Origin of the sequence: Saliphagus sp. LR7 (assembly GCF_003344565.1) — an archaeon.
Taxonomy (GTDB): domain Archaea; phylum Halobacteriota; class Halobacteria; order Halobacteriales; family Natrialbaceae; genus Saliphagus; species Saliphagus infecundisoli.
Window position 1 is genome coordinate 105,509 of sequence record NZ_QPND01000010.1, and the last position, 41,075, is coordinate 146,583.

Genomic DNA, 41,075 nt, shown 5'->3' on the forward strand with positions numbered 1-41,075 from the left:
GTCGTCGACGAACGCGGCCGCTCGGGGGTCGTCCGGAACAACCTGTCGGTCGAGGCGGCCTCGATCTCCGAGGAGGTCCACACGTTCGTGGAGGAGGTACGCCGGAACCACAACGGGGTCACGGTCGACGAACTCTCCCCGTGGCTCCCCGTCGCCCTCTACGCCAACACGTCAGTAAAGCAGGTCGAGCCGCGGCCGAACGACGACGGCCTCACCATCGAGTACCGCGGCGAGTAGCCGACCCAGGGTCTGGCCGTCCCGGAACGGGTGTGAGAGAGCGGAGCCGGCGGGAGAATAGGAACCCATAACTCGGCGGTGGCGAAACGCCACTCCGTGTCCGAACGCGACGAGTTCCGGGTCGATCCCCACGTGAAGGTCCTCACCGACCGGGTCGTCGAGCGGGCGATCGGCGCCGGCCTCGACGCGATCGTCTACGCCCCCCACTTCACCCGCCTTCCGGAGATCCGGGCCGCCGCGGCGGCGTACTCGAGCGACGACCTGCTCGTGATCCCCGCCCGCGAGGTGTTTACGGGGTCGGTCGCCGACCGGAAGCACGTGCTGGCGATCGGACTCCGCGAACCCGTCCCCGACTTCATTACGCTCGACGCCGCGATGGCCGAACTCGAGCGCCAGGGCGCCGCCGTTCTCGCGCCTCACCCGGAGTTCGCCACGGTGAGTCTGGGCCGGGAGGAGCTGGCGCGCCATCGCGAGACCGTCGACGCGATCGAGGTCTACAACCCGAAGCACCTCCCCCGGCACAACCGCCGGGCTCGGGCGATCGCCGACGCCTTCGACTACCCCCCCTTCGGCTCCTCGTACGCCCACCTGCCCTCGACGGTCGGGATCGCCTACACCGCCTTCGACCGCGCGATCGACGGCGCCGAGGGGCTGGTCGAGGCGTTTCACGACGACGCGCCCCGCCGGGTCGTCCACGAGACGGGCGTCGGCCGGTGGGCGACGACGGCCCGGGAGCTCGGCCACCTCGGCTGGGAGAACAGCTGGGAGAAGATCGAGCGGCTGTTCCTGAAGGGAATGGAGCCGACCCACCCCGACCACATCGCCTACGGCGGGGCGTTCGATGACGTCGCCGTCTACTGACCGGCGCCAGTCTGGAGAAGAGCCGGCTTTACATTTATCACCGCTCGTGCCGGAATAGGGCCATGAAGCGTCGGGCGGTGCTCGCCGCCGGCGCGGCGGCCGCGCTCGCGGGCTGTTCGGGCGACGGGAGTGACGACGCCGACGAGGGCGCCACTCAGACGGACGACACGCCCGACGGCGGGAACTCGGCGGATGACACGGCCGAAGACGGGAACGCGACGACGATCGGCGGGGACGAAAACGAGACGGCGAACGAAACCGGTAACGAGAGTCCAGAAGCGACCGGGAACGAGTCCGACGAGCCGCCGGAGTACGAGCTGGTAGTCCTCGTGATCGACGCCGAGGGCGAACCGATCGAGGGCGCGACCGTCGCCGTCGCCGAGAACGGCGAGCCGATCGACGCCTTCGAGGGCGCCGACCGGGCGACGACCGACGGGAGCGGCGCCGCCGAGGCGACCCTGCCCGAGGGGAGCTACCAGGCCGGGGCGATCGCCGGCGACCGCCAGACAGTCGAGGACGTCGAGCTTTCGGGCGACGCCCGGGTGATCCTCAGGATCGAGCCGACCGAGGCCGAACGCGCGGCCGAGGCAATCGACCGGGCGCAGTCGGAGCTCTCGGCGGCGGTCGCCGACCTCGACGACCAGAGCGGGGACGTCCTCGACGCCACCGACGAGCTCTCGACCCGACCGATCGCCGACCGGCTCTCGGCGGCGCGCCTCGCCGTCGCCGACGCCCGGGAGTTCGAGGCGACCGACGACCAGGAAGCCACGCTGTCGGCGATCGAATCCGCCGTCGCGTTCGTCCGAACCCTGCTCGAAGGCCAGCCGTGGCTCCACGGGATCGCCCGATCGGTCGACCGCCTGCTCGAGGCGCTCGGGGAGGGCGAGGACGACCGGGCGACCTACGTCGCCGAGGACGTCGCCCGCGAACTGGAGTCGGGAGCCGGACGGATCGGGGCGATCGAGGAGGCGGCTGAGGCGGCCGAAGGCGACCTCGACTCCGTCGAGGCGGTCGACTGGTCGTGGGTCGACGAGCGGCGGTCCTCCCTCGTGGCCGACGACCGGGCCGCCGGGGAGATCGCCGGGACCGTCGAGGGGCTGCTTTCGGCCGAGGAGCGCTTCGGGGAGAGCCACGAGGTGTTCGAGCGCGGGGCGTACGTGACGGCTCGCTCGTCGTTCGAGACGAGCCGGGAGGCGTTCGAGGACGTTCGGGCCGGGTTCGAGCCTCCGGAGTCGTCGGCGTTCGCCGGCGCGATCGCGGCGATCGACTGTACGGCCGCGGCGATGGCGAGGGCGGCCGATCGCTACTACTGGGCGGCCGACGCGGCACGATCGGGCGACGGAGGACGGGAGGAGGAGTACGTCGAGGCCGCCGAGGAAGCGCTCGACGAGGCGGGGGACTGCGGGCTCCGGCCGATCGGTTCCAACGCGTGATTACTCCGGAAGGGGTCGATGGAGGCGTGAAACGGTCGGCGGCGTTTTTCAGTGGTCACGCCGGAGCCCCGGACATGGCAAACGACGACACCGGCGAGCGGACCGGTACCGACGAGCGCGTGGACGAGCCCGCTGACGGCGAGTTCGGGTACGACGAACGCGAGGACGACCGCGCCGACAGCGACGTCGGAGCCGAACGGGACGACCGGTCCGGGCCGACGCCGGGCCCACAGCCCGACGGGGAGCCGATCGCGCCCGATCGGGAGCGCGGAAGGCGGGGGGACCGAGGAGGGAGCCGAGAGCGACCCGCGACCGACCGGCGTCGAACGGGGCGGATCGCGAGCGGGGTCGCCGCCCTTCTGGGCGCCTGGGTCGCCGTCTCGGCGTTCGGCTACGGGATGGGAGCGGCCGCGCTCTGGAACAACGTCCTCGTCGGCGCCGTGATCTTCCTCGGGGCCGGCTACGAGTACTACCGGGGACTGACCGGCCATCCGCCGACCCTCGGCGTCGCCGGGCTCGTCGCCCTGCTGGGGATCTGGCTGATCGTCGCCGTCGCCGCCGTCGGGCTCGCCGGCGGCGCCGCCTGGTCGACGGCCGTGGCGGGGCTGCTCGTCGCCGTCCTCTCGGGGTACGTCCTCTATGAATCCCGCGAGGCGCGTGCCGACCTCGCCGGGGAGGCAGGCGTACGGTAATCGCGAGTTTACTCCCCGAACGTCCCCTCGAGCCGGTTCAGTCGCCACTCGGCGGCGTGGTGGCGCGTCGCGACGACCGCGAACGCGACCATCGCGGCGGCGAAGCCGACGGCGACCGCGGCCGGGAGGTCGTTGGCGTAGCCGTTGGCGAGCTGGGCGGCCGCGAGCGCGAGCGGGGCGACCGAGAGCAAAAGACCGCGAGCGGGCGCGGCGAGAAAGGGCGCGAGGGTCGGGTGGCGCTCCGTCGTTGACATCGCCCTCCCTGTCGAGGGCTCACCCGTAGCCGTTTCGGTTCGGGCGCGGCCCGTGGACCGATAGGGTCGGAGGGAAGTCAGTGGACCGGCGATCGTGGCCCGTCGGTACGGTCGATCGTGACATCGTTTCCTCCGACCCGATGACCGATACGTTCTTTCCGGTCGGCTCGCAACTCCGGGTATGCGGATCCGTGACTGGCAGGACGTCGTCGCCGACGTGACCGAGCGCGACGTTGCTGCCGACGACTGGCGGGCCGTCGCCGGCGACCGTTCGGGCGGGGTCGGCGAGGACCTCTACCTCGCGCACCCGGCCGCGGGCGTCTTCTTCCTGAAGACCTACGCGAAGAACCCCTACGAGGTCAGAGGCGTCGGGAGCCGGGTCGCACGCTCGCTCGACGACGAGATCGGGAGCTTCCTCCCCGAGGAGGGGACGGGACGCTTTGCGGTCCGGTCGGCCCCCGAGGACGAGGACCACGCCAGCGAGCAGGCCAGCCGGGTCGAGGAGGTCGTCCGGGCCCACGCCGACGCGCCGACGACGCCGGGAGACATGTTCGACGACGTGATGGAGGCGATGGAGAGCCCCGCGTTCGGCCCGATGGCCTACGACCAGTACGACCGGCCCGACGAACTCGGCGAGCTATCCGAACGGTTCGAGGAGGCCGACAGGCTGCTCTCGGCCGAGCTCGACGAGCTGGTCGAGGAGGACCGCGTCGGCCGGGGCTTTAGCTGACCCGAGCCGGCCGCGAGCGCCGAACCTCCACCGTTTATACGGGGTCGGCGGGAACGCCGACCCATGCAGGCGACGGCGTTCGTCCCGGGCCACGTGACGGGGTTCTTTAGCGCCCACCCCGCGGAGGACCCGACCGAAGCGGGCTCGCGAGGTGCCGGGCTCGCGCTCACCGACGGCGTGGGAGTGACGGTCGAGCCCGCCGACGGGAAGACGGCGGTCGTCCTCGAGGACGCCGGCGGCGACCGCCAACGCATGTCGCCCGGGTCGATCGACGCCGTGGAGACGGTCCTCGAGACCCTCGAGCTCGATGCGGGCGTCCGCCTCGAGATCGACGCCGACCTCCCGCTGGGCGCCGGCTTCGGCGTCTCGGGGGCGATGGCGCTCGGCACCGCGCTCGCGGCCAACGCCGCGTTCGACCGCCGGCTCTCGGAGAACGAGCTGGTGACGATCGCCCACGCTGCCGACGTTCGGGCGGGCACGGGGCTCGGAGACGTCGTCGCCCAGGCCCGCGGCGGGGTCCCGATCCGGCTCGAGCCCGGCGCGCCCGCGGTCAACTCGATCGACGCCGTCCCGGCGCGCGCGCGTGTGGAGTATGTGACCTTCGGCGAGCGCTCGACAGCGGACGTGCTCGCCGGCGAGACAGACCGGCTGACCGAGGCCGGCAAGCGGGCCCTCTCGCGGGTGGTCTCGGAGCCGACGCTGTCCTCCGTGATCCACGCCTCCCGGCGGTTCGCCCGCGAGGCCGACCTGCTCACCCCCGAGGCGCGCGAGGCGATCGAGGCCGTCGCCGCTGAGGGCGGCCAGGCGTCGATGGCGATGCTCGGCGACACCGCCTTCGCCGTCGGCACCGGTCTCACCGACGCGGGCTACGACCCCGCGGTCTGTGCGATCGATCCGGCAGGGGCGACGCTGGAGGGGTGAGCGGGGCCCGGCTCCGGGAGCCGATCCCGGGCCGCGGAACCGTCGGCCTTTTTTCCGCCCCCCGCCGAGCGGGGACCGATGGACGAGTCGGCGCTTCCCGAGGACCACCCCCGCTACGAGTCGCTCGTGACCCGCCACCGGATCGAGGCGGGGGTCGATCGGGGGATCACGAGCCGCCAGGGGCTGATCGCCCAGGGGAGAGGCGAGGCCTTCGACTACCTGCTGGGCGAGGAGACGATCCCGACGGCCGACCGGGCGGCCCGCGCGGGGGTCGCCCGCCTGCTGGCCGCCGACCACCCCGTCGTCTCGGTCAACGGCAACGTCGCCGCGCTCGCACCCGGAGAAACGGTCGAACTCGCCGACGCGGTCGGCGCCGCCCTCGAGGTCAACCTCTTCAACCGGACCGACGAGCGGATGGAAGCGATCGAGGAGCACCTCCGCGAGCACGGCGCGGCGGACGTGAAGGGACTGACCGCGGACGGCCGGATCCCGGGACTCGACCACGAGCGCGCGACGGTCGACGCCGACGGGATCGGCGCGGCCGACGCCGTCCTCGTTCCCCTGGAGGACGGCGACCGGGCCGAGGCGCTGGCGGCGATGGGGAAAGTCGTGGTCGCGATCGATCTCAACCCCGGCTCGCGGACGGCACGGGTCGCGGACGTCCCGATCGTCGACAACGTCGTCCGTGCGCTGCCGGCGATGACCGCCCACGCCCGCGAGCTCGCGGGGGCCGACGACGGGGAGATGGAGCGGATCGCAGCGGCGTTCGACCCCGACGAGGCGCTCGCGGCCGCCGAGCGGGCGATCCGGGAGGGGGAGTTCTGAGCGGGATCGGAAGGTGTTAGTCGCTGCCCTCTCGCTTTCGGATATGGTCGTTCCCGACGAGTTCGTCCTCCCGGCGTGGTACGTCCTCGCGCCCCTCGTCGCCGTCCTCGCGGGCGCCGGCGCGGCGCTGTGGCGCCTCCGGGCCCGGGTGACCGACGGGCTCGTCCTCGCTTTGGCGCCCTGGATGATGGTCGGCTCGACGCTGTACGTCCTCGAGGGGATCGGCGGGCTCCCCGACTGGATCACCCCCTTCGTCGGCGCGCCGACGGTCTACCTGACGGTCGCCGCGATCGCGGCCCTGGTCTGGCTCGCCGCCGTCGTCTCCTCGAGTTCGCCCGCCCGGCCGGTCGGCCTGATCGGACTGCTCACCCTCGCCGCGGCCGTCGCCGTCGCCGTCTCCTTCGGCGCCGGCGCGGGCTCGATCGAGCCGTTCTGGCCGGCGGTCGCGCTGGTGGCCACGGTGATCGTCACCGCCCTCGCGTGGGCCGCCGTCGGGGCCCTCTCCGGAGAGACCATCGCCGTCACCCGAGCGACGGGCGCGCTCGTCGTCTTCGGACACACCCTGGATGGGGTGACGACCGCCGTCGGCTACGACCATCTGGGGGTCGCCGAGACGGTGCCCGCCTCCCGGATCATCCTCGGGGTCGGCGAGGCGCTGCCGACCGCGGCGTACCTCGGGGCCGGCTGGCCGTTCGCTCTCGTGAAGGTCGCGCTGTCGGCTTCAATCGTCTACCTCTTTACGGAGTACGTCCGCGAGGAGCCCGATCAGGCGCGGCTCGTGCTGGCGTTCGTGGCCGCGGTCGGCCTCGGCCCCGGCTTCCACAACCTCGTCCTCTTTCTGGTCGCCTGAGGTGGGGAACCGTCAGCGTTTTGCGCCCGGCCCGCATCCCGCCCGAGAACAGTGGGTCCCGTACTGGCCGCCGGCCACGTCAACTGTGACGTGATCGTCCGCGTCGACCGGCTCCCCGAGCCCGACGCCGAGTCCGCGATCCGGTCGTTCGACCGCTCGTGTGGGGGCAGCGCCGCGAACGTCGCCGTCTCGCTTTCGCGGCTCTCGGTTCCCGCGGGGATCGTGGGGAGCGTCGGCACCGACGAGGCGGGGACCCGCGCGGCGGCCACCCTGGAACGAGAGGGGGTTTCGACCGCGGGGCTACGGGAGGCCCCCGAGGGTCCGACCGCCGTCAAGCACGTCCTCGTCGACGACCGCGGCGAGGTCGCCCTGCTGGGCACCGACGGCGTCAACGAGGCGATCGAGCCCGGCGACGTCGATCCCGAACGCGTCCGGCGGGCCGGCCACGTCCACCTCACGAGCCAGCGGCCCGCGACAGCCGCCCGCATCGCACGGGTCGCGAGCGAGGCCGGGGTGGGGGTGAGCTTCGATCCCGGCCGGCGGGTCGGCGAGCGGACCTACGACGGCGTCTTCGCCCACGTCGACACCGTCTTCGCGACCGCCCGCGAGGCCGAGTCGCTGCCCGAGGACGGCGACTACGCGCTCGTCGTCACCGACGGCGCCGACGGCGCCGAGTTGCGAACCGCGGAGGGACGCCGACACCATCCCGGGTTCGCCGTCGACACGGTCGATACGACCGGCGCGGGCGACGCCTTCGCCGCCGGCTTTCTCGCGGCGACCCTTGAGGGAGCCTGCGAGAAACGAGCCCTCGCGTACGGCAACGCCTGTGGCGCGATGGCGACGACCAGCGAGGGCGCCCAGACGGGGCCCGACCGCGCCCGACTCGAGCGGTTTCTCGACGCGCGAAACTGACCGGCAGCGATTTAGTATCGTTCGTGGTAGCCGGAAGCCCCGCTCGCCAGCGGCGGCGCCGTTCTCAGTCGGTGTTGTCTGACGGTACCTATATACTGTGGGCCGTTGGCGTGTCGGGCATGCGCCACGGGGCGCAAAGAGAGCATGAGTAGACAAGCTACAGGTGGCTCCGAGTTCGGGGACGGAGGCCATCCCGTCAGATACGACCGGGACGAAAGCGAACCGCCGAGCGTCGCCGCCGCGACGGCCATCGCCGACTACCGCGGCGAGGACGTCCACGACGCCAGCGTTCGGCTCTACGAGTACGTCGATCCCGAAGCCCTCGACGCCCTCTTTGCCGACCGCTACGACGGTCGCCGGCGGGGCGACGGCGAGGTCCGGTTCACCGTCGGATCGGCGACGGTGGTCGTCCGACCCGACAGCGTCCACGTCTACCCGGCCGACTGAGACGGACTCCGAGCCACGCCGAGACCGAACGGGACCGCCCGGGATCGCCCGAGATCGTGCGGGTTTTTCACCCGCAGGTCCCAGAGGAGGACGATGCCATCCCAGCCACACCTGCAGGTCGACGACGGCGACGTCAACGACCTCGTACTCCTCCCGGGAGACCCCGGTCGCGTCGACCGCATCGCCGGCCGCTGTACGGACGCCGAGACCGTCGCCCGAAACCGCGAGTACAAGGTGGTCAACGCGAACTACGAGGGCCGCGAGCTTTCGATCTGTTCGACGGGCATCGGCTGTCCCTCGGCGACGATCGCGATCGAGGAACTCGCCCGCGCCGGCGTCGAGACCGCGATCCGCGTCGGGACGACGGGGGCGCTCCAAGAAGAGGTCGGGATCGGCGACCTCGTCGTCGCGACCGGCGCCGCAAAACAGGAGGGCACAACCCGGAGATACGAACCCGTCGAGTTCCCCGCGGTGCCCGACCACGGAGTGCTCTCGGCGCTCGTCTCGGCCGCCGAAGGCGGCGACGGGCCCGCCCACGTCGGCCCGATCGTCTCCGACGACGCCTTCTACTTCGAGCGGGAGCCGGGGCTCGACGCGTGGGAGGAGGCGGGATTGCTCGCCGTCGAGATGGAGGCCGCTGCGCTGTTTACGCTCGCCCGGCGCCGGGGGCTCGCGGCGGGGGCGATCTGTGCGGCCGACGGCAACCTCGTCGCGGGCACCCAGAAGGGGACCGGCGACGACGAGGCGGAACTTCCCGAGGAAGCCAGCGACGGCGTCGGCCGGGCGATCGGGGCCGCACTCGAGGCGGCGACGGAGCTTTAGTAGAGCGGACCAACCCGGCGACGACCGGGTTCCCGGCACCCGGTACTCTCCGCGAGGCGGGCTCGCGACTCGCATGAAATTAAGGGCCCCACGCGCCAACGACCCGGAAATGACACCTGAACGGAAGTACGAGATCAGTGCGCTCGACCTCTCAGGGAGCCGGTACACGGTCGAACAGACGGGACAGGACGAGAACTTTCGGCCCGAGTACGAAGCCAGTGACGCCGCCGGCGACACCCTGTTCAGTGGCGTATACAACATGTACCAGGACGAATCGGAGTTCCCGCTCGTCGATACCGGCGGGAACGAGATCGCCACCGTGAAAGCCAGCGGGACGTGGGACGTCGCGGGCGACTACCTCCTGACGGACGGCCGGACCGGGGAGGACGTCGTCGTCCTGGACAACGACCTCTCGCTCCTGCAGGACACCTGGCGGATCCGCGACCCCGACGACGGCTCCCTGCTCGCGGAGATCGACTCGCGTGGAGCCCTCGTCACCGTGGGCCGAAAGCTCCTGCCGTTCGGCCAGTGGATCGCCCACGAGTACGAGATAACCGATCCGGACGGCGATCCCGTCGGCACCATCACGGGCGAGTTCTCGATCCTCGACCGGTACGAGATCGAGATCGACGACCCCGGTTCGGTTCCGACCGATCCCGTCGTGGTCGGGGCGATGGTCATCGACGCGATCCAGGGGAACTGAACGCGGTTCGGTCAGATGACGTCGTCGGGATCGTGGGCCTCGGCCATCCGTTCGGCCTCGGCGGCGTACCGCGCTTCGAGGTCGGGGTCGTCCACGCTCCCGAGATCGCCGGGGTCGGCGAGAACGGCGGCGGTCGTGTCCCGGACGTCGGTAAACGAGGTGAGCGCCCGCTCCTTCCGGAAGTAGCGCTCGCCGTCGGTCGTCGCGTAGGTGAGGATAATCATGTTCTGTTCGTCGTCGGAGTAGGTCCGCTCGACGAGCCAGACGCGAACGGATTCCTCGGACTCCTCGCGTGCCATGTCTCGAGAGTGGGGAGCCGGCGGGAAATAGCCTACAGGTAGCCGCCGTCGGCGAGGCGTTCGATCCCCTCTCTGAGACGGTCCTCGCTCGCGGCGTAGGAGATCCGGGCGTAGCCGGGCGTGCCGAAGGCGCTGCCGGGAACGGTCGCGACGTGGGTGTCCTCTAAGGCGTTCTCGCACCACGCCTGGTCGTCCTCCTCGACCGGGAGCATCATGTAGAACGCCCCGTCGGGGACGGCGACGTCCACTCCCTCCTCCTCTAACAGGGAGACGACGAGGTCCCGACGGTCCTCGAAGGCCTCGACCATCTCCGCGACGGCGTCGTCGGTGTTCTCCAGGGCCTCGATCCCGGCGTGCTGGACGAAGTTCACCGCCGAGGAGACCGAGTGGCTGTGGAGTTTGCCCGCCTGGTCGATCAGCGCTTCGGGACCGGCGAAGTAGCCAAGGCGCCAGCCGGTCATCGAGTACGCCTTCGAGAAGCCGTTGACGGTGATGGTCCGGTCGGCCATCCCCTCTAGCGTGCCGAGGCTCGTCGGCTCGACGCCGTAGGTGATCTCCTTGTAGATCTCGTCGCTGATGACCGTGACGTCGTGTTCGACTGCGAGGTCCCGGACGCCCTCCAGGGCCGCGTCGGAGTACACCGCGCCGGTGGGGTTCGACGGCGAGTTGACGATCAGGAGTTCGGTATCGTCGGAGACCGCGTCCGCGAGGTCCTCCAGGGCGGGTTCGAGCCGGAAATCGTGTTCGGAGAGGTCGACCCGCGAGAGCGAGCCGCCGGCCATCTCGACCATCGCCTCATAGGAGACCCAGGCGGGATCCAGCAGCGTCACTTCGTCGCCGTCGGCGATCAGTGCCTGGACGATTTCGTAGAGCGCCTGTTTGGCGCCGGGCGTGACGATGATCTCCTCGGGGCCGTGATCGAGGCCGTCGTCGGCGAGTTTCTCCGAAATCGCCTCGCGGAGTTCGAGGATGCCCGCGGAGGTGGTGTAGCCGGTGTGGCCGGCGTCCATCGCCGCTTTCCCCGCCTCGACGACGGTCTCGGGCGTCGGGAAGTCGGGCTCGCCGACCGAGAGATCGACGACGTCGGCGCCGTCGGCCTCGAGTTCGGTCGCGAGCGCGGAGACGGCGAGCGTTGCGGACGGTTCGACTCGGGTCAGGCGGTCGGTGAATTCCATGGTCATATCAGGGGTCGGGCAACTCGGCGACGAGGGCGAGGGCGCTCTCGACGGCCTCGCCGCCTTTCTCGATTCGTTCGCGGGCCTCGGCGCCGGACATGCCGGGACCGGTGACGCCGAGGGTGACGGGCGTGTCACGCTCGATGGAGACGTCGGAGAGTCTGGTCGCCGTGCTGTCGGCGATCACCCGGTCGTGGTCGGTGTCGCCGGTGACGACGGCGCCGACGACGGCGACCGCGTCGATCGACTCCCGGCGGGCCAGCCGGTCGGCCGCGAGCGGCGCGTCGTAGACGCCGGGGACCGCGACGGTCTCCTCGACCGCCGCGCCCGCATCGGCGGCGGCCTCGCGGGCCCGCTCTTCCATCTCCTCGGTGACCGACCGGTTGAACCGGGCGACCACCAGGCCGAGCGTGGGCATGTCGCCAGCGTCGCGTGGGGGCATGAAAGAGCTACCGCTCTCGGCTCCGGCGGTCGATCGGGAACACAACACGTTTGACCCTCTCGGCGAACGCACGGACGATGGCGCGTGGCTCGCGCGACGACCACACCCTCCCCGCCCTGCTCGCGATCGCCGCCCTCGCGGTGGCCGTCCGCCTCGCCTTCCTCGGCGAGCGCGTCGCTCACTGGGACGAGGGTCGTGTCGGCTACGATATCCTTCGGTACGGCGCGACGGGGCTCTGGGAGTACCGCCCGATCGTCCACGGCCCGTTCCTGGTTCACGTCAACGACCTCGTGTTCGCCCTCCTCGGCCCGACCGACTTCGCGATGCGGCTGGTGGTCGCAGGCGTCGGCGGCCTCCTTCCCCTCGCGGCCTGGCTCTTTCGTGACCATCTCCGCCCCCTCGAGGTCGTCTCGGTCGGCGCGCTGCTGGCCGCGTCCCCAATCCTCGTCTACTACTCGCGGTTCATGCGAAACGACGTGCTGGTGGCGACGTTCATGCTGTTCGCGCTCGGGATGGCGGTGCGGCTGTCGGTCACGGGACGGACGCGCTACCTCTACGCCGCGGCCCTCTGTTCGGGGCTGGGGTTCACGACCAAGGAGAACGCCGTCGTCTACGTCGTCTGCTGGCTCGGCGCCGGCGCGCTCTTACTCGACACCGCGCTCTTCCGACCGGACGCCGCCCGGCCGACGCGGGCCCTCCTCCGGGATCGGTTCGCCCGTGCACGCGATCGCATCCGGTCGGCCGAGGCCCGCCGACGGGCCGGGTGCTACGCCGGCCACCTCCTGCTGGCGACGGCGCTGTTCGTCGCCGTCCTCGTCGTCTTCTACGCACCCCGCACGGCCGGAACCGGCGTCGGGTTCGAACGCCTCGCTTCCCGCCCCGGTCTCCTCCCGGCGGTCACGGAGCGGGCCCTGTCGGACTTCTGGAGCGGGATCGCCGACTGGGGCGGCAAGTCCGGGGAGGAGTCGATCGTCGAGCGACTCACGGACTATCTGCCCCGCTTTCTCGGGGCGCTCGTCGAGTACGCGCCAGCGATCAGCGTCCTCGCGGTCGCCGGGACGCTGGGCGAGCGCTATTTCGCCGACCGCCCGCGGCCGATCGTGATGGGGTTTGCCTACTGGGGACTCGTCAGCCTGCCCGGCTACGCGCTCGCGATGGACATCTGGGCGACCTGGGCGCTCGTCCACGTCCTCGTCCCCCTCGCGATCCCCGCGGGCGTCGCGCTCGGCTGGATTCTGGAGACGGGCCTCGACGCGGCCCGCGATCTCCGGGCCGGAACCGGCGGAAGGCGGGCCGGTATTGACGCCGCCCTCGCGGTCGCCGTCGTCGTCCTCCTTCTCTCCTCGACGGTCGCCGTCGTCGGCGCCACGGCCTTCGACCCGACGAACACCCGGACCGACGGCGATCACGTCGTCCAGTACGCCCAGCCGAACCAGGAGTTGCGGGCGCCCCTGGAGGATCTCGAGGCGGTCCTCGAAGAGACCGGCGGCCCGATCGTCTACTACGGCGAGTACGCCATCGACAACGAGAGCGCGGCCCACCGCCCGCCCGTCGGCGACCGCTGGACGGAGGGCGAGGACGGCCCCGTCAAGGTCGAGGACAACGGGAACTGGTACTCCCGGCTCCCGCTGCCGTGGTACGTTGAGCGTTCGGGCGCCGAGCCGGCGAGCGCCCACGATCGGGAGGAACTCGACGCCCTGCTCGCCGAGGAGCCGGCCGCCGTCGTCGTCCGCGCCGACCGCGCCGGCGAGCTGCCGGCGATGGCGGGCTACGTCCGGACGACCGTCGAGATGCGCAGTCCCGGCGACGAGACCGTCTTCTACCTCCGAGAGGACGCCGTCCGTGCCCACGCCGACCCCGCCGGCGAGTGGACCCCGGCAGCGAGCGAAACCGGCGGGAACGGGAACCCTTAACCTCCGGCAAGGGAAAGCGCCGCGCATGACGACGTTACGGACGCCGGGACCGACTGTCGGCGTCGTCGGCGGGGGCCAACTGGGCCGGATGCTCGCCGAGGCCGCCGCCCCGCTCGGGGTCGAACTGGTCGTCCTCGACCCGACGCCGGACGCGCCCGCTGGGGCGGTCGCCCGCGACCAGATCGTCGCCGAGTTCGACGACCGGGCGGCGATCGCCGACCTCACCGAACTATCCGACGTGCTCACCTTCGAGATCGAACTCGCCGACCAACGGGTGCTATCGGAGGTCAGCGAGGAGACGGGGACGCCGGTCCATCCGAAGCCCGCCACGCTCGAGACGATCCACGACAAACTCGTCCAGAAGCGGGAACTCGAGGAGGCCGGGATCCCGGTGCCGCCGTTCCGGGCGGTCGAGGACGCCGACGATATCCGCGACGCGATCGAGGCCTACGGCGCGCCGGTGATGCTCAAGGCACGAACTGGGGGCTACGACGGCCGCGGGAACGTCCCCGTCGAGGGGCCCAACGAGGCAGCCGAGGCCCTCGAATCGGTCGCCGGCCCGGCGATGGTCGAGTCGTTCGTCGAGTTCGAGCGCGAGCTGTCGGTGATCGCGGTCAAGGGCGACGGCGAGACCGCCGCGTTCCCGATCGGCGAGAACGTCCACCGCGAGGAGATCCTCCGGGAGACGATCGTTCCCGCGCGGACTGACGATCGTATTCGTGAACGCGCCCGCGAGGTCTCGGGGGACGTTCTCTCCGTAATGGAGGGGCGGGGCGTGTACGGGATCGAGTTGTTTGAAACGAGCAACGGCGAAATACTGCTCAACGAGATCGCACCCCGCCCGCACAACTCGGGCCACTGGACGATCGAGGGCGCTCGAAGCTCGCAGTTCGAGCAACACGTTCGCGCCGTTCTCGGCTGGCCGCTGGGCTCGACCGAACTCCGCTCGCCGACGGTCACCACCAACCTGCTGGGCGACGTCTCCGAGCCGCGGCCGGCCGCGCTCTCGGGGATCGACTGGGTCCTCGAGACCCCCACGGCCGACCTCCACTGGTACGGCAAGCGCGAGGCCCGGCCGCTGCGGAAGATGGGCCACGTCGCCGTCACCGATGAGGAGGTCGAGGACGCACTCGAGACCGCCCGCGAACTCCGGGACGCGGTGACCTTCGAGTGAGGCAATGAGGGAACGCGCCGACCGCGAGGACGACAGTTCGATCGACCGCGATGTCGTCGTCCTCGCTGCCGGCTACCTCGCCGTCCTCGTCGCGGGCGGCGCGGCGATCGCGCTCGCGCTCGGACGGTCCCCCGGGCCGTTCCTCGCCGACCTCTTTTCCGATCCGGTCTGGCTGTTCGGGACCGTCTTCGGCCTGTTCGTCCTCCTGAAGGCCTCCTCGAAGCGGCGGGCCGAGTGAGGCGGACTGACGAGTCGGCTCGAGTCGAACCCGCCCCCTTCTTTGTAACTGGCGCACAACCCGCGTCCATGACCGCAGTTCAGGAGTTGATCGACCGGCTTCACGACGAGGCGGGCGGGGACCGCCCCGCCGCGGAGACCCCCGACGTCGGGATCGTGATGGGCAGCGACTCCGACCTCGAGACGATGCTGACCGGCGGCGACCGGCCGGGCGCCTACGACGCACTCGTCTCGGAGCTGGACTTCGCCGAACAGACCGACTTCGAGGACCCACCCGAAAACCGCTTTACGTTCGAAACGTACGTCACCTCCGCCCACCGGACCCCGGACCTGATGGCCGCCTACGCCGAGACCGCCGAAGCGCGGGGGATCGACGTGATCATCGCGGGCGCGGGTGGGAAGTCCGCCGACCTCCCGAACATGACCGCCTCGATCGCCTACCCCCTGCCGGTGATCGGCGTCCCCGTCCAGGAGAAGTCCGTCGACAGCGTCATCGGGATGCCCCAGGGCGCGCCGCTGACGGCGGTCGACGCGGGCAAGTCCTTCAACGCCGCGCTCTCGGCTGCCCAGATCCTCGCGCGCGAACACGACGACCTCCGCCGCCGGCTGGTCGCCTACCACGACCGTCTCAGAGGGGAGGTCGGCGAGGCCTCCCGCCGGCTCCACGACGGCGGCGTCGCCGACTACGAGCGGGAGTAGCCGGCGCCGACCGTCGCTCCCGACGATTCTCGCGCAGTCGGTCGAAAACGGCCGGCGAGCGAAGAATCACCCTTATATGGGTGCGTTTCCAACGCCCGAACGTTACCGCGATGAACGAATGGATAGCCATCGGGGCACTGGCGCTCGTTGGACTGCTGATCCCGCTTAGCATGATGGCGGTGTCGTACCTCCTCCGGCCGAGTGTCCCCGAGACGAGCAAGCGGGCCACCTACGAGAGCGGCGAGGTCCCCACCGGCGGGACCCGCATCCGCTTTAACATCCAGTACTACATGGTCGCGCTTCTCTTTCTCGTCTTCGACATCGAGACCGTACTGCTGTTCCCGTGGGCCGTCGTCTATCGGGCCGCCCTCGACTCGCCGGACATCTCGCTCGTGAGCGCGCTCGGGCCGATGTTGTTGTTCGTCGCCATCCTGCTCGTCGGACTCGCGTGGGCGTGGCGAAACGGCGCAGTGGAGTGGACCCGCGCGGCCCGCAGACGGACCGACTACGACCGCAGACCGATCGACCATGAGTAACCAACCACGCCAAGCGATCCACGACAGCACCGCCCCCTCCACGGACACCCGCGACTCGCGCATGGGCGAGGGGGTCGACGACCGCTTCAACTCGAGGCTCCGGGAGGCGTTCGGCTCGACGCCGTTTATCCTCACCAAGTTCGACAAGTTCATGAACTGGGTCCGGGGCTCCTCGATGTTCATGCTGCAGTTCGGGATCGCCTGCTGTAGCATCGAGATGATGCACACCTACGCGATCAAACACGATCTGGATCGCTTCGGCGCGGGCGTCCCGCGGGCCTCCCCCCGCCAGGCCGACGTCATCATCGTCCCCGGCACCATCGTCTCGAAGTTCGGCCCCCGCATGAAGCGCGTCTACGACCAGATGCCCGAGCCCAAGTTCGTCGTCGGCATGGGCTCGTGTACGATCTCCGGGGGCCCCTTCCAGGAGGGGTACAACGTCGTCAAAGGCGCAGAAGAGATCATCCCAGTCGACATCCACGTCCCCGGCTGTCCGCCCCGCCCCGAGGCGCTTATCTACGGCGTCGCGAAGCTCCAGGAGCGGGTCGCAAACGGCGAGACCTCGCCCGTCGTCGTCAAACCCTACGAGCTAGAGGAGTTCGGCGACCTCCCTCGTGACGAGCTGATCGACAAGCTCGCCGCCGAGATCGACGAGGAGGACCTCGTCATGCGGTACAACTGGGCTGATTCGCCATGAGCACGGAACTCGAGCGGACCGTCCCGGTCACCGAGGAGGCAGAACTCGAGCGACTGGTCGGCGACCGTGCCCTCTCGACGGACGACCACAAGAACGCCCCGGCGTTCGTGGTCCGGCCCGACGCCGTCCAGGACGTCCTCTTCGATCTGCGCGACGAAGCGGGCTTCGACCACCTCTCGTGTGTCACCGCCCAGCAGTACGAGGACCGCTACGAGACGATCTACCACCTGAAGAAGTACGACGACCCCACCCAGGAGGTAAGCGTCGTCGTGCCGACCTCGACCGACGAGCCGGTCAGCCAGACCGCCGAACCGGTCTACCGCTCGGCCGACTGGGGCGAACGGGAGGCGTTCGACCTCGTCGGCATCGACTACGAGGGCCACCCCGACCCGCGCCGGATCCTCCTGCCGGAGACCTGGCAGGGCCATCCCCTCGACCTGAGCTACGACCAGGACAAACCCCAGCTAGTGACGCTGGCCGAACACGCAAACCCCCTCCAGGAGGACCACCGGGACGCCGAGACGGACACGATGTTCCTCAACATCGGCCCCCACCACCCGGCGACCCACGGCGTCCTCCACGTCAAGACCGTCCTCGACGGCGAGACGGTCGCCGACGTCGAACCCGACATCGGCTACCTCCACCGCTGTGAGGAACAGATGTGCGAGCAGGGCACCTACCGTCACCAGATCATGCCCTACCCCGACCGGTGGGACTACACGGCGAACATGCCAAACGAGTGGGCCTACGCCCGCGCCGCCGAGGACCTCGCCGACTTGGAGGTCCCCGACTACGCACAGGTGCTCCGGACGATGGGCTGTGAGCTTTCCCGGATGGCGGGGCACTTCCTCGCGCTCGGCACGTTCGCGCTGGACGTCTTCGGCGACTTCACCGCGATCTTCCAGTACGCCTTCCGCGATCGCGAACTCGCCCAGGACATCCTCGAGGATCTCACGGGCCAGCGGATGATGTACAACTACTTCCGGCTCGGCGGGGTCGCCTGGGACGTCCCCGAACCTCGCGAGGAGTTCTTCGAGAAGACGCGGGACTTCCTCGACGGCCTCCCGACGAAAGTAGAGGAGTACGACGACCTCCTGACCGGCAACGAGGTCTTCCAGATCCGGTGTGTCGACACCGGGATCTTGGAGCCGGAGATCGCCAAACAGTACGGCTGTACGGGCCCGGTCGCCCGCGGCTCGGGAATCGACTACGACCTCCGGCGGGACGACCCCTACGGCTACTACCCCGAACTCGAGTGGGACGTCGTCACCGAGGACGGGAAGGACAACTACTCGCGGGTGCTCGTCCGGATGCAGGAGGTCGAACAGTCCGCGAAGATCGTCGAGCAGTGTATCGACCTGCTCGAGGAGTGGCCCGAGGACGACCGCGAGATCCAGAGCAACGTCCCCCGGACGCTCAAACCCGATCCCGGCACCGAGACCTACAAGGCAGTCGAGAACGCGAAGGGCGAACTCGGGATCTACATCCGCGCCGACGGCACCGACACCCCCGGCCGGTTCAAGATCCGCAGCCCCTGTTTCCACAACCTCTCGACGCTCGCGGAGATGTCCCAGGGCGAGTACGTCCCCGACCTGGTCGCCTCCCTGGGTAGCCTCGACGTCATCCTCGGCGAGGTGGATCGATGACGGGGGCCGTCCCGCTGCAGTCCGACGGCGAGACCTACCTCCTCCCCGAACGGATCGCCGACCTCACGGGCCTCGGCGAGTTCGGCATCGCAGGCGAGTCGATCGCCGCGCTTCTCGGCGCCGCCCTCGTCGGCACCCTCATGTTGACGATGACCGCCGTCGCCGGTCCGTGGGCCAAACGGAAGATCACCGCCGCCTTCACCGATCGGATCGCGGTCAACCGGATCGGCCCCTTCGGCCTGTTTATCATCGTCGCCGACGCGGTCCGGCTGATCTCGAAGGAACTCATCGTTCCCGAGAACGCCGACCGGCCGGCCTACGACCTGGCGCCGATCGTCGTCGCCGGCTCGGCGATGCTCGGCTTCGCCGTGATCCCGATGGGAAGCGGGATCCAGCTCGCCGACCCCGAGGTCGGCGTCGTCTACCTCTTTGCGGTCTCGGGCATCGCCAGCATCGGGCTCGTGATGGCCGGCTACGCTTCGGCGAACAAGTACTCGCTGATGGGCGGATTGCGTGCGGTCGCACAGAACGTCGCCTACGAGATCCCGCTCGTCGTAACCGGAATGTCCGTGGTGATCTTCGCGGGCACCCTCCAATTGTCCGAGATCGTCGCCGTCCAGGCCGAACCACTGATCGAACTCGGCGGGGTCGCGCTTCCCTCCTGGTACGCGTTCGTCAACCCCTTCGCGTTCGGGCTGTTCATCGCGGCGAACCTGGCCGAAGTGGGCCGAAACCCCTTCGACACGCCCGAGGCGCCGACCGAGATCGTCGCGGGCTACCAGACCGAGTACTCGTCGGTCTACTTCGTCCTGATCTACCTCGGGGAGTTCCTCCACATCTTCCTCGGCGGGGCGATCATCGCGACGCTGTTTCTCGGCGGACCCGCCGGACCCGGTCCCGCGGCGCTGGGGATCGTCTGGTACATCGTCAAGATCTGGGCGGTGTTCCTGTTGACCCAGTGGTTCCGGTCGGCGCTGCCTCGCGTTCGTATCGACCAACTGATCGAGATCGGCTGGAAGGGCATGCTCGTACTGTCCTTTGCCAACCTGGTGCTCACGGCCATCCTCGTGGGAGCGATAGCATGATCGGACTGCTCAAATCCATGGCGACGACGATGAAACACGCACTGGACGGCAACACCTTCACCGTGGAGTACCCCGAGACGACCCCCGACGTCTCCCCTCGCTTTCGGGGCGTCCACAAGTTCAGCCAGGAGCGGTGTATCTGGTGTCGCCAGTGCGAGAACGTCTGTCCGAACGATACGATCCAGATCGTCACCGACGACCAGCGAAACGGCGAGCAGTACAACCTCCACATCGGCCAGTGTATCTACTGTCGGCTCTGCGAGGAGGTCTGTCCCGTCGACGCAATCATCCTCACCCAGAACTTCGAGTTCACCGGCGACACCAAAGACGACCTCGTCTACAACAAAGAACAGCTCAAGGCCGTGCCGTGGTACAAGGACATCGATCCCCTGGAATCCCGCGAACCCGATCGCGGGAGCTGGATCGGCGAGGGGGAAGGTGCGGTTGACTACCAGTGAGCCCGTCGCGTCTCGAAATCTACAAGGGCCCTACCCGACCAGACAACACCAATGGTATACGAGCTGATCGCGTTCGCGCTGTTCGCGTTCGTCACCCTGGCGAGCGCGATCGGGGTCGTGTTGATGCAGGATCCCTGGCACTCGGCACTCCTGCTGGGGGTCACGCTGGTGAGCGTGGCGATCTACTACGTGATGCTCGCCGCCGAGTTCGTCGCGATGATGCAGATCCTCGTCTACGTCGGCGGCGTGCTCATCCTCATCACGTTCGCCGTCATGCTGACCCAACGCGAGGAGCCGCCGACCCGGGTGGTCGGTGAATGACCACCGGCCCGCGCCTGCGCGTCGGCGGTCACCTGCTGCCGGGCGTCCTCGCGGTCGCCCTCTTCGGGCTCATCGCCCTGGTCGTTCTCAACACCCCCTTCGAGGGGATGGCCGGCTACCCCGACGGGATCTCGGTTACCGCCGAGGTCGGCTACGCCCTCCTCGATTTCACCGCCCTCCAGAGCGGCGAGGGCGCGATCGGCGACACCGAACACTTCCTGGTCTCCTTTTTCCTGATGGCGGTCGTTCTCGACGCTGCACTCGACGCCTCGCTCGTGCTCGCAAAGCGCGAGGAGGCCGGCGAGGTCGTCTCGCCATACGCGAGTTCGGGCGGAAGCGACTCGGGGGCACAGCCGGCGACCGACGGGGGCAGCGAACTCCCCGAGGACGAACGAGGTGAGGGAGAGTGACCGTCGCCGTCGAGTACTACGTGCTCCTCTCGGCCGCGCTGTTCTGTATCGGGCTGTTCGGCGTTCTGACCCGGAAGAACGCACTCATGTTCCTGATGTCCGTCGAGATCATGCTGAACGCCGCGAACATCAACCTGATCGCGTTCTCGTTCTATCACGGCAACCTGACCGGCCAGGTGTTCGCGCTGTTCACGATGGCGCTTGCGGCCGCGGAGGTCGCCATCGGACTCGGCATCATCCTCGTACTGTATCGCAACTTCGAGGGGATCGACGTCACCGTTCCCGCGGCGATGAGGTGGTAAACGAATGGCAACTGCGTTCGAACTCGCTCCGGCGATCGCCGCCCTCCCGCTTGCGGCGTTCGTGGTCGTACTGCTCGTCGGCGACTCGATGCCGAAGAAAGGCGCGTTCGCGGGGATCATCGCGACCGCGGGCTCGCTGGTGCTCTCTCTGTGGGCGCTCGCGACCGTCGCGGGCGGCGAGGTCTACAATCAGGAACTCTACGAGTGGGCCGCAGGCGAGGAGATCGCCTTCCACTTCGGGATCCTGATCGACCCGCTGTCGGCGCTGATGCTCGTGATCGTCTCGCTGGTCGCCCTGCTCGTTCACGTCTTCAGCCTCGGCTATATGAACGAGGAGGGGGAGACCGGACTGCCCCGCTACTACGCCGAACTCGGGCTGTTTACCTTCAGCATGCTCGCGTTCGTCTACGCCGACAACCTGCTGATGGCCTTCATGTTCTTCGAGCTCGTCGGCCTCTGTTCGTACCTGCTGATCGGCTTCTGGTTCCGGACGCCTTCCGCATCGTCGGCGGCAAAGAAGGCGTTCCTGGTCACCCGCTTCGGTGACTACTTCTTCCTGATCGGGGTCGTCGGGATCGCCGCGACCTTTGGCACCCTCTCGTTTGCCGGCGAGAGCTCCTTCGTGGTCGCCGCCGAGGAGGCGATCTCCGGCGGCGAGACCCTCTTCGGCTTCGGCGCCGAGACGTGGGTCACGATCCTCGGCCTGCTCGTGCTGGGCGGCGTGATCGGGAAGTCCGCCCAGTTTCCCCTACACACCTGGCTCCCCGACGCGATGGAGGGTCCGACGACGGTGTCGGCGCTGATCCACGCGGCGACGATGGTCGCCGCCGGCGTCTACCTCGTCGCGCGGATGTACGGCTTCTACGCCCTCTCGCCGACGGCGCTCGCGATCATCGCGTTCGTCGGCGGCTTCACCGCACTGTTCGCGGCGTCGATGGGCGTCGTCAAAGACGACATCAAGCAGGTGCTGGCGTACTCGACGATCTCCCAGTACGGGTATATGATGCTCGGGCTGGGCGTCGGCGGCTACGTCGCCGGCGTCTTCCACCTGATGAACCACGCCTTCTTCAAGGCGCTTCTCTTCCTCGGTGCCGGTGCGGTCATCATCCTCATGCACCACGAACAGGACATGTGGAAGATGGGCGGGCTCAAGGACCGGGCGCCCGTCGCCTACTACACGTTCCTCGCGGGCGCGCTCGCCCTCGCCGGTATCGTCCCGTTCTCGGGCTTCTGGAGCAAGGACGAGGTGCTCTACGACGCGCTCATCCTCGGGCTCGAGGAGCCGATCTTCCTGATCGCGTACGCGATGGGGCTGATCGCCGTCTTCTTCACCGGCTTCTACACCTTCAGGATGGTCTTTCTCACGTTCCACGGCGAGCCCCGCTCGGAAGCCGCACGCGACCCCCATCCGATCGGGGCCGCCGTGAAACTGCCCCTGATCGTGCTCGGCGTCCTCGCGGTCGTCGCGGGGATCGTAAACCTCGCGCCGATCGCGAAACTCACCGGCGCGGAGATCGTGTTCCTCGAACACTGGCTCGACGGCGAGTACGGCGCCGTCGAGGGGTTGACCTACCACGAGTACCACGAGTTAATGGGCCACGAGACGAGCTACATCGGCTCGGAGACGCTGACGATGCTGCTCGGCGCGGCGCTCTCGCTCGGCCTCGCGTTCGCCGGCGCCGGGCTCGCCTGGACGCTGTACAACGTCCCCGAGCCCAAAGAACACACCCGCCGGCTCGGGCGCGCCCGGGAGGTCCTCGGGAACAACTACTACCAGGACGAGTACCAGGTCTGGCTCGCGCGTGACCTCACGCTTCCGTTCTCCCGGACCGCCGATCGCTTCGACCAGAGCGTCATCGACGGCGTGGTAAACGGCGTCTCGAGCGTGAGCCTCTTCGGCTCGGGTCGGATGAAACGCCTCCAGACGGGCGTCGTCACCAACTACGCGGCGCTGCTCGTCCTCGGATTCCTCGCACTGCTTGTGATCTTCGGCATCAACGGAGGCTGGTTCGTATGATACTAGAGTCGCTCATCGGAGTCGCACTGCTCGGCGCGCTCGTGACGTTCGTCGCGCCCGACCGGATCGCGGGCAAGCTCGCCTTCGCGATCAGTCTGGTCCCCGCGGCACTCAGCCTGTGGATGTTCACCGCCTTCGACGGCAGCGGCAACGCCTTGCTCGACGGCGATCTGGCCTTCGAGTCCCGGATGGAGTGGATCGCGCTCGGCGACTACTCGATCTCGTGGTTCGTCGGGCTCGACGGAATCAGCATGCCGCTCGTGGCGTTGACCACGGTGCTCTGTTCGCTCGCGATTCTGAGCTCCTGGACGCCGATCGCCGAGCGCCAGTCGCAGTTCTACGGGCTAATCCTGTTCATCGAGGCGAACCTGATCGGCGTCTTCGCCGCGCTCGATTTCTTCGTCTGGTTCGTCTTCTGGGAGGCGGTACTCATTCCGATGTACCTGCTGATCGGGATCTGGGGCGGCCCCCGCCGGAAGTACGCCGCGATCAAGTTCTTCGTCTACACGAACGTCGCCTCGCTCGTGATGTTCGGCGCGTTCATCGCGCTCGTCTTCTCGCTGGGCGACGGCGTCACGAGCTTCGCCTTACCCGAGATCACCGACGCGATGTTGGCGGGCGGGCCGGAGGCGTTCGCCGGTCTCGAGGGCGCAACGCTCTCGTCGGTCGTCTTCGTCGCGATGTTCCTCGGCTTCGCGGTGAAGGTGCCCGTGGTTCCGTTCCACACCTGGCTCCCCGACGCCCACGTCGAGGCCCCCACCCCGGCGTCGGTCCTGCTGGCGGGCGTCCTCCTGAAGATGGGGACCTACGCCCTGCTGCGATTCAACTTCACGATGTTCCCGGAGGACGTGATCTCGACGTTCGCGATCCCGATCGCGGCGATCGCGGTCATCAGCGTCATCTACGGCGCTCTGCTCGCGCTCGCCCAGACCGACCTCAAACGGATCGTCGCCTACTCCTCGGTCTCCTCGATGGGCTACGTCATCCTCGGGCTGATCGCCTACACCCAGTTCGGGATCGGCGGGGCGACCTTCCAGATGGTCTCCCACGGGCTGATCTCGGGGCTGATGTTCATGTCCGTCGGCGTCGTCTACAATGCGACCCACACCCGGATGGTCACGGACATGTCCGGGCTCGCCGACCGGATGCCGATCGCGGTCGGCATCCTGATCGCGGGGGCCTTCGGCTACATGGGGCTGCCGCTCATGTCGGGCTTCTACGGCGAGTTCGCCATCTTCTACGGCGCCTTCGGCTCCGAGTTCCTCGACTACGCGCCCCTCTTTACCGCGATCGCGATGTTCGGCATCGTGATCGTCGCGGGCTATCTCCTCTTTGCGATGCAACGGACCCTCTTTGGGCCCTACCGGCTCGAGACCGACTACGAGGTCGGCCCCGCGCCGCTTCACGACGTCGCGCCGATGTTCGTCCTACTGGGACTGATCATCGCGCTCGGTGTCGCCCCGGAGTTGATCTTCGAGATGATAACCGACGCCGTCGATCCGCTGCTTGGAGGTGGTGCATAGATGGCACTGGTCCAACTCGAGAGCTGGATGGCGCTGGCACCGACGCTCCTGCTCGCGCTGTCGGCGCTCGCGCTGTTCGTCATCGACAGCATCGACCCGGACACGACCAACCGGCCGCTGCTCGCGGGCACCGCCACGGTCGGCTCGCTGGCCTCGCTCGCCGTCGCCGTCTGGTTCATCACCACGGGCGTCGGCGACCCCGCCCGCCGCGGCGAGCTGGCCCTCTTCGGCGACCAGCTGATCGTCGATCAGATGGCGCTCTTTTTCATGGTCATCGTCGCGGTCGTCACCGCCCTGATCTCGATCGCGAGCTACGACTACCTCCGCGGGCACGTCTACCAGTCGGAGTACTACTCGCTCGTCCTGCTGGCGGCGACCGGGATGTCCACGATGGCGACGGCGAACAGCCTCGTGACGGTGTTCATCGCCCTCGAGCTGGCGAGCCTGCCGTCCTACGCCCTGGTCTCGATCCTGAAGGACAACCGGGGCAGCGTCGAGGCCGGCCTGAAGTACTTCCTGATCGGGGCGCTGTCGTCAGCGATCTTCGTCTACGGCATCTCGCTGGTCTACGGCGCCACCGGCCACCTCCAGCTCGAGGCCGTCGCCGAGAACGTCGGCACCGAGGGCTTCGACGGCCTGCTCGGCGTCGGCGTCCTGATGGTGATCGGCGGGGTCGCCTACAAGACCGCGAGCGTCCCCTTCCACTTCTGGGCGCCCGAGGCCTACGAGGGCGCGCCCGCACCGATCGCCGCCTTCCTTTCCTCGGCCTCGAAGGCCGCCGGCTTCGTGATCGCGTTCCGGATCTTCACGACCGCGTTCCCCCTCGAGGCGATGACCGAGATCGGCTTCGACTGGACGATGGCGTTCGTCGTCCTCGCGATCGTCACGATGACGGTCGGCAACTTCGCCGCGGCGACCCAGGAGAACGTCAAACGGATGCTGGCGTACTCCTCGATCGGCCACGCGGGCTACGCGCTGATCGGGCTTGCCGGCCTCGCGGTCGACGGCGGCCAGATCGTCCTCGCGGCCGCGATGATGCACCTGTTCGTCTACGGCTTCATGAACACCGGCGCGTTCCTCTTCGTCGCGATGGCCGAGTACTGGGGCGTCGGGCGGACCTTCGAGGACTACAACGGGCTCTCCTCGCAGGCGCCGGTCGCCTGCGGGGCCCTGGCCGTCTTCATGTTCAGCCTCGCCGGGGTTCCGCCCTTCGGCGGGTTCTTCAGCAAGTACTTCCTCTTTACGGGCATTCTCGAGACCGCCTCGGGGAACCCGTGGCTGCTCGCGGTCGCGGCCGCGCTCGTGATCAACAGCGCGCTCTCGCTGTACTACTACGCGCGGCTCGTGAAAGCGGTCTGGTTCGAGGACCCCGTTGCCGGACGGGGCCAGCTCACCCAGCCGACGGGGCTGTACGTCGCGGTCGTGCTCGCGGGCGTGATGACCGTCCTCGTCCTGCCCGGCTTCGGCCCGGTCGCCGACGCCGCCTACGCCGCGGCGAGCGCGCTCGGCCCCTGAGAGCGATACGTTTTAACGCGGTGGCGGGTAAGCCGCCCCAATGGGTTCCCGGCTCGTACTCGGCTGTGGGACCATCGGCCAGCGGATCGTCGAGAGCGTCCCCGACCACGGTGGCGGGGAGCTGCTCGTCCTCTCGGAGGACGACGACGTCGTCGAGACGTTGCGCGACGACGGCGTCCCGGCCCGTCTCGAGGACCCGGCCGATCCCGGCGTGCTCGCCGCCTTAGCCGAGCCCGCGGTCGTCCTCGTCGCCGGCGACCGGACCGACCGCAACCGGCGCACCGTCGAGGCCGCCAGGGCGCGGTTTCCCGGCGTCCAGATCGTGGCCTACGCGGGGGGGAACTTCGAGGGGGAAGACCGGACCGTCATCGAGGAGCGGGCCGACCGGGTGATAGACCGGACCCGCGCGATGGCCGACCGGATCGTCAGCGAGACCACGAGCGGGCCCGCGACGACGGCCCTCGCACTGCGAAACCACCTCGGGGCCATCGAGGGGCCGCTCGCGGTCGTGACCCACGACAACCCCGACCCCGACGCGATCGCGAGCGCGGTCGCGCTCTGTGATCTCGCAAGCGTGGTCGGACTGGGCGCCGACGCCTGTTATTTCGGGGAGATCTCCCACCAGGAGAACCGCGCGATGGTGAACCTCCTCGAGCTCGACCTCCGGCGGCTCGAGCCCGGCGAGGACCTCGCGGAGTACGGCTCGGTCGCGCTCGTCGACCACTCCCGTCCCGGCGTCAACGACCAGCTCTCGCCCGACCGCCGCGTCGACGTGGTGATCGACCACCACCCCGCGCGGGGGCCGGTCCCCGGCGACTTCGTCGACCTCCGGGAGCACGCGGGCGCGACCAGCACCGTGTTGACCGAGTACCTAGACCAGTTCGGACTCGCACTCTCCCGGCGGACGGCGACCGCCCTGCTGTACGGGATCCGGATCGACACCAACGACTTCACGCGGGAGGCGAGCGCGATCGACTTCGAGGCCGCGGCGACGCTGCTCGCGGCCGCCGACGAGGACGTCCTCCGGAAGGTCGAGTCGCCGACGGTCGACGCCGACACCGTCGACACGGTCGGGCGGGCGATCGGGAACCGGACCCAGCGCGAGTCGGTGGTCGTCTCGAGTGCGGGTCGGATCGGCGACCGCGACGCGCTCCCCCAGGCCGCCGACCGCCTGCTCACGATGGAGGGGGTGACGACGACGCTCGTCTTCGGGTTCATCGACGACATGGCCTTCCTCTCGGCGCGCTCGCGGGCCGGCGAGATCGATCTCGGGGAGACGCTGCGGGAGGCCTTTGGCCAGATCGGGAGCGCGGGCGGCCACGCGGACATGGCCGGCGCCCAACTCGAGATCGGGAGCCTCGGCGGCGTCGAGGACCGCGATCAGGTCGACTCGATCCTGAGCGTCGTCGAGGAGGTGATCACCGACCGCTTCTTCGAGGCGATCCGGACGCGGCCGGGGACGCCGGTGGGCGCCTACAGTCGGACCAGCGAGTGGCTGTTCGTGCCGGGAGACGGCCGGCCAGGGGACGACGAACGCGAGGAGGGACGGGAGTGAGCGCGAGACTTTTCCACGGCGGGAGCAAGGGAGGAGTATGAACGGCGTCGGAACGAACGCGCAGGTCGGCGATTACATGACCCGGGACGTCGTCACCGTCTCGCCCGACGCGACCGTCGGCGACGTCGCCACCCGGATCGCGGAGTGTGAAGAACACAACGGCTTTCCCGTCTGTGACCGCCGGCGGGTCGAGGGGTTCGTCAGCGCGCGGGACCTGTTGCTGGCCGACGACGACGCCCAGATCTTCACCGTGATGACGACGGACCTGATCGTCGCCCACCCCGAGATGAAGGTCAACGACGCCGCCCGCGTGATCCTCCGGTCGGGCATCCAGAAGCTACCCGTCGTCGATGACGCTGGCAACCTCGTGGGGATCATCGCGAACGCCGACGTCATCCGCAGCCAGATCGAACGCGCGACCCCCGAGAAGGTCGGAAAGCTCGTCCGAACCCTGGAGAACATCCACGGAATCTCCCTCCGACAGGAACGCCGGACGGTTCCGCTGGGAGAACTCGTCCCGACCCAGGGACGAGTGTACGCCGACGAACTCGAGGGCCGCCGATACGAACTCGACCGCGGCCTCGCCGAGCCGCTGGTGGTGATCGACAACGCCGGCTCCCTGTTGCTCGCCGACGGCCACCACCGGGTGCTGGCGGCCGACCGCCTCGCGATCGAGGAGATGGAGGCGTACGTGATCGTCATCGACGAGCCGATCGACCTCGGGATGGCCCGGACGGCCGCAAAGGAGGGTCTGGAGGGGTTGGCGGACATCGAGGTCGTCGACTACGCGCGCCATCCCCTGGTCGAAACCATCGAACGGCTCCAGGAGGACGCGGTGTAGTCCCGGCCATCGCATCCGCCCGGATCGACCAAGCGTCCGGAAACGGTTAGTGTGTCGACAGTCTAGACGGGAGCGATGAGCGACACGCTATCGGCGGGCTCCGGTCGGTCGGCCGCCGTCGGGCGCGAGGAGGGGTCGAACGACGCCGCCGACCCGGTCCTCGTAGTCGAGGGGCTGACCAAGACCTACGGCACCGGGGAGGAGGCGGTCCGGGCGGTCGACGACCTCTCGGTGTCGATCGAGCGGGGCACCGTCGTCGGCCTGCTCGGGCCGAACGGCGCGGGGAAGACGACGACGATCAAGACGCTCCTGGGGCTGGTACTCCCCGATTCGGGACGGGTCAGGATCGACGGCACCGACCCCCTCGCCTCCCCGCGGGACACCTACCGGTCGGTGGGCGCGATGCTCGAGGGCGCCCGGAACGTCTACTGGCGCCTGACGGTGAGGGAGAACCTCCGGTACTTCGCCAGGCTCGCCGGCCGACCCGCCGATCCCGACCGGATCGACGAACTGATCGACGACGTCGGCCTCGCCGAGAAGGCGGATACGACCGTCAACGAGCTCTCCCGGGGGATGAAACAGAAGGCCTCGCTGGCCTGTACGCTCGCCCGCGAGACCCCCATCGCCTTCCTCGACGAGCCGACGCTCGGCCTCGACGTCGAGAGCTCCCGGGAGCTTCGGGGGGAGCTCCGCCGGATGGCCGGCGAGAAGCGAACGATCGTCGTCTCGAGTCACGACATGGACGTCATCGAGGACGTCTGCGACCGGGTGATCGTGATGAACGAGGGCCGGATCGTCGCCGACGACACCGTCGAGAGCCTGACCTCCGCCTTCCGGACCCAGGCCTACCGGGTCACCGTCGAGGGCGACCTCCCCGAGGAGACCCGGAAGACGCTCGAAGACCGCTTCGGCGCCGGGGCGTGGAGCCGATCGGGCGATCGGCTCTCCCTCGAGGCGACGCGGGTCACCGGCGAGGCCTTTTTCGACCTCGTCGACTCCCTCCGGGCGGCCGACTGTCGGTTCGTCTCGGTCGACTCCCTGGAGGCCGATCTTGAGGAGGCGTTCCTCCACGTCGTCTCGGACGACCGCGCGGGCGCCGAGCCGGCGATCGGGGACCGCGAGCGTGAGCACGACCGCCGGCTCGCCGAGAGCCGGGAGGGGAAGCGATGAACGCGGCCCAGTACGGGCTGCTCGCCCGTGCGGTCGTCGAGAAGCAGCTAATCCTGCTCAGACGTTACTGGATCAACACCGCGATGATGCTCGTCGCGAGCTACCTCTTCTTCGCGATGATCTTCTTCGGCGGGCGGGCCGTCGGCGGCGCGGGGATCGGCGATACCCTCGACGGGGTGGTCGTCGGCTTCTTCCTGCTTACGGCCGCGACGGCGGCGTACTTCGACGTCGCGGGCAACGTCATGCGGGAGGCCCAGTGGGGGACGTTAGAACAGCTGTTCATGTCGCCCTTCGGCATCGGGCGGGTGATGGCGATCAAGTCGGCGTTCAACGTCGCCCTCAGTGCCGCCGTCGCCTTCGCGCTGCTGGCGGTCATGCTCGTCACCACCGACCGGTCGCTGTCGGTCGATCCCCTCACCGTCGTCCCGCTGCTCGTGCTGACGATCCTCTCGGCGGTCGGCCTGGGCTTCGTCTTCGCCGGGCTCTCGCTTCTCTACAAGCGCATCGAGAACGTCTCCCAGCTGATGCAGTTTTCCTTCATCGCGCTGATCGCCGCCCCCGCCGCCGTCGACAGCCCCGCGATCGTCGCGCTTCCGCTGAGCCACGGCAGCGCGCTCCTCTCGCGGGCGATGACCGACGGCGTCCGCCTCTGGGAGTTCCCCGTCCTCGACCTCGCCCTCCTGGTCGGCAACGGCCTCGCGTACCTCCTCGTCAGCGCCGTCGCCTTCTCCGTGCTCGTCCGCCGGGCCCGGAAACTCGGCGTGATGGGCCACTACTGACGCCTGTTCGTCGGTCGGAGCGCCCACGCGCCGACGACGAGGAAGGGGAGTCCGAGCCCGACGCCGAGGGGTCGTGTCGGGAGGCTCGAGACGACCAGTATCGCTCCGAAGACCACGTAGATGGCGCCGATCGCCCGCCGTTTCGACACGTACCGTTCCCCCGAACCGGAAGCGACGGAGGTCCCGACGAGGCAGGCGCGGATCGTCACGGATCGCTCCCGGTCTCGTCGGGCCGTTCCGCGGAGCCGTTCCCGTCGGTAGTAGCGTTCTCGTCCGGCGAGTCGTTCCCCTCTTCCGTACCGATCACGCCATCCATCTCGACGGAGTCGTTCGTCTCGGTCGTGTTCCCGTCGTCGTCGGCGATTCCCGTGCTCTCGTTTCTAGGGTCGGTCCCCGTCGCGTTGTCGCCCCCGTCCGCCCCATCGTCCTCTTCGGGATCGGGCTCGTGGTCGTCCCCGCCGCCCTCGCTCGTGTTCTCACTGCTTCCCTCGACGTCGGTCGTGTTCCCCTCGCTCTCCCCGACGGATTCGTTCTCGTCCCCCGTCTCAAGGTCCGAGGTTCCGTTCTCCTCGTCGTCGGTCTCGGTCCCCTCGTCCGACGACTCACCTCCCCGATCGGCGCCCTCGTCCGTCTCGTTCCCTGCCGTCTCCTCGGTGGCGTTGTGAGCCTGCGACTCGACGTCGGAGTCGTTCTCTGCCGGGTCGTCGTCGGATGCCTGCTCCGTGCCGTTATCCGGCTCCGTCGCGTCCAGTGCGGTTACCGACGACTCCCCCTCGATCGTCGAGTGGGTGCCGTCGAACTCGGCGGCGGTCGAAAACGAGGCGTTGGCCGCTCCGCTCGCGGAGAACAGGGCGAGGGTCCCGCTCCCCGCGAACAGGCTGCAGGCGACGACGATTGCCGCCAGGACGGCGAGGGCGGATCGCGTTCGGCTCATCGCGGCTCCTCCCCGGAGCCGGCTCCGGCATCGGTTTCGCCGATGGTGTTACCGGCGCCGTCCCCGACCGGCTCTCCGATCTCGTTCCGTTCGAGAGCCGGGTCGTCGGGCTCATCCGGGTCGGCCGTGTCGTCGCTCTCCCCGCCACTTCCGTTGCCCAAAAGCCAGATTCCGACGGCGACCAGAAGCGAGATCCACGCGCCGATGGCGACCGTGACCGAGATCGCGGTCGGGTACCGGACGGCCAGGTACGCACTCGCCGGGGCCACGACCGCGAGCACTCCGATCGCCGTCCTGAGCGCGGCCGGCGTGAGGACGAGAGCGTCGGTTCCCTCGGTCGAAGCGTCCCCACTCCCCGAACCGTCGGCCTCTCGAGTTTCGGTCTCCGGATCGCCGCGTTCGCGCGAGGAGCCGACGACCGAGTAGGCCTCCGAAAGCAAGAGGAGCCCGAAGGGGAGGACGACGAGCGCGAGAAAGCCCTCGGTCGTGTTCGCAAACTGGATGACGTGGCCGAGATACGGTATCGTCACGACGACGCTACCGACCACGTTCTCGTGGGGCACCGGGTTCGCGTCCGGTTCCTCGTTGGCGTCGCCCTTCGTCTCATAGAGGTAGCCATCCGAGGTTTCGGTGATTCCGACGACGCGATGGGTGACCGGCGGCTCGTCGGCGCTCCGGTAGAAGGTGATGACGTCGCCCTCCGCGATCTCGGCGGGTTCGACCTCGCCGACGACGACCGCGTCCCCGGGCTCGATCTCCGGGGACATGCTCGCCGTCAGCACGACGTAGCTGTGGTCGGCGCCGATCACTTGCGGGACGGCGTAGACGACGAACACCGCGACGACCGCGAGGAAGACGAGGAGGACCGCGATATGGATCGTCCGGCGCCAGAGGGGCATCCCCGACCCCTCGGTTTCCGACCCCGAACTCTCGACCTCCGGGCCCTCGGCGACCTCGCCGTCGGCGGGTTCGGTGCTCATTGGCTTTCCCCCTGACAGATATGGACCGTGACGTTGCTGATCGCCGGTCGAAAGACCTTGCCGCTGTTCCCGCCCTCCCGTTGGCCCGTACAGACCTCGCCGCGGGTCCGGGTCGCGGGCGGATCGATCTCGAACTCCTTCGCCCCGCTTGCGGGACCGCTCCCCCTCTGGGACTTCCTACCCGATCCACCGGCATGATCCGGTGGTCCGCCGCGGACGACGACCTTGCAGATCGCTGGTGCCGCGGCCTCGCTACCCTCTCTGAGAAGCCGGATGGCTCCACAGACGGTCTCACCGTCCCCCTTGTTCGTCACACTCAGGAACTTGATCTCGTAGCCGCCGCCGAGCGAGAACCGATCGCCCGGCGAGACCGAGTCCGGTTCGACGTCGGCCCTCCCGAGTTCGACACAGTCCGGACACGGGGGTTCGGAACAGTCCCCGCTCTCGCCGAACGGGTTTTCGGTTCCGTCGGTGTGGCGACACTGCTCGGCGACGAACTCCAGTTCGAGCTCCGCGGAGAGCCCGACGAGCCCCTCCACATCCTCCTCGGAAAAGTTCCACTCGAGGGTGAGACAGCGAGTGTCGCCAGGGTCGAGGCAGCCCTCGGAGAGCGAAATCCCGTCGGCGAACTCCCGCCGGAGGTCGGTCAGCGAGCCCGAGAACAGCTCTCCGGTTCCCCCACAGCCCTCGTCGTCCGAGAGGGTGACTGCGAGAGCGTCCCCGAGCGGATCGCTGGCCGGCGGGCAGGCCGTTCGGAGCCAGAGCCGCGCCGCGTTCCCCTCCACGGTGAGTTCGATTGTTCGTGTCCCCATATCGCCGGGTTCGATTCCGCCGAACGAGACGGAAACCGCGTTGCCGTCGGTTTCACAGCCCCCGCCCTGGCAGTCGATGGCGAGCCCGAGTTCGCCCGCGGCGATGCTGCTTCCGGGAAACTCCTCGGAATCGTTCAGCACCGCATAGGTGCCCGCGCCGCCGACGGCGCCGAAGACCCCGATTCCGCTCGCGCCCGCAAGGATCTCGCGTCTGGAGGGTCCGTCCCCCTCGATCATGGGATCACCTCGAGCGGGCGGGTCGGTACGCCAGCCGACGGTCGATCCGTGTGCGTGTGCATGGTAGTGGTGTGGGCGGCTCGAGCGCGCCGCCACCGTTACGGACCACTCCTATCACCAGTGGTGTATGTATGAGTCCTGTACCCGATCGTCGGAGGCGACAGGACGGCCATACCGGTCGGACGGCGGTGTCGCAGGGAAACCGTGATCAAGTCCCGAAACCGGTCGAAGGGTATCGATTCGGATTGGGTTGGAAGACGGCGAAGTCCGGTGGCGGAGGGATGACTGCTGGCAGGGACAGCGTGGACGACCCGGTTCAGAGTCCGGTCGGGTCGTCGTTGTGACGGGCCTGCTCGCCGTAGAAGAGCAGGTCCCAGCTGGATTCTGCCCCCTGGATCTCGTTGCTGACCTCCGTGCTGATATCCAGATAGATACAGACGATCACGGTCTCTCCGACGTCGATCAGGAGGGGGGCCTCCCCGTCGCTGTCGACGTCGATACCGTCCTGAAGGAGGTCGAGGAAGGTCTCGCAGTCGGCGTACTCTTCCTCCCAGAGCATCGTACTCGAATCGTAATCCTCGTAGATCCTGATTGCCGGATCGACGTTCTCCGCGAGGGTCTCGAGTTCGTCGGTGTCGTAGAGGTCGTCCGCATCCACCCCGGCATCGGTTTCGGATCCGTCGAGGTGATCGACGTTCTCTGCGCTCACCGTCACGTAGCCGGGCGTTTCGTGTACGGTTGCCTCCCAGCAGAACTCGAGTGCATCGCCGGGTTTGGTGTCGACGATGTCGATCGATCCGCGGACGAAGGCGTCGCTCTCCGGGGTCGGCCACTGGACGTGCTGGCTCTGGCAGTCCTGATCGATCCTGTGGCTTCCAGGTGTAATCGTCAATCCGAACTCCCCGTCGGCGATGGTGTTGTCCTCGAACCCATCGTTGAGGATGGTGTTGTCTTCGGACCGCTCCCCGTCGGCAATGGTGTCGTCCTCCAACTTCTCGTCGGCGATGGTGTTGCCTTCGAACTCCTCGTCATCCAAGTACGCGGTGGTTCCGATCCCCACGCCGACGGAAGCGACGCCGATCGTTCCGAGACCGGCGAGTGCCTTCCGTCGTGATAGTTCGAAGTCGTCTCCTGTGTCCATTGTTGGCTATCCTTCTCGGGGGAAACCCACCGGCGGAATCGAACCGCCGTCCGTCCCCATCGCGGCGACAGCGTTCCAACGTGGGTGGTGGTGGGAAGGCGGTTCCTCAGTCGCCTCCGAAGTTGTCGTTGTGCCGGGACTGTTCGGCGTAGAACTCGAGATTCGCGCTCACCTTTGCTCCCTGAATCTCGTTACCGATACCCGAACCATCTACTGTTATACCCTCATCTTTATCTTCGCTTTTGTCCCCGATCCAGATGTAGACACAGACGATTACATGCGGGTACGACGCTTCATCAGGACCGATCGAGAGAGGGTCTTCATCGTCACTAGCGATGACTAATCCGTTTTCGAGGCTGTCGAGGAGGTCATTGAGTGTGTTGTACTGAACCGTCGAGAGGGGATCATTGCCCTGTACTGACGATGGCGGATAGACTTTGACCTCCGCAGCCGCGGTTTCCCCAAGGGTCGCAAGGTCACCAGTGGACTCCACGTCGTGAAGATCGTTGACATTCACGTCAGCGGCTGGGTTATTATCTCCGGTAACGTCGTTAATGCTTGCAGAAGGAGCCCTCACTAGCACGTAGCCAGGGTTTTTCTCCACGGTGATTTCCCAGCAGAACTTGTAGAAGTCGCCGGGCTTGGCGTCGCCGATACCGATTGAGCCGCCGACGAAAGCACCTGGGTCATCCTCCCCGTTGTAGTCGTCATTCCAGTCGAAGTGCTGGCTCTCGTCGTCCTGGTCGACCTTGTAGTTGTATGGATCAACCGTCAGACCGAACTCGCCGGCCGTGATAGTGTTGTTATCGATCGGTTCCTCGTCGCTGAAATACGCCGTCGTACCGAGTCCCGCGCCCGCGGAGGCGACGCCGACGACGCCGAGGCCGGCAAGCGCCTTGCGACGCGAGATCTCGAAGTCTTTTTCGCTCATTGGTTGTCATCCTCCCGATCGTGACCCCCGCGAGCCGCCGCGCGGGCCGCGACCGGTTATCAGACTCCACGAAGGTATGGGGGATAGTTACGATCCGCCGGTATGCCCACGAACGAGGGAATTGGGACATCTAACTCCCGAATAGCCGTTTCGAACGGCCGAATAGCGCGGTCGAACGGGTCGTTAGATCGGTGGTATGGCCGAGTGTGAAGCGTTCACGCCACCCGATACGACCGTTTACATCGTTCATGGTACCGACGAACACAATTCCGAGACGACAGGGCGGCGATACCACCGACGCCGGCTCCCCATACATACCACAGTAATCGTACAATCCGGCCACGGGGACCATGCAACTCAGGACGACCTCGCTTACCGAAGACGAGATCCACCGGCTGCTGGGCAACAGCCGCCGGATCGAGGCCCTCCGCCAGCTCGGGGAATCGGGGGGCACGACCTCGCTGCGGGAGCTCTCCAAACGGCTCGCGGTCCAGGAAAGCGGCGAGTCACCTCCGCCGAGACGGCTCCGGGAGAGCGTCTACAACTCGCTCCACCAGACCCATCTGCCACGCCTCGAGGAGGTCGGCGTCGTCGAGTACGACCGCGAGCACCGCCTCGTCCGGCTCCGCAAGCACGCCCGCGAGGTGGATCTCTACATGGAGGTCCTCACGCGCGTCGGGCTGACGTGGTCCGAAATTTACCGCGGGCTCGGGGTCGGTAGCCTCGTCGTCGTCCTCGGTTCGCTGCTCGAGGCGCCGGGGATCGCCGCCGTCGACGCCCTCCTCTGGACGAGCCTCGCGCTGGGGCTGTTCGCGGCCCTCTCCGGGTATCAGCTCTGGACGAACCGGACGCTGCTGTGGCGCGGGCTCCGGGACCGGTGAGGACGGACTTGACCCGGCGAAACCCGAAGAGAACGGTTAGATCCCGACCTCGAGAAGTCGGTCGTCACAGGCCGTACATCTCGCCGCGACGACGTCGTAGCTTCGACAGCAGGAGTCGACGACCTCCTGCTCGAAGGCGACCTCGCCCTCGCAGGTCGGACAACGTTCGAGGAAGAGCCGCAAGGCCCCGAGGACCTCGCTTCTGGCAGCGAGCGGGAGGCCGCTCCACTCCCGGCCGGCGCGCTCCTCGAGGGCCCGCGAGGCCGCCACGTCGGCGACGAACGCCGATCGGGACTCCCACTGGCCGATCCACTCGCCGTCGATCCGGGCGACGAACGCGTCGCCGTACCACTCGAGATCGAGGGTATCCGGGCGCACGCCGACGAGTTCCGCGAGCGCCTTCCGGTCGGCACTTTCCCCCCGAACCTCCCGGATCCGACGTCGCCAGCGGTCCTCGAAACCGGGGTCGATCTCGAGGTCGTCGGCCCCGCGGTCGTCGACCACGACCCCCGTAGAGAGGAGGTAGCGTTCGACGTCGATCTCCTCCGCGTCGGCTGCCGGAAACTTCCCGAACCGATCGAGGAGCCACGACGGGAAATATCGTTTCGTGAGCCGTGGCGTCCCCGGCACGAGGTAGCCCCGGAATCGGATCGTAGCGATCCCGACCGCGAACGCGAGGACGCCGGCGAGCGGGGAGACGACTCCGACAGCGACCGAGAGAGCACCGGCGAGGACGACGTTGACGACAGTACAGGGGAGACACCGGTTCTCGCCCGTGTGTTCGGGATTCTCGACGCGCTCGAGGAGCGATACCGGCGCGGCTGTCATACGGGTAACCGGAGGTTGCTCGGGATAGGTATGATCGTCGTACGGCCCGAACGATCGTCTGAACAGTCATACTTCCTTATTAGTCCGTCTGTCCGTCACTGAACCGGTGGGGGAAGAATGCGAACGAACCAGGTGCTCGACGGCACCGACACGGCTGACGAGGCGCATCTCGACGAACAGGACGTCAAGGACGACGTCTTTCACACGCTGAGCAACCGGCGGCGCCGGTACGTACTCACGTACCTGCACACGAACGGGGGCCACGCCACGGTCCGGGAGATCTCCGAGGAGCTCGCGGCCTGGGAGAACCAGGTCCCGCGTGCGGAGGTGACGTACAAACAGCGCAAACGGACGTACACGTCGCTGATCCAGATCCACCTGGGGACGCTCCACGACGGCGGATTCGTCGACTACGACTCCGACAGAGGCGATATCGAACTGACCGACGACGGCGCCGCCCTCGCCTCGGTGCTCGCCGAGGACCTGCTCGTCGGCGACGGCGCCGACGGTGCCGACGAGGACTCGGTCGGCGGCGTTCGCGGGTGGCTCTCGGGGATCCGTGACCGGTTTGGCTCCCGGCGGGAGTGATCAGGGCGCCGATCGTCCGGAGTCGCTGGCCGCGGCGGCGGGCTCGGAGACGACGGTGATCGTCCGATCGCCGTCGAGGGGAACCGTCACGTGGTGTCCGTAGTAGGTGAACTCGACGTAGCCCCGCTGGGTACCGCTCGTTCGTGCGGAGGCAAACAGCGCGTCGAGCGCGTCCGGATCGATCGCCTCCTCGATCGGGGGGAGGTCGGCGGGTTCGACGCCCGTCCGCTCGGCGACCAGGAGCACGACGTCGACGGCGACGGAGTCGTCCTCGGCCGAGTGTTCGTGAGTAACCATACGATTTCCTGAAAGAAATCGCTCCGTTCATAAATACGTTTCGTCAGTGGCTATCAGTAACGGAAACGAGTTGATAGCTTCCGGCACCCGGAATCCTTAACAGACGCTCCGGCAAATATTACGACATACTTCATGTACGATCAGGACGATCTCGACGACATCCGCGAGGCCCGTGCCGACTGGGAGAGCGAGGTCCCCGAGGGAGGCGAACGGGCCGACCGGTTCGCGACGGTCTCGAACCACGAGGTCGACCGGCTCTACACCCCCGAGGACGTCGCAGGGATGGATTACCTCGAGGACCTGGGCTTTCCCGGTGAGGAGCCCTACACCCGGGGACCGTACCCCACGATGTACCGCGGACGGACGTGGACGATGCGCCAGTTCGCGGGGTTTGGCACCGCCGAAGAGACCAACGAACGGTTTCATTACCTGATCGACGAGGGCCAGACCGGGCTCTCGACGGCGTTCGACATGCCGAGCCTGATGGGACTCGACTCGGACGACCGGATGAGCGACGGCGAGGTCGGCCGGGAGGGCGTCGCGGTCGATACCCTCCGGGACATGGAGATCCTCTTTTCGGGCATCGACCTCGCGGAGGTCTCGACGTCGTTTACGATCAACCCCTCCGCGCCGGTGATCTACGCGATGTACGTCGCGCTCGCCGATCAACGAGACGTTCCCCGCGAAAAGCTTCGGGGGACCCTCCAGAACGACATGTTCAAGGAATTCATCGCCCAGAAGGAGTGGGTAATCCCGCCCGAGCCCTCGCTTTCTCTCGTCACCGACGTCGTCGAGTTCAGCGCGAGCGAGACCCCGAAGTTCCACCCCATCTCCGTGTCGGGCTACCACATTCGAGAAGCGGGCTCGACGGCGGTCCAGGAACTCGCGTTCACGCTCGCCGACGGCTTCGCCTACGTCGAGGACGCCACCCAGCGGGGCCTCGCGGTCGACGACTTCGCCCCCCGCCTCTCCTTTTTCTTCAACTGCCACAACTCCTTTTTCGAGGAGATCGCGAAGTACCGCGCCGCCCGGCGGATCTACGCTCGGGTGATGGACGACTGGTACGGCGCCGAGGCCCCCGAATCGAAACGCCTGAAGTTCCACACCCAGACCGCCGGCCAGTCGCTGACCGCCCAGCAGCCGCTCAACAACGTCGTCCGGGTGACGATCCAGGCGCTGGCGGGCGTCCTCGGGGGAACCCAGAGTCTGCACACCAACAGCTTCGACGAGGCGCTCGCTCTCCCCTCCGAGCAAGCGGTCCGGGTCGCGCTGCGGACCCAGCAGATCATCGCCGAGGAGTCGGGCGCAGCAGACATCGTCGATCCCCTCGGCGGCTCCTTTGCCGTCGAGGCCCTCACCAACGAGGTCGAGGAAGAAGCGATGGAGTACATCGAGGAGATCCGCGAGATGGGCGAGGGGTCGGTCCGGGAGGGCGTCCTCGCGGGCATCGAGGAGGGCTACTTCCTCCGGGAGATCCAGGAGGCCTCCTACGAGTACCAGGAACGCGTCGAGAGCGGCGAGGAGGTCGTCGTCGGCGTCAACAAGTACGCGATCAGCGAGGACACGAGCCCCGACACCCTCTCGATCGACGAGGGGACCCAGGAGCGCCAGCTGAACCGGCTCGCGAACGTCAAGGCCGAGCGAGACGACGGGGCGATCGAGGAGCGGTTAGCGGAACTCCGGGCGGCGATCGACCGCGGCGAGAACGCGATGCCGTACATCGTCGCGGCGGTGAAGGCGTACGCGACGATGGGCGAAGTCATGGGCGTCTTCGAGGACGTACACGGCGCGTACTCCGAACGCATCGGGCTCGCCTGAAGGCCCACGGAGCGGAAGCCGGCCCTGGGATCAGCGACGTCACACGGGTAGAGACTCGCCGGCGTCGGACCCGCTCCGACGAACCGTCGCCCGGAGGAGGTGGAGCTCGACGCTGAAGACCCCCGCATCGCGTCCGAAGGCGTACCTGCCCTCCGTCTCCAGAGAGCGCCGGCTGAACACGGTCGTGAACCCCCTGACCTGTCCGCTGTCGAACACCGACCGGCCGACGTAGCCGACGTACTCGTCGGGCCGGGAGAGAACCGACGGCTGCTCGCCGACGGGGGACGTAAGCATCGCCACCGAGATCGGCGCCGGCAATCGCTCCATCAGTTCGAACCGTAGTCCGGGTCGGTAATCGTCCATCGCGACCAAGACGAACGGCTCCGAGTCCGCCTCGGTATCGGTAGCCTCGCCGTCCGTGGCGGTGGCCGGGCCGACACTGGCCGACTCGTTCCGACAGCCATCACTGGCGTGTTCCGGAACGTCGGTGCCGGCGAGAACCACGCGCGAAGGGGCGATGTGTTCCGACATTGGCGTTCGAGACGAAAACGGAAACCGAGACCCCTCAGTCGAGTTGGGTCGAGAGGAGGTTGAGCGTGGGGCTGAACATCGATGCGTCCTCGCCCAGCGTCCCGCTGTCGTCGGCGCTCAGGTTCTCGTCCTGGGAGAACAGGAACGCGGTGATCCCCGCACCGTCGCCGATGTCGTAGCGGATGACGTATCCCGAGTAGTCGTCGGGCTGGGAGATCTCCGAGACCGTCTCGTCGTCGTCCTGAAGGCAGTTGACCGTCGTGGCCTGTTCGAGTTGGGCGACGACCTCGAAGCTCTGGCCGGGATGGTAGTCGTAGGCGAAGACGAGGACGTTGCCGTCCTCCTGGAGCGCCATCAGTTACCGCCCCCGTTTCCACCGCCGTTTCCGCCTCCATTGCCGCCGCCGTTTCCGCCGCCGTTGCCACCGCCGTTTCCGCCCCCGTTGCCGCCGCCGTTGCCGCCTCCGTTCCCGTTGCCTCCATTGCCGTTGCCGTTTCCGTTCCCTCCGTTGCCGCCGCCTCCTCCGCCGAGGTCGGTCGAGAGGAGGTTGAGTTCGGGGCTGAACATCGAGGCGTCCTCACCCAGCGTCCCGCTGTCGCCGCTGCTGAGGCTGACG

48 protein-coding genes and 1 pseudogene (1 of these 49 cut by a window edge) are annotated in these 41,075 nt (G+C 68.2%); 34 read left to right on the forward strand and 15 right to left on the reverse strand.

Going from position 1 to position 41,075, the window contains the following annotated elements:
* The 4 genes from DVH23_RS14470 to DVH23_RS14485 form a co-directional block, all read left to right on the forward strand.
* On the forward strand, positions 1-237 hold the 3' portion of the coding sequence (locus tag DVH23_RS14470; RefSeq protein ID WP_114578140.1) for a hypothetical protein. The gene continues 12 nt to the left of window position 1, outside the view; 237 of the gene's 249 nt are visible here — the last part of the coding sequence; its start codon lies beyond the left edge, outside the window; the stop codon is at positions 235-237.
* A gap of 96 nt (positions 238-333) precedes the next feature.
* Positions 334-1,098: a PHP-associated domain-containing protein gene (locus tag DVH23_RS14475; protein WP_114578141.1), complete on the forward strand. Its 765-nt coding sequence runs from the start codon at positions 334-336 to the stop codon at positions 1,096-1,098.
* Between the two features lie 62 nt (positions 1,099-1,160).
* Entirely contained in the window at positions 1,161-2,531 is a 1,371-nt protein-coding gene (locus DVH23_RS14480; protein ID WP_114578142.1) for a hypothetical protein, read from the forward strand.
* Between the two features lie 74 nt (positions 2,532-2,605).
* A complete protein-coding gene (locus DVH23_RS14485; RefSeq protein WP_114578143.1) occupies positions 2,606-3,223 on the forward strand; it encodes an SPW repeat protein in 618 nt (205 codons plus the stop codon).
* Between the two features lie 8 nt (positions 3,224-3,231).
* Here DVH23_RS14485 and DVH23_RS14490 read toward each other — a convergent pair whose 3' ends face one another.
* A complete protein-coding gene (locus tag DVH23_RS14490; protein ID WP_114578144.1) occupies positions 3,232-3,477 on the reverse strand; it encodes a hypothetical protein in 246 nt (81 codons plus the stop codon).
* 181 nt (positions 3,478-3,658) lie between these two features.
* On the opposite strand from DVH23_RS14490, the gene DVH23_RS14495 reads away from it, so the two are divergent.
* The 8 genes from DVH23_RS14495 to DVH23_RS14530 all read left to right on the forward strand — a co-directional run bounded on the left by DVH23_RS14495 (position 3,659) and on the right by DVH23_RS14530 (position 9,687).
* Entirely contained in the window at positions 3,659-4,207 is a 549-nt protein-coding gene (locus DVH23_RS14495; RefSeq protein ID WP_114578145.1) for a hypothetical protein, read from the forward strand.
* Positions 4,208-4,270: 63 nt separating this feature from the next.
* Positions 4,271-5,128, forward strand: a complete 858-nt coding sequence (locus DVH23_RS14500) for a pantoate kinase (protein ID WP_114578146.1) — start codon at positions 4,271-4,273, stop codon at positions 5,126-5,128.
* Positions 5,129-5,206: 78 nt separating this feature from the next.
* Positions 5,207-5,953, forward strand: coding sequence for a 4-phosphopantoate--beta-alanine ligase (locus DVH23_RS14505; RefSeq protein WP_114578147.1), 747 nt, complete (start codon positions 5,207-5,209; stop codon positions 5,951-5,953).
* A gap of 43 nt (positions 5,954-5,996) precedes the next feature.
* Complete coding sequence (locus DVH23_RS14510) at positions 5,997-6,803, forward strand: DUF63 family protein (RefSeq protein WP_114578148.1); 807 nt, start codon at positions 5,997-5,999, stop codon at positions 6,801-6,803.
* A 51-nt stretch (positions 6,804-6,854) separates the two neighbouring features.
* Positions 6,855-7,715 carry a carbohydrate kinase family protein gene (locus DVH23_RS14515; protein WP_114578149.1) on the forward strand — a complete coding sequence of 287 codons (861 nt, stop codon included), beginning with the start codon at positions 6,855-6,857 and terminating at the stop codon, positions 7,713-7,715.
* Positions 7,716-7,859: 144 nt separating this feature from the next.
* A complete protein-coding gene (locus DVH23_RS14520; protein WP_114578150.1) occupies positions 7,860-8,162 on the forward strand; it encodes a HalOD1 output domain-containing protein in 303 nt (100 codons plus the stop codon).
* Positions 8,163-8,255: 93 nt separating this feature from the next.
* Positions 8,256-8,984, forward strand: coding sequence for a nucleoside phosphorylase (locus DVH23_RS14525; protein WP_114578151.1), 729 nt, complete (start codon positions 8,256-8,258; stop codon positions 8,982-8,984).
* Between the two features lie 109 nt (positions 8,985-9,093).
* Positions 9,094-9,687, forward strand: coding sequence for a hypothetical protein (locus DVH23_RS14530; RefSeq protein ID WP_114578152.1), 594 nt, complete (start codon positions 9,094-9,096; stop codon positions 9,685-9,687).
* Positions 9,688-9,698: 11 nt separating this feature from the next.
* Here the strand turns inward: DVH23_RS14530 and DVH23_RS14535 are convergent, their stop codons facing one another.
* The 3 genes from DVH23_RS14535 to ribH are packed head-to-tail and all read right to left on the reverse strand — an operon-like array spanning position 9,699 to position 11,579.
* A complete protein-coding gene (locus DVH23_RS14535) occupies positions 9,699-9,986 on the reverse strand; it encodes a hypothetical protein (protein ID WP_114578153.1) in 288 nt (95 codons plus the stop codon).
* A 32-nt stretch (positions 9,987-10,018) separates the two neighbouring features.
* The gene (locus DVH23_RS14540; RefSeq protein ID WP_114578154.1) at positions 10,019-11,167 is read right to left on the reverse strand and encodes a pyridoxal phosphate-dependent aminotransferase; all 1,149 of its coding nucleotides are present in this window, start codon (positions 11,165-11,167) and stop codon (positions 10,019-10,021) included.
* A 1-nt stretch (position 11,168) separates the two neighbouring features.
* Positions 11,169-11,579: a 6,7-dimethyl-8-ribityllumazine synthase gene (gene ribH, locus DVH23_RS14545; protein ID WP_114578155.1), complete on the reverse strand. Its 411-nt coding sequence runs from the start codon at positions 11,577-11,579 to the stop codon at positions 11,169-11,171.
* A 101-nt stretch (positions 11,580-11,680) separates the two neighbouring features.
* Here ribH and DVH23_RS14550 point away from each other — a divergent pair, with 101 nt between their 5' ends.
* From DVH23_RS14550 to DVH23_RS14640, 19 genes are all read left to right on the forward strand, one after another.
* Entirely contained in the window at positions 11,681-13,516 is a 1,836-nt protein-coding gene (locus tag DVH23_RS14550) for a flippase activity-associated protein Agl23 (protein ID WP_114578156.1), read from the forward strand.
* Entirely contained in the window at positions 13,446-14,690 is a 1,245-nt protein-coding gene (locus tag DVH23_RS14555; RefSeq protein ID WP_342764185.1) for a 5-(carboxyamino)imidazole ribonucleotide synthase, read from the forward strand. The genes DVH23_RS14550 and DVH23_RS14555 overlap by 71 nt, the downstream gene beginning before the upstream one ends.
* Positions 14,691-14,694: 4 nt before the next feature.
* Positions 14,695-14,928 (forward strand): hypothetical protein, encoded by a 234-nt coding sequence (locus tag DVH23_RS14560; RefSeq protein ID WP_114578158.1) that lies wholly within the window; start codon positions 14,695-14,697, stop codon positions 14,926-14,928.
* A gap of 68 nt (positions 14,929-14,996) precedes the next feature.
* Positions 14,997-15,626, forward strand: a complete 630-nt coding sequence (locus DVH23_RS14565; protein ID WP_114578159.1) for an AIR carboxylase family protein — start codon at positions 14,997-14,999, stop codon at positions 15,624-15,626.
* A 110-nt stretch (positions 15,627-15,736) separates the two neighbouring features.
* On the forward strand, positions 15,737-16,162 hold the full coding sequence (locus DVH23_RS14570; RefSeq protein ID WP_114578160.1) for an NADH-quinone oxidoreductase subunit A: 426 nt from the start codon (positions 15,737-15,739) through the stop codon (positions 16,160-16,162).
* Positions 16,155-16,859, forward strand: coding sequence for an NADH-quinone oxidoreductase subunit B (locus DVH23_RS14575; RefSeq protein ID WP_114578161.1), 705 nt, complete (start codon positions 16,155-16,157; stop codon positions 16,857-16,859). The genes DVH23_RS14570 and DVH23_RS14575 overlap by 8 nt, the downstream gene beginning before the upstream one ends.
* Complete coding sequence (locus DVH23_RS14580; RefSeq protein WP_114578162.1) at positions 16,856-18,505, forward strand: NADH-quinone oxidoreductase subunit D; 1,650 nt, start codon at positions 16,856-16,858, stop codon at positions 18,503-18,505. The genes DVH23_RS14575 and DVH23_RS14580 overlap by 4 nt, the downstream gene beginning before the upstream one ends.
* The gene (locus tag DVH23_RS14585; RefSeq protein WP_114578163.1) at positions 18,502-19,590 is read left to right on the forward strand and encodes a complex I subunit 1 family protein; all 1,089 of its coding nucleotides are present in this window, start codon (positions 18,502-18,504) and stop codon (positions 19,588-19,590) included. Before DVH23_RS14580 ends, DVH23_RS14585 begins: the two co-directional genes overlap by 4 nt.
* Complete coding sequence (locus tag DVH23_RS14590; protein ID WP_114578164.1) at positions 19,587-20,048, forward strand: NADH-quinone oxidoreductase subunit I; 462 nt, start codon at positions 19,587-19,589, stop codon at positions 20,046-20,048. Before DVH23_RS14585 ends, DVH23_RS14590 begins: the two co-directional genes overlap by 4 nt.
* A gap of 51 nt (positions 20,049-20,099) precedes the next feature.
* Entirely contained in the window at positions 20,100-20,369 is a 270-nt protein-coding gene (locus DVH23_RS14595) for an NADH-quinone oxidoreductase subunit J (protein WP_114578165.1), read from the forward strand.
* Positions 20,366-20,779 carry a hypothetical protein gene (locus DVH23_RS14600; RefSeq protein WP_114578166.1) on the forward strand — a complete coding sequence of 138 codons (414 nt, stop codon included), beginning with the start codon at positions 20,366-20,368 and terminating at the stop codon, positions 20,777-20,779. Before DVH23_RS14595 ends, DVH23_RS14600 begins: the two co-directional genes overlap by 4 nt.
* The gene (gene nuoK, locus DVH23_RS14605; protein ID WP_114578167.1) at positions 20,776-21,081 is read left to right on the forward strand and encodes an NADH-quinone oxidoreductase subunit NuoK; all 306 of its coding nucleotides are present in this window, start codon (positions 20,776-20,778) and stop codon (positions 21,079-21,081) included. The genes DVH23_RS14600 and nuoK overlap by 4 nt, the downstream gene beginning before the upstream one ends.
* Positions 21,082-21,085: 4 nt before the next feature.
* A complete protein-coding gene (gene nuoL, locus DVH23_RS14610) occupies positions 21,086-23,098 on the forward strand; it encodes an NADH-quinone oxidoreductase subunit L (RefSeq protein ID WP_114578168.1) in 2,013 nt (670 codons plus the stop codon).
* Positions 23,095-24,621 carry a NuoM family protein gene (locus DVH23_RS14615; RefSeq protein ID WP_114578169.1) on the forward strand — a complete coding sequence of 509 codons (1,527 nt, stop codon included), beginning with the start codon at positions 23,095-23,097 and terminating at the stop codon, positions 24,619-24,621. Before nuoL ends, DVH23_RS14615 begins: the two co-directional genes overlap by 4 nt.
* Positions 24,622-26,136, forward strand: a complete 1,515-nt coding sequence (locus DVH23_RS14620; RefSeq protein WP_114578170.1) for an NADH-quinone oxidoreductase subunit N — start codon at positions 24,622-24,624, stop codon at positions 26,134-26,136.
* Between the two features lie 40 nt (positions 26,137-26,176).
* Positions 26,177-27,691 (forward strand): DHH family phosphoesterase, encoded by a 1,515-nt coding sequence (locus DVH23_RS14625; protein WP_114578171.1) that lies wholly within the window; start codon positions 26,177-26,179, stop codon positions 27,689-27,691.
* A gap of 37 nt (positions 27,692-27,728) precedes the next feature.
* Positions 27,729-28,532, forward strand: a complete 804-nt coding sequence (locus tag DVH23_RS14630; protein ID WP_114578172.1) for a CBS domain-containing protein — start codon at positions 27,729-27,731, stop codon at positions 28,530-28,532.
* 75 nt (positions 28,533-28,607) lie between these two features.
* The gene (locus DVH23_RS14635; protein WP_114578173.1) at positions 28,608-29,702 is read left to right on the forward strand and encodes an ABC transporter ATP-binding protein; all 1,095 of its coding nucleotides are present in this window, start codon (positions 28,608-28,610) and stop codon (positions 29,700-29,702) included.
* A complete protein-coding gene (locus DVH23_RS14640) occupies positions 29,699-30,481 on the forward strand; it encodes an ABC transporter (protein ID WP_114578174.1) in 783 nt (260 codons plus the stop codon). Before DVH23_RS14635 ends, DVH23_RS14640 begins: the two co-directional genes overlap by 4 nt.
* On the opposite strand, the gene DVH23_RS14645 is transcribed toward DVH23_RS14640, so the two are convergent.
* From DVH23_RS14645 to DVH23_RS14670, 6 genes are all read right to left on the reverse strand, one after another.
* Positions 30,475-30,690, reverse strand: coding sequence for a hypothetical protein (locus tag DVH23_RS14645; protein ID WP_114578175.1), 216 nt, complete (start codon positions 30,688-30,690; stop codon positions 30,475-30,477). The two genes, DVH23_RS14640 and DVH23_RS14645, sit on opposite strands and share 7 nt — an antisense overlap.
* On the reverse strand, positions 30,687-31,415 hold the full coding sequence (locus DVH23_RS14650; RefSeq protein ID WP_114578176.1) for a hypothetical protein: 729 nt from the start codon (positions 31,413-31,415) through the stop codon (positions 30,687-30,689). The genes DVH23_RS14645 and DVH23_RS14650 overlap by 4 nt, the downstream gene beginning before the upstream one ends.
* Positions 31,412-32,395, reverse strand: coding sequence for a signal peptidase I (locus DVH23_RS14655; RefSeq protein ID WP_114578177.1), 984 nt, complete (start codon positions 32,393-32,395; stop codon positions 31,412-31,414). Before DVH23_RS14655 ends, DVH23_RS14650 begins: the two co-directional genes overlap by 4 nt.
* The gene (locus tag DVH23_RS14660) at positions 32,392-33,444 is read right to left on the reverse strand and encodes a SipW-dependent-type signal peptide-containing protein (protein ID WP_114578178.1); all 1,053 of its coding nucleotides are present in this window, start codon (positions 33,442-33,444) and stop codon (positions 32,392-32,394) included. Before DVH23_RS14660 ends, DVH23_RS14655 begins: the two co-directional genes overlap by 4 nt.
* A 316-nt stretch (positions 33,445-33,760) precedes the next feature.
* Entirely contained in the window at positions 33,761-34,585 is an 825-nt protein-coding gene (locus DVH23_RS14665) for a hypothetical protein (RefSeq protein WP_114578179.1), read from the reverse strand.
* Between the two features lie 106 nt (positions 34,586-34,691).
* A complete protein-coding gene (locus tag DVH23_RS14670) occupies positions 34,692-35,516 on the reverse strand; it encodes a SipW-dependent-type signal peptide-containing protein (protein ID WP_114578180.1) in 825 nt (274 codons plus the stop codon).
* A 350-nt stretch (positions 35,517-35,866) separates the two neighbouring features.
* Here DVH23_RS14670 and DVH23_RS14675 point away from each other — a divergent pair, with 350 nt between their 5' ends.
* Positions 35,867-36,397 (forward strand): hypothetical protein, encoded by a 531-nt coding sequence (locus DVH23_RS14675; protein ID WP_114578181.1) that lies wholly within the window; start codon positions 35,867-35,869, stop codon positions 36,395-36,397.
* A 36-nt stretch (positions 36,398-36,433) separates the two neighbouring features.
* Here DVH23_RS14675 and DVH23_RS14680 read toward each other — a convergent pair whose 3' ends face one another.
* Positions 36,434-37,225, reverse strand: coding sequence for a hypothetical protein (locus DVH23_RS14680; protein ID WP_114578182.1), 792 nt, complete (start codon positions 37,223-37,225; stop codon positions 36,434-36,436).
* A gap of 117 nt (positions 37,226-37,342) precedes the next feature.
* Here DVH23_RS14680 and DVH23_RS23590 point away from each other — a divergent pair, with 117 nt between their 5' ends.
* Entirely contained in the window at positions 37,343-37,813 is a 471-nt protein-coding gene (locus DVH23_RS23590; protein WP_157972407.1) for a hypothetical protein, read from the forward strand.
* Here the strand turns inward: DVH23_RS23590 and DVH23_RS14690 are convergent, their stop codons facing one another.
* Positions 37,814-38,110 (reverse strand): HalOD1 output domain-containing protein, encoded by a 297-nt coding sequence (locus DVH23_RS14690; protein WP_114578183.1) that lies wholly within the window; start codon positions 38,108-38,110, stop codon positions 37,814-37,816.
* Positions 38,111-38,242: 132 nt separating this feature from the next.
* On the opposite strand from DVH23_RS14690, the gene DVH23_RS14695 reads away from it, so the two are divergent.
* Positions 38,243-39,928 carry a methylmalonyl-CoA mutase gene (locus DVH23_RS14695; protein WP_114578184.1) on the forward strand — a complete coding sequence of 562 codons (1,686 nt, stop codon included), beginning with the start codon at positions 38,243-38,245 and terminating at the stop codon, positions 39,926-39,928.
* A 39-nt stretch (positions 39,929-39,967) separates the two neighbouring features.
* Here DVH23_RS14695 and DVH23_RS14700 read toward each other — a convergent pair whose 3' ends face one another.
* The 3 genes and pseudogenes from DVH23_RS14700 to DVH23_RS23595 all read right to left on the reverse strand — a co-directional run.
* Positions 39,968-40,432 carry a hypothetical protein gene (locus DVH23_RS14700; protein ID WP_157972408.1) on the reverse strand — a complete coding sequence of 155 codons (465 nt, stop codon included), beginning with the start codon at positions 40,430-40,432 and terminating at the stop codon, positions 39,968-39,970.
* A 61-nt stretch (positions 40,433-40,493) separates the two neighbouring features.
* Entirely contained in the window at positions 40,494-40,814 is a 321-nt protein-coding gene (locus DVH23_RS14705) for a hypothetical protein (RefSeq protein ID WP_114578186.1), read from the reverse strand.
* A pseudogene (locus DVH23_RS23595) lies at positions 40,814-41,075 on the reverse strand (calcium-binding protein); the annotation flags it as partial. The pseudogene DVH23_RS23595 and the gene DVH23_RS14705, both read right to left, overlap by 1 nt.

Bases quoted from the DNA above. Each gene is read 5' to 3' on its own strand.
- DVH23_RS14495 (WP_114578145.1), top strand. From the start codon at position 3,659: ATGCGGATCCGTGACTGGCAGGACGTCGTCGCCGACGTGACCGAGCGC.
- DVH23_RS14705 (WP_114578186.1), bottom strand. From the start codon at position 40,814: ATGGCGCTCCAGGAGGACGGCAACGTCCTCGTCTTCGCCTACGACTAC.
- DVH23_RS14690 (WP_114578183.1), bottom strand. From the start codon at position 38,110: ATGGTTACTCACGAACACTCGGCCGAGGACGACTCCGTCGCCGTCGAC.
- DVH23_RS14615 (WP_114578169.1), top strand. From the start codon at position 23,095: ATGATACTAGAGTCGCTCATCGGAGTCGCACTGCTCGGCGCGCTCGTG.
- DVH23_RS14695 (WP_114578184.1), top strand. From the start codon at position 38,243: ATGTACGATCAGGACGATCTCGACGACATCCGCGAGGCCCGTGCCGAC.
- DVH23_RS14500 (WP_114578146.1), top strand. From the start codon at position 4,271: ATGCAGGCGACGGCGTTCGTCCCGGGCCACGTGACGGGGTTCTTTAGC.
- DVH23_RS14505 (WP_114578147.1), top strand. From the start codon at position 5,207: ATGGACGAGTCGGCGCTTCCCGAGGACCACCCCCGCTACGAGTCGCTC.
- ribH (WP_114578155.1), bottom strand. From the start codon at position 11,579: ATGCCCACGCTCGGCCTGGTGGTCGCCCGGTTCAACCGGTCGGTCACC.
- DVH23_RS14660 (WP_114578178.1), bottom strand. From the start codon at position 33,444: ATGATCGAGGGGGACGGACCCTCCAGACGCGAGATCCTTGCGGGCGCG.
- DVH23_RS14675 (WP_114578181.1), top strand. From the start codon at position 35,867: ATGCAACTCAGGACGACCTCGCTTACCGAAGACGAGATCCACCGGCTG.
- DVH23_RS14570 (WP_114578160.1), top strand. From the start codon at position 15,737: ATGAACGAATGGATAGCCATCGGGGCACTGGCGCTCGTTGGACTGCTG.
- nuoL (WP_114578168.1), top strand. From the start codon at position 21,086: ATGGCAACTGCGTTCGAACTCGCTCCGGCGATCGCCGCCCTCCCGCTT.
- DVH23_RS14620 (WP_114578170.1), top strand. From the start codon at position 24,622: ATGGCACTGGTCCAACTCGAGAGCTGGATGGCGCTGGCACCGACGCTC.
- DVH23_RS14480 (WP_114578142.1), top strand. From the start codon at position 1,161: ATGAAGCGTCGGGCGGTGCTCGCCGCCGGCGCGGCGGCCGCGCTCGCG.
- DVH23_RS14680 (WP_114578182.1), bottom strand. From the start codon at position 37,225: ATGACAGCCGCGCCGGTATCGCTCCTCGAGCGCGTCGAGAATCCCGAA.
- DVH23_RS14510 (WP_114578148.1), top strand. From the start codon at position 5,997: ATGGTCGTTCCCGACGAGTTCGTCCTCCCGGCGTGGTACGTCCTCGCG.
- DVH23_RS14625 (WP_114578171.1), top strand. From the start codon at position 26,177: ATGGGTTCCCGGCTCGTACTCGGCTGTGGGACCATCGGCCAGCGGATC.
- DVH23_RS14590 (WP_114578164.1), top strand. From the start codon at position 19,587: ATGATCGGACTGCTCAAATCCATGGCGACGACGATGAAACACGCACTG.
- DVH23_RS14585 (WP_114578163.1), top strand. From the start codon at position 18,502: ATGACGGGGGCCGTCCCGCTGCAGTCCGACGGCGAGACCTACCTCCTC.
- DVH23_RS14655 (WP_114578177.1), bottom strand. From the start codon at position 32,395: ATGAGCACCGAACCCGCCGACGGCGAGGTCGCCGAGGGCCCGGAGGTC.
- DVH23_RS14525 (WP_114578151.1), top strand. From the start codon at position 8,256: ATGCCATCCCAGCCACACCTGCAGGTCGACGACGGCGACGTCAACGAC.
- DVH23_RS14665 (WP_114578179.1), bottom strand. From the start codon at position 34,585: ATGGACACAGGAGACGACTTCGAACTATCACGACGGAAGGCACTCGCC.
- DVH23_RS14600 (WP_114578166.1), top strand. From the start codon at position 20,366: ATGACCACCGGCCCGCGCCTGCGCGTCGGCGGTCACCTGCTGCCGGGC.
- DVH23_RS14565 (WP_114578159.1), top strand. From the start codon at position 14,997: ATGACCGCAGTTCAGGAGTTGATCGACCGGCTTCACGACGAGGCGGGC.
- DVH23_RS14670 (WP_114578180.1), bottom strand. From the start codon at position 35,516: ATGAGCGAAAAAGACTTCGAGATCTCGCGTCGCAAGGCGCTTGCCGGC.
- DVH23_RS14560 (WP_114578158.1), top strand. From the start codon at position 14,695: ATGAGGGAACGCGCCGACCGCGAGGACGACAGTTCGATCGACCGCGAT.
- DVH23_RS14595 (WP_114578165.1), top strand. From the start codon at position 20,100: ATGGTATACGAGCTGATCGCGTTCGCGCTGTTCGCGTTCGTCACCCTG.
- DVH23_RS14650 (WP_114578176.1), bottom strand. From the start codon at position 31,415: ATGAGCCGAACGCGATCCGCCCTCGCCGTCCTGGCGGCAATCGTCGTC.
- DVH23_RS14635 (WP_114578173.1), top strand. From the start codon at position 28,608: ATGAGCGACACGCTATCGGCGGGCTCCGGTCGGTCGGCCGCCGTCGGG.
- DVH23_RS14535 (WP_114578153.1), bottom strand. From the start codon at position 9,986: ATGGCACGCGAGGAGTCCGAGGAATCCGTTCGCGTCTGGCTCGTCGAG.
- DVH23_RS14540 (WP_114578154.1), bottom strand. From the start codon at position 11,167: ATGACCATGGAATTCACCGACCGCCTGACCCGAGTCGAACCGTCCGCA.
- DVH23_RS14550 (WP_114578156.1), top strand. From the start codon at position 11,681: ATGGCGCGTGGCTCGCGCGACGACCACACCCTCCCCGCCCTGCTCGCG.
- DVH23_RS14640 (WP_114578174.1), top strand. From the start codon at position 29,699: ATGAACGCGGCCCAGTACGGGCTGCTCGCCCGTGCGGTCGTCGAGAAG.
- DVH23_RS14485 (WP_114578143.1), top strand. From the start codon at position 2,606: ATGGCAAACGACGACACCGGCGAGCGGACCGGTACCGACGAGCGCGTG.
- DVH23_RS14530 (WP_114578152.1), top strand. From the start codon at position 9,094: ATGACACCTGAACGGAAGTACGAGATCAGTGCGCTCGACCTCTCAGGG.
- DVH23_RS14575 (WP_114578161.1), top strand. From the start codon at position 16,155: ATGAGTAACCAACCACGCCAAGCGATCCACGACAGCACCGCCCCCTCC.
- DVH23_RS14630 (WP_114578172.1), top strand. From the start codon at position 27,729: ATGAACGGCGTCGGAACGAACGCGCAGGTCGGCGATTACATGACCCGG.
- DVH23_RS23590 (WP_157972407.1), top strand. From the start codon at position 37,343: ATGCGAACGAACCAGGTGCTCGACGGCACCGACACGGCTGACGAGGCG.
- DVH23_RS14580 (WP_114578162.1), top strand. From the start codon at position 16,856: ATGAGCACGGAACTCGAGCGGACCGTCCCGGTCACCGAGGAGGCAGAA.
- DVH23_RS14520 (WP_114578150.1), top strand. From the start codon at position 7,860: ATGAGTAGACAAGCTACAGGTGGCTCCGAGTTCGGGGACGGAGGCCAT.
- DVH23_RS14490 (WP_114578144.1), bottom strand. From the start codon at position 3,477: ATGTCAACGACGGAGCGCCACCCGACCCTCGCGCCCTTTCTCGCCGCG.